53 protein-coding genes and 1 pseudogene (1 of these 54 running past the window's edge) are annotated in these 57,671 nt (G+C 37.4%); 21 read left to right on the top strand and 33 right to left on the bottom strand.

What is annotated here, in order from left to right; genetic code table 11:
- Window positions 1-210 precede the first annotated feature (210 nt).
- From ACIFUW_RS06780 to ACIFUW_RS06800, 5 genes are all read left to right on the top strand, one after another.
- Entirely contained in the window at window positions 211-1,242 is a 1,032-nt protein-coding gene (locus ACIFUW_RS06780; protein WP_002286066.1) for a tyrosine-type recombinase/integrase, read from the top strand.
- Window positions 1,243-1,350: 108 nt separating this feature from the next.
- Complete coding sequence (locus tag ACIFUW_RS06785) at window positions 1,351-2,883, top strand: AMP-binding protein (RefSeq protein ID WP_002286067.1); 1,533 nt, start codon at window positions 1,351-1,353, stop codon at window positions 2,881-2,883.
- A gap of 138 nt (window positions 2,884-3,021) precedes the next feature.
- Window positions 3,022-3,834, top strand: a complete 813-nt coding sequence (locus ACIFUW_RS06790) for a hydroxymethylpyrimidine/phosphomethylpyrimidine kinase (RefSeq protein WP_002286068.1) — start codon at window positions 3,022-3,024, stop codon at window positions 3,832-3,834.
- Entirely contained in the window at window positions 3,824-4,309 is a 486-nt protein-coding gene (locus ACIFUW_RS06795; protein ID WP_002286069.1) for an ECF transporter S component, read from the top strand. Before ACIFUW_RS06790 ends, ACIFUW_RS06795 begins: the two co-directional genes overlap by 11 nt.
- A gap of 22 nt (window positions 4,310-4,331) precedes the next feature.
- The gene (locus ACIFUW_RS06800; protein ID WP_002286070.1) at window positions 4,332-4,877 is read left to right on the top strand and encodes a TIGR01440 family protein; all 546 of its coding nucleotides are present in this window, start codon (window positions 4,332-4,334) and stop codon (window positions 4,875-4,877) included.
- A gap of 72 nt (window positions 4,878-4,949) precedes the next feature.
- Here the strand turns inward: ACIFUW_RS06800 and ACIFUW_RS06805 are convergent, their stop codons facing one another.
- From ACIFUW_RS06805 to ACIFUW_RS06815, 3 genes are all read right to left on the bottom strand, one after another.
- Entirely contained in the window at window positions 4,950-6,593 is a 1,644-nt protein-coding gene (locus ACIFUW_RS06805; protein WP_002303818.1) for a glycoside hydrolase family 13 protein, read from the bottom strand.
- Between the two features lie 128 nt (window positions 6,594-6,721).
- Window positions 6,722-8,950 carry an AAA family ATPase gene (locus ACIFUW_RS06810; protein ID WP_002296712.1) on the bottom strand — a complete coding sequence of 743 codons (2,229 nt, stop codon included), beginning with the start codon at window positions 8,948-8,950 and terminating at the stop codon, window positions 6,722-6,724.
- Window positions 8,951-8,982: 32 nt separating this feature from the next.
- Window positions 8,983-9,462: a DUF6530 family protein gene (locus ACIFUW_RS06815; protein ID WP_002296714.1), complete on the bottom strand. Its 480-nt coding sequence runs from the start codon at window positions 9,460-9,462 to the stop codon at window positions 8,983-8,985.
- 327 nt (window positions 9,463-9,789) lie between these two features.
- Here ACIFUW_RS06815 and ACIFUW_RS06820 point away from each other — a divergent pair, with 327 nt between their 5' ends.
- Window positions 9,790-11,085, top strand: coding sequence for an ISL3 family transposase (locus tag ACIFUW_RS06820; protein WP_002296623.1), 1,296 nt, complete (start codon window positions 9,790-9,792; stop codon window positions 11,083-11,085).
- A gap of 118 nt (window positions 11,086-11,203) precedes the next feature.
- Here the strand turns inward: ACIFUW_RS06820 and ACIFUW_RS06825 are convergent, their stop codons facing one another.
- The 10 genes from ACIFUW_RS06825 to ACIFUW_RS06870 form a co-directional block, all read right to left on the bottom strand.
- Entirely contained in the window at window positions 11,204-12,052 is an 849-nt protein-coding gene (locus tag ACIFUW_RS06825; RefSeq protein ID WP_002286075.1) for a DegV family protein, read from the bottom strand.
- 156 nt (window positions 12,053-12,208) lie between these two features.
- Complete coding sequence (locus ACIFUW_RS06830; protein WP_002286080.1) at window positions 12,209-13,819, bottom strand: polysaccharide biosynthesis protein; 1,611 nt, start codon at window positions 13,817-13,819, stop codon at window positions 12,209-12,211.
- 243 nt (window positions 13,820-14,062) lie between these two features.
- Window positions 14,063-14,380 carry an AzlD domain-containing protein gene (locus tag ACIFUW_RS06835; RefSeq protein WP_002295896.1) on the bottom strand — a complete coding sequence of 106 codons (318 nt, stop codon included), beginning with the start codon at window positions 14,378-14,380 and terminating at the stop codon, window positions 14,063-14,065.
- Complete coding sequence (locus ACIFUW_RS06840; protein WP_130033250.1) at window positions 14,373-15,152, bottom strand: AzlC family ABC transporter permease; 780 nt, start codon at window positions 15,150-15,152, stop codon at window positions 14,373-14,375. Before ACIFUW_RS06840 ends, ACIFUW_RS06835 begins: the two co-directional genes overlap by 8 nt.
- A gap of 132 nt (window positions 15,153-15,284) precedes the next feature.
- Window positions 15,285-16,220 carry a cation diffusion facilitator family transporter gene (locus ACIFUW_RS06845; RefSeq protein WP_002295900.1) on the bottom strand — a complete coding sequence of 312 codons (936 nt, stop codon included), beginning with the start codon at window positions 16,218-16,220 and terminating at the stop codon, window positions 15,285-15,287.
- A 75-nt stretch (window positions 16,221-16,295) separates the two neighbouring features.
- Window positions 16,296-16,688, bottom strand: a complete 393-nt coding sequence (locus tag ACIFUW_RS06850) for a DUF4430 domain-containing protein (protein ID WP_002295902.1) — start codon at window positions 16,686-16,688, stop codon at window positions 16,296-16,298.
- Window positions 16,669-17,187, bottom strand: coding sequence for a membrane protein (locus ACIFUW_RS06855; protein ID WP_002295904.1), 519 nt, complete (start codon window positions 17,185-17,187; stop codon window positions 16,669-16,671). The genes ACIFUW_RS06850 and ACIFUW_RS06855 overlap by 20 nt, the downstream gene beginning before the upstream one ends.
- A 147-nt stretch (window positions 17,188-17,334) precedes the next feature.
- On the bottom strand, window positions 17,335-18,408 hold the full coding sequence (locus ACIFUW_RS06860; RefSeq protein WP_002295905.1) for a hypothetical protein: 1,074 nt from the start codon (window positions 18,406-18,408) through the stop codon (window positions 17,335-17,337).
- Window positions 18,401-19,318: a coiled-coil domain-containing protein gene (locus tag ACIFUW_RS06865; RefSeq protein ID WP_002295906.1), complete on the bottom strand. Its 918-nt coding sequence runs from the start codon at window positions 19,316-19,318 to the stop codon at window positions 18,401-18,403. Before ACIFUW_RS06865 ends, ACIFUW_RS06860 begins: the two co-directional genes overlap by 8 nt.
- A gap of 202 nt (window positions 19,319-19,520) precedes the next feature.
- A complete protein-coding gene (locus ACIFUW_RS06870; protein WP_002295907.1) occupies window positions 19,521-19,712 on the bottom strand; it encodes a hypothetical protein in 192 nt (63 codons plus the stop codon).
- A gap of 158 nt (window positions 19,713-19,870) precedes the next feature.
- Between ACIFUW_RS06870 and ACIFUW_RS06875 the strand changes: the two genes are divergently transcribed.
- From ACIFUW_RS06875 to ACIFUW_RS06885, 3 genes are all read left to right on the top strand, one after another.
- Window positions 19,871-21,379 carry a DUF1846 domain-containing protein gene (locus tag ACIFUW_RS06875; protein ID WP_002295908.1) on the top strand — a complete coding sequence of 503 codons (1,509 nt, stop codon included), beginning with the start codon at window positions 19,871-19,873 and terminating at the stop codon, window positions 21,377-21,379.
- A 235-nt stretch (window positions 21,380-21,614) separates the two neighbouring features.
- A complete protein-coding gene (locus tag ACIFUW_RS06880) occupies window positions 21,615-22,796 on the top strand; it encodes a NupC/NupG family nucleoside CNT transporter (protein ID WP_002295909.1) in 1,182 nt (393 codons plus the stop codon).
- An 88-nt stretch (window positions 22,797-22,884) separates the two neighbouring features.
- Window positions 22,885-23,433, top strand: a complete 549-nt coding sequence (locus ACIFUW_RS06885) for a guanylate kinase (RefSeq protein WP_002295911.1) — start codon at window positions 22,885-22,887, stop codon at window positions 23,431-23,433.
- A 255-nt stretch (window positions 23,434-23,688) separates the two neighbouring features.
- Here the strand turns inward: ACIFUW_RS06885 and ACIFUW_RS06890 are convergent, their stop codons facing one another.
- The 14 genes from ACIFUW_RS06890 to ACIFUW_RS06955 form a co-directional block, all read right to left on the bottom strand.
- Complete coding sequence (locus ACIFUW_RS06890) at window positions 23,689-24,201, bottom strand: GNAT family N-acetyltransferase (RefSeq protein ID WP_002295912.1); 513 nt, start codon at window positions 24,199-24,201, stop codon at window positions 23,689-23,691.
- A gap of 43 nt (window positions 24,202-24,244) precedes the next feature.
- Window positions 24,245-25,201 carry a sce7725 family protein gene (locus tag ACIFUW_RS06895; protein ID WP_002295913.1) on the bottom strand — a complete coding sequence of 319 codons (957 nt, stop codon included), beginning with the start codon at window positions 25,199-25,201 and terminating at the stop codon, window positions 24,245-24,247.
- Between the two features lie 5 nt (window positions 25,202-25,206).
- On the bottom strand, window positions 25,207-25,896 hold the full coding sequence (locus ACIFUW_RS06900; protein ID WP_002303824.1) for a hypothetical protein: 690 nt from the start codon (window positions 25,894-25,896) through the stop codon (window positions 25,207-25,209).
- Window positions 25,897-26,021: 125 nt separating this feature from the next.
- Window positions 26,022-26,681 carry an amino acid ABC transporter permease gene (locus tag ACIFUW_RS06905; protein WP_002321153.1) on the bottom strand — a complete coding sequence of 220 codons (660 nt, stop codon included), beginning with the start codon at window positions 26,679-26,681 and terminating at the stop codon, window positions 26,022-26,024.
- Complete coding sequence (locus ACIFUW_RS06910; protein ID WP_002295916.1) at window positions 26,681-27,517, bottom strand: transporter substrate-binding domain-containing protein; 837 nt, start codon at window positions 27,515-27,517, stop codon at window positions 26,681-26,683. Before ACIFUW_RS06910 ends, ACIFUW_RS06905 begins: the two co-directional genes overlap by 1 nt.
- Before the next feature lie 20 nt (window positions 27,518-27,537).
- Window positions 27,538-28,989, bottom strand: a complete 1,452-nt coding sequence (locus ACIFUW_RS06915) for an amidase (RefSeq protein WP_169040301.1) — start codon at window positions 28,987-28,989, stop codon at window positions 27,538-27,540.
- Between the two features lie 134 nt (window positions 28,990-29,123).
- Window positions 29,124-30,068: a dihydroorotate oxidase gene (locus ACIFUW_RS06920; protein WP_002295918.1), complete on the bottom strand. Its 945-nt coding sequence runs from the start codon at window positions 30,066-30,068 to the stop codon at window positions 29,124-29,126.
- 83 nt (window positions 30,069-30,151) lie between these two features.
- Complete coding sequence (locus ACIFUW_RS06925) at window positions 30,152-30,799, bottom strand: PepSY domain-containing protein (RefSeq protein ID WP_002295919.1); 648 nt, start codon at window positions 30,797-30,799, stop codon at window positions 30,152-30,154.
- 229 nt (window positions 30,800-31,028) lie between these two features.
- Window positions 31,029-32,195 carry an SAM-dependent methyltransferase gene (locus tag ACIFUW_RS06930; protein ID WP_002295921.1) on the bottom strand — a complete coding sequence of 389 codons (1,167 nt, stop codon included), beginning with the start codon at window positions 32,193-32,195 and terminating at the stop codon, window positions 31,029-31,031.
- 150 nt (window positions 32,196-32,345) lie between these two features.
- Window positions 32,346-33,161 carry a maltodextrose utilization protein MalA gene (locus ACIFUW_RS06935; protein ID WP_002295923.1) on the bottom strand — a complete coding sequence of 272 codons (816 nt, stop codon included), beginning with the start codon at window positions 33,159-33,161 and terminating at the stop codon, window positions 32,346-32,348.
- A 12-nt stretch (window positions 33,162-33,173) separates the two neighbouring features.
- Window positions 33,174-34,025 (bottom strand): sugar ABC transporter permease, encoded by an 852-nt coding sequence (locus ACIFUW_RS06940; protein ID WP_002288156.1) that lies wholly within the window; start codon window positions 34,023-34,025, stop codon window positions 33,174-33,176.
- Between the two features lie 2 nt (window positions 34,026-34,027).
- Window positions 34,028-35,329 (bottom strand): carbohydrate ABC transporter permease, encoded by a 1,302-nt coding sequence (locus tag ACIFUW_RS06945; protein WP_002288157.1) that lies wholly within the window; start codon window positions 35,327-35,329, stop codon window positions 34,028-34,030.
- A 146-nt stretch (window positions 35,330-35,475) separates the two neighbouring features.
- Window positions 35,476-36,735, bottom strand: coding sequence for an extracellular solute-binding protein (locus ACIFUW_RS06950; protein ID WP_002288159.1), 1,260 nt, complete (start codon window positions 36,733-36,735; stop codon window positions 35,476-35,478).
- A gap of 101 nt (window positions 36,736-36,836) precedes the next feature.
- A complete protein-coding gene (locus ACIFUW_RS06955; RefSeq protein WP_002288160.1) occupies window positions 36,837-38,603 on the bottom strand; it encodes a glycoside hydrolase family 13 protein in 1,767 nt (588 codons plus the stop codon).
- Between the two features lie 388 nt (window positions 38,604-38,991).
- On the opposite strand from ACIFUW_RS06955, the gene ACIFUW_RS06960 reads away from it, so the two are divergent.
- From ACIFUW_RS06960 to ACIFUW_RS06970, 3 genes are all read left to right on the top strand, one after another.
- Window positions 38,992-39,840, top strand: a complete 849-nt coding sequence (locus ACIFUW_RS06960; RefSeq protein WP_002296272.1) for a YitT family protein — start codon at window positions 38,992-38,994, stop codon at window positions 39,838-39,840.
- A 99-nt stretch (window positions 39,841-39,939) separates the two neighbouring features.
- Window positions 39,940-40,374 carry a VOC family protein gene (locus ACIFUW_RS06965; RefSeq protein ID WP_169040300.1) on the top strand — a complete coding sequence of 145 codons (435 nt, stop codon included), beginning with the start codon at window positions 39,940-39,942 and terminating at the stop codon, window positions 40,372-40,374.
- A gap of 180 nt (window positions 40,375-40,554) precedes the next feature.
- A complete protein-coding gene (locus ACIFUW_RS06970) occupies window positions 40,555-40,965 on the top strand; it encodes an organic hydroperoxide resistance protein (protein WP_002288163.1) in 411 nt (136 codons plus the stop codon).
- 107 nt (window positions 40,966-41,072) lie between these two features.
- On the opposite strand, the gene ACIFUW_RS06975 is transcribed toward ACIFUW_RS06970, so the two are convergent.
- The gene (locus tag ACIFUW_RS06975; RefSeq protein ID WP_010726792.1) at window positions 41,073-41,981 is read right to left on the bottom strand and encodes an IS982-like element ISEfm1 family transposase; all 909 of its coding nucleotides are present in this window, start codon (window positions 41,979-41,981) and stop codon (window positions 41,073-41,075) included.
- Window positions 41,982-42,129: 148 nt separating this feature from the next.
- Here ACIFUW_RS06975 and ACIFUW_RS06980 point away from each other — a divergent pair, with 148 nt between their 5' ends.
- Window positions 42,130-42,510 carry a MarR family winged helix-turn-helix transcriptional regulator gene (locus ACIFUW_RS06980; RefSeq protein ID WP_182482941.1) on the top strand — a complete coding sequence of 127 codons (381 nt, stop codon included), beginning with the start codon at window positions 42,130-42,132 and terminating at the stop codon, window positions 42,508-42,510.
- Between the two features lie 108 nt (window positions 42,511-42,618).
- Window positions 42,619-43,698 carry an AI-2E family transporter gene (locus tag ACIFUW_RS06985; protein ID WP_002288167.1) on the top strand — a complete coding sequence of 360 codons (1,080 nt, stop codon included), beginning with the start codon at window positions 42,619-42,621 and terminating at the stop codon, window positions 43,696-43,698.
- Between the two features lie 125 nt (window positions 43,699-43,823).
- Here the strand turns inward: ACIFUW_RS06985 and ACIFUW_RS06990 are convergent, their stop codons facing one another.
- Complete coding sequence (locus ACIFUW_RS06990) at window positions 43,824-45,113, bottom strand: LPXTG cell wall anchor domain-containing protein (RefSeq protein WP_002303828.1); 1,290 nt, start codon at window positions 45,111-45,113, stop codon at window positions 43,824-43,826.
- Between the two features lie 147 nt (window positions 45,114-45,260).
- On the opposite strand from ACIFUW_RS06990, the gene ACIFUW_RS06995 reads away from it, so the two are divergent.
- The gene (locus ACIFUW_RS06995) at window positions 45,261-46,814 is read left to right on the top strand and encodes a helix-turn-helix domain-containing protein (protein ID WP_002288171.1); all 1,554 of its coding nucleotides are present in this window, start codon (window positions 45,261-45,263) and stop codon (window positions 46,812-46,814) included.
- 107 nt (window positions 46,815-46,921) lie between these two features.
- Here the strand turns inward: ACIFUW_RS06995 and uxuA are convergent, their stop codons facing one another.
- Together uxuA and ACIFUW_RS07005 are read right to left on the bottom strand one after the other, a co-directional pair.
- A complete protein-coding gene (gene uxuA / locus ACIFUW_RS07000; protein WP_002296275.1) occupies window positions 46,922-48,004 on the bottom strand; it encodes a mannonate dehydratase in 1,083 nt (360 codons plus the stop codon).
- On the bottom strand, window positions 47,995-49,641 hold the full coding sequence (locus tag ACIFUW_RS07005; protein WP_002288175.1) for a mannitol dehydrogenase family protein: 1,647 nt from the start codon (window positions 49,639-49,641) through the stop codon (window positions 47,995-47,997). Before ACIFUW_RS07005 ends, uxuA begins: the two co-directional genes overlap by 10 nt.
- Window positions 49,642-49,824: 183 nt before the next feature.
- Between ACIFUW_RS07005 and ACIFUW_RS07010 the strand changes: the two genes are divergently transcribed.
- From ACIFUW_RS07010 to ACIFUW_RS07035, 6 genes are all read left to right on the top strand, one after another.
- The gene (locus ACIFUW_RS07010; protein WP_002288176.1) at window positions 49,825-50,487 is read left to right on the top strand and encodes a GntR family transcriptional regulator; all 663 of its coding nucleotides are present in this window, start codon (window positions 49,825-49,827) and stop codon (window positions 50,485-50,487) included.
- A 143-nt stretch (window positions 50,488-50,630) separates the two neighbouring features.
- Window positions 50,631-51,194, top strand: a complete 564-nt coding sequence (gene ahpC / locus ACIFUW_RS07015) for an alkyl hydroperoxide reductase subunit C (protein WP_002288178.1) — start codon at window positions 50,631-50,633, stop codon at window positions 51,192-51,194.
- A 9-nt stretch (window positions 51,195-51,203) separates the two neighbouring features.
- Complete coding sequence (ahpF, locus tag ACIFUW_RS07020) at window positions 51,204-52,733, top strand: alkyl hydroperoxide reductase subunit F (protein WP_002288179.1); 1,530 nt, start codon at window positions 51,204-51,206, stop codon at window positions 52,731-52,733.
- Window positions 52,734-52,889: 156 nt separating this feature from the next.
- Window positions 52,890-53,240, top strand: coding sequence for a DUF2200 domain-containing protein (locus tag ACIFUW_RS07025; protein WP_002288180.1), 351 nt, complete (start codon window positions 52,890-52,892; stop codon window positions 53,238-53,240).
- A gap of 98 nt (window positions 53,241-53,338) precedes the next feature.
- Entirely contained in the window at window positions 53,339-53,869 is a 531-nt protein-coding gene (locus tag ACIFUW_RS07030; protein WP_002288181.1) for an HdeD family acid-resistance protein, read from the top strand.
- A 153-nt stretch (window positions 53,870-54,022) separates the two neighbouring features.
- The gene (locus ACIFUW_RS07035) at window positions 54,023-55,174 is read left to right on the top strand and encodes a cation:proton antiporter (protein ID WP_002295931.1); all 1,152 of its coding nucleotides are present in this window, start codon (window positions 54,023-54,025) and stop codon (window positions 55,172-55,174) included.
- 108 nt (window positions 55,175-55,282) lie between these two features.
- Here the strand turns inward: ACIFUW_RS07035 and pbp4 are convergent, their stop codons facing one another.
- Together pbp4 and ACIFUW_RS07045 are read right to left on the bottom strand one after the other, a co-directional pair.
- Window positions 55,283-57,322 carry a penicillin-binding protein PBP4(5) gene (gene pbp4, locus ACIFUW_RS07040; protein ID WP_169032480.1) on the bottom strand — a complete coding sequence of 680 codons (2,040 nt, stop codon included), beginning with the start codon at window positions 57,320-57,322 and terminating at the stop codon, window positions 55,283-55,285.
- 66 nt (window positions 57,323-57,388) lie between these two features.
- A pseudogene (locus ACIFUW_RS07045) lies at window positions 57,389-57,671 on the bottom strand (LCP family protein) (its annotated part continues 266 nt past the right edge of the window); the annotation flags it as partial.

Below are 57,671 nucleotides of genomic sequence, written 5' to 3' on the forward strand. Positions count from 1 at the left end.
AACCACATAGCTAAAAAGAGGATAAATCAATTAAAAGATCAAAAGAATGACTGCACTAATAAAATAACTAAAAATGTATCTTCTTACTTCATATCTTTTAGCTAGTACTTAGTTAAAAATTTGCTTCCTAAGATCAAGACAAACTGTCTATCTTCATTTGATGAAATGCGGTAAAATATAGAAAATGAACACTATTGGAGGGAATTTGTAATGGACAGCAAAACTAGAAAACAACTGCAAGAAAAGTTAAAGCAACGTACACACTTGCTCCCTTCCGTCTTTCAACAGTTTTTAGAAGAAAATCGTTCTTCCCTTTCATTAGGCAGTCGCTATGAATACGCAAAAGATTTTCATCTGTTTACTGATTATTTGAGAAAAGTATTTTCTGAAGAAGTGGATGATCAGCTGATTATCCATTTAGAAAAACAAGATTATCAGAATTTCTTAGCTAAAATCTATCGACATACTCGTTCGTTCCAAACTACAGCGAACCAAGAAACGGAGCAATTGTTTGAAAATAGCTATTACGGGATTTCAAGGAAGCAATATTCATTAAATCATTTTTTACGATTTTTGTATCAAAAAGGACTGATTGAAGAAGAGATTTCTCTTTTGGGTACAAGTTTACCGGAAACAACCAAAGCAGCTCCGCGATATATCGATGCAGAACTTTTCAAAGATTTTGAGCATTTGTTTATCCCGATTGAAGGCTTTCAAACAAGCAGAGAAGCTAGCTTTGAAGAAAAGAATAGACCGAGGAACCTTGCAATTACTGCCATTCTTCTGTATTGCGGATTAAAGATCCATGAAGTAGTAGAACTTAAACGTAAAGATGTATCTTTGACCAAGCAGATTCTTAATCTGAATAGAAAAGAAAACAGACTGAATAAAGTACCAATACCAAAAGAAGCGATGCCATTTCTGGAGAACTATTTTAAGTTAACAGCACAAAATACGGACGAAAATTCTTTTGTTTTTCGTTCCTCACATGATCAGCAAATTTCTCCTCGGACTATTCGCCAAATTTTGAGCAAAATTACAGTATATAAAAACGTATCGCCAGAACTATGCAGAAAAACATATCGTTATTATGCAGAACTATATTTAGATGATGCTGACGCGGTAAATTATTTATGTGGTAATCGATACCTCTCATCCCATTCTTTTCAAGATATCTGGGAAAAGATGGTTGATTTTTCTTATCACGAATTAGCGGCATTCGTTCGGGTTTCTTCCATATAAAACAAATGTATGATCTTTTTTTCACAATAAACTATGTTATTATATAAAGGATTATGTTACGATTATCTTGAATTTGTATATTACTTAACAAAAGATAATGGAGTGTGAATGATGGAGACCATAACGTATTCCCCTTTGAACTTATTTACGAATTTTCAAGAAGCTGCAGCTAACTTTTCCGAGACCCCGATTATCTTTGATGAGCCACTTTCAGCTTTCCCAGAATTAGGACTTGAAACAACTTACAAAAAATGCTGCGAAAGTGTGTTGAAACGGGCTTATCAATTGGCTCATCTTGGAGTGAAATCCGGAGACAAAGTTATTATTTATAAGAGTTCCGCTTTTGACACATACCTTCTAGCTGTTTCTGTGTCTTACCTTGGTGCAGTGCCTGTCATGACTTCTTATCATCTACCAACAACAACAATGGAAGTATTTATCGATCGTTTAGAAGACCCTTTCATTTTATTTGATGATGAGACAAAAAAGCGAGTGAGAGAAATTTCAAATGGAACAAAATCAAAACAGATTCCTATTCTTTATTTAATGGAACAACCTGCTTTGTCTGTTTCTCAATCATTTTTAGACAAAAATGAAATTTCTTATATGACCCATACTTCTGGTACAACTGGTATCCCTAAACTTATTTGTCATTCTGCTCATTCTATGGGATGGCGGACGAAATGGCAAAAAACAGTTTTCACAAAAATTTCGGAAAAGAAATTAATCGCTTTTCACATCTCTCCAGTGCATTCCAGATTCAATATTGGTATCTCTTCTTTGATGTCCATGGGATTTCCTATGATGCCTTTAGCAAACGCACAAAGTTCAAAAGTTGTTCATATGTTGGAAGCTCACCGGCCAATTGCACTAGAGACCCATCCGAATAACTTTGTTCAGTGGCGTTTTACTGCTAAGGAGCATCCAGAAGCTTTTTCGGGTATCCGATACTATCACTCCACTTTTGATGCTATAAACAACCAGACAATGAAGACATTTTTGCGAACGTCGATGGCACAGGATGCGGTATTTCTTCAAGTATATGGCCAAAGTGAATGCGGACCAATGATTCTTAAGGCTCATACACTAGAGAGTTTGAAAACAAGTGATGCAAGAGATATGGGCGTTGGACTGGAAGACATGACAAGCGCTCGGATTACAGATTCAGTTGGGAATGTCCTACCTGAAAACACAGATGGTCATATACAATTACTGTCTAAAGGACGGGCTTTGACTTATTACAAGGAAGATGCACGGTTCCAGGAAAATGTTTATGGCGATTGGTGGGATAGCGGAGATTACGGTTTTATGGATAAGCATGGCCACCTATTTTTGAAAGATCGGCAAGTGGATTTGATCGAAACGATCAATAGTACATTAGCTATTGAAGACTTTTTATTAGATTCGTTAGATTTTTTGGCAGAAGTAGTGATTGTAAGGGATAAAAATCATTCTCCACAACCGATTATTGCTTTAGCTCCTGATAAAGAAATGGATTGGAATCGATGGTGGGAGCAAGTCCATGAACTTCCTCGCTTGAACGTCCCTATCATCCGTGATTTTGATGCAATCCCGCGAACAGCTACAATGAAAGTGCAACGGCTTCAAATCGAGAAAGAATTAAAATCACAAAAGTCCTAACTATTTAAGGAAAGAAAGATCCATTTTGGTCTTTCTTTTCTTTTTGTTTTTTTAAATTGGATGAGATAAAAATATGCCAATTGGCTGTTTTTCTTTTTTGAAAATTTCGTTATACTCTTATTCATGGAGGAAAATGTTATGAAAAGAATCTTGACAATTGGCGGTTCTGATCCATTTGCTGGTGGAGGAATCCAAACAGATTTAAAAACTTTTGAGAATTTTGGTCTATTCGGACTAAGCGCCTTGACTTCTATAGGGGCACTAGATATTAATGAGCGATTTATGCTGGAATCTATATCTTTGGAATTGCTTAAACGACAGTTAGTTTCGATTGATAAAATGACTTCATTAGATGGTATCAAAATTGGGTTATTGAATTCAAGTGAAGCAATCATGGTTGTTCGAGACTTCATAAAAACAAAACAAAATATCCCAATCATTTTAGACCCTGTTTTGGCATTCAAAGAAACTGAAGCTGTGATCAATCAATTGTATATTTCGCAGCTCATCGAAGAACTTTTTCCACTTGTTACGATGATTACGCCTAATTTGGCAGAAGCTGCTTTACTTTCTGGTCAAGCTCTTCCCTCTTCGTTAACAGAAATGATCCATCTCGCTAAAGAACTCACTGCTTCAGGAACAAAAAACATTGTGATCAAAGGCGGCACAAGGATGGCTGGAGATGAAGCTGTGGATCTTCTCTATTCAATTGATCATTATGAGGTATTTTCTCATAAAAAAATCGACACTACAACAGTAAACGGGGCCGGTTGTGCCTTTTCTTCTGCAATAACAGCGAATCTTGTGTTAGGGGCAGATTTTACCAAAGCAGTAGCAGAAAGTAAAAAATTTGTTGCCCATTGTATTTCTAATGGCGTGCTGATGAACGATCATACCGGAAGTGTCTGGTCTGGCGGTATTCAAAAAGGAGGAATGAGAAATGAAAACTAAGCAATTAACGATCTATGCTATGCTGATTGCGTTGACAGTTGCCCTTTCATTAACAATTTTGATCCCTGTACCGGCTACGAATGGATTTGTGACATTATGCGAGGCCGGGATCTATACCGCTGCTTTTCTTTATGGTCCAACGGGTGGATTAGTTGTTGGTGCTTCCAGTGGTCTATTGATCGATTTGATTTCAGGATATCCGCAGTGGGCAGTTTTTTCATTAGTGATCCACGGGTTACAAGGATATGTTGCTGGTTCTTTCAGCAAATCTTCTACTCGTATGTGGGGATTAGGGCTTTTATTAGGAAGCTTAGTTATGATCATCGGCTATGGTATCGCCGGTTGGATTTTATATGATTGGCCGGCTGGAGTGGCTTCTATACCAGGAAACATCTTCCAAAATCTGATTGGAATGGGACTTGCCTTTCCTATAACTGCAAGTCTTCAACGTATTCAAGCACGGAAGCAATATTAATTGAAAAAGAAGGTTTTAGAAAATGAAGTTGTCAGAAAAAGAATTAAAAGACCAATTGACTGAAATAGTTAATGACATATTGGCTGAGGCACACTTGAAAAAAGGTGATCTTTTTGTTTTAGGATGCAGCACAAGCGAAGTCGTTGGAGGACATATTGGAAAAAATTCCAGTGCGGAAGTTGGTCAATGGATCATCCGTACGTTAAAAGAGTTGTTGGATCCTAAAGAAATTGCGCTAGCTGTCCAAGGTTGTGAACATTTGAACCGAGCATTAGTAGTAGAACGAACAGTGGCAGAAGCAAAAAATTTCGAAATTGTCTCTGTTGTTCCTGCACTACATGCTGGAGGTGCTTGTTCTGTTGCTGCTTTTGACCAGTTCAATGATCCTGTCGAAGTGGAACACGTAGTTGGACAAGCCGGTATCGATATCGGTGACACATCAATCGGTATGCATATCAAGCATGTCCAAGTACCTGTCAGACCTCGTTTGAAAACCCTTGGACAAGCTCACGTGACAGCCCTTCGCTCTCGTCCTAAATATATCGGTGGTCCTAGAGCGAATTATTGAAATGAGTAATTGACAGAGCAATCTGAAAAACTTCCTCGCAAAGTCCAACTAATGAACTTTAACGAGGAAGTTTTACTTGTTTGTTTTATATAACCGAGCTTCATAAGGTGCTAGTATGCCTTTAGCTTCAAATTCTCCGCTAGAGGAATTTGACAAGAGTAATGTCCAGGACTGATCTGCTTCTTTTGGAAGTTCATAGTCAGCAAGTGATTCTGTTAAGTTTACCATAATAAGATATTGTTCATCTTCTAAATATCTTTCATAGACATAAAGTTGTGGATGTTCATGAAGATATTCTTTATAAGAACCGTATATCAGACCTTTATTGGTTTGTCTAATGCGGATCATGTTCTTATAGAATTGCAGGACCGACTCTGGTTCATATTCTTGTTGTTCTACATTGATCGTTTTGGTATTTGGATTAGTGATCAGCCAAGGTTCATGTGTAGAAAAACCAGCATATTGTTCCGAAGTCCATTGCATGGGTGTCCTGCTGTTGTCTCTCGTTGTTTCACGAATGATATCCAATGCTTCTTCTCTTGTCTTACCTTCCGCAAGCAGCCTTTTATAAAGTCTTTTCGAATCTACTGCATCAACTTGATCGATCGATTCAAAGGGCATATTCGTCATTCCGATTTCCTGTCCTTGATAAATAAATGGCGTACCTTGCAAAAAGAAATACATCATAGCGATTGCTTTTGCAGACATAGCCCAAAAATCGGGACGAGTATCTCCAAACACTGAAACGGCACGAGGAACATCATGGTTTTCCATATATAAAGCGTTCCATCCGATACCATCCAATGAAGTTTGCCAAGCGCTTAATGCATGTTTCAATTTAAGGACATCTAATTGCCCTTCTTTTTCTTGCTGCCAGATATGGATATGATCAAATTCGAATATCATATCGAAATAACCGTCTTTCCCTACCCATTGTGGTCCTTCTTCTGCAGTGACACCACTTGCTTCTCCGACAGTCATGATATCGTACTCTTCAAAAACATGTTTCAAATCGGTCAAATGTTCTTCGATTCCTGAGACATTTTGAAAGGGTGAGAAAGGGTTCTCTGTGGCTTTTACTGAATATTCATCTTTTTTTACATGAGAAATCGCATCTAAACGAAATCCATCTATCCCTTTATCCAACCACCATCGGATCATATTGAATAGTTCTTCTTTCAATTTCTCGCTTTCCCAATTTAAGTCTGGTTGTTCTTTTGCAAAAACATGCAGATAATACTGTCCAGTTTCATGAGAATACTCCCAAGCAGAACCGCCGAAAATCGATGTCCAATTATTCGGTTCTTTGCCATCTACCCCGTCGACCCAAATGTAATAATCGCGATACGGGCTTTCTTTAGATTTTTTCGATTCTTCAAACCATTGATGCTGATCCGAACTATGGTTGATGACAAGATCCATAATCACTTTGATCCCTAATTCATGTGCTTCTTTTAGCAATAAATCAAAATCTTCCATCGTTCCGAATCTCTCTTCTATATCTTGATAGTCACTTACGTCATAACCATTATCGACAAATGGAGATTGATAGATCGGATTGATCCAGATAAAGCCGATACCAAGATCTTTCAAATAATTAAGTTTTTCACGGATCCCATTGATGTCTCCTTGACCATCGCCATTGCTATCTTTGAAACTAGCAGGATAGATTTGATAGCCTACTGCTTCTTTCCACCATTTTTGTTCTTGTATCATATCGTTTCACTCCTTTAACGGTCCCTCTTGATTATAACCGATTCTATTTTAGAAGTATCCTTGTTACCGGTAACTAGAAACGAAAAGCTCAACGAATCTGCTAAGTGCGTTCGTTGAGCTTTATTTTATCATAGATAGCGGGCAATCAGTTGAATCATTTGCTTGGGAAATTCATTCAAGTCAGTAATATCTACAAAACGACTTTCACCGTAGATCGACTTGATTTCTTCTTTGTCTTGGCCAATAGCTGCGGAGACAAATAGGATTCCTTGACGTTCATATTCTTTCAAAACAGACTGGATATCTTCTTTTGCTTTTTTGCCTGTATAATCCGGCAACGCTTTTGGCTGACCGTCACTAATATTAAGCAACAGTTTGGTTGTTGCGGATTGTCTGTTTAATTTTTCTGCTGCTAAACGAAGTGCAGCACCATCACGATTGTTTTGCCTTGGTTTCATAGTGACTAATTTTTCATTTAACCATTGAAATCCGTCTTCAAATTCTTTATAAGAAAACAAAGAAGTCTTTTCTCTTGACGAACGGTCTGCTGTATCTCCGTAAATCAACAATGGGATATCGACTTTCTTAGAAAATTCGGCAATGGCAATCGCTGCTTTTTTTGCCGCTTCGATCCGATCATCCCGTATCATTGACCCAGATTCATCGATCCGTACAGCTACCGCTAAAGAAGGTTGCTCATGTGGCGGGTTCTTTTTGTCAAAATTTCTCAAATCACCATATGCTACTTTGCTTGCATTGAACCGCTGACCTTCGTATTTTCCTTTTTGGTACGTCTCTGTTTGTTCATTATCCAGTAACTCTAAAATTTGCCGGCTAAGTGATTCTACTATTGGCATTACTTGCATGTGTAGCTCACGTGCTTCCGGCGTTTTTCCTTGGAAAGCTGGTCGGTGAACGATGAGACCTTCTTTTTCATGAATCGTTTCCTTCATGATTTGTCGCGCTTCTTTATTCAGTTGCTTCTTGATTTCCTTATCATGTGCTTCCATGTCAGAAGCAGACATTTCTTGAGAATCATCTCCTGTTTGTTGTTCTTTTTGATTTTTTCCTTCGATATCGCTACTGCGTTCTTTTTGCATTTGAGGAGGAATCTCGTTTTTTTCTATTGTTTCTTCTTGTTTCTCTTCTCCCTCATTTGGTTCTTCAGCAGACAACGATTTCTTTTCATCTAAGCGCAGAATTTCTTCAGCATTTTCAGTGATGTTTCGTTCATTTGCTTCTTCGGCGCTAATGGTTCTTTCTTTTGTATGCTCAGATTGAGGATGACCCCATTTTTCTTTTCTCAATATGTCCTGAAGTTCCAGTAGCAATCCACTGTCAGACAAAGCTTGTTCAAGAATTGCCAATTCATCTGAATCAGTGGATAATTTATACAAAACTTTTGGATAAATCGACTGGAGTAAATCTTGTCCTTGCTTATAGGTATTTGCCCAATAAAAATAAGAACGCATTCCTGCTACACCTTTGATGGCGTTAGCTTTTGCAGTTTCATCCAACAAACGGATAATCTCTGCCATCTTTAAGAGAAGTTCTTGTTTTTGGATCATAGTTTTCGCCATCGCACGTTCTGCCATGACTTCTAAGGCAGGAAGATCCATTTTTTCCGCATGTTGCATCCGATCTCTTAAAGATTCATTTAATGGGCGATTTCCTTGGTAATTTCGATTTGTAGTGATCACAATGACGCAATCTGGATGGCGACGAATGATTCCTGTCGGTAAATTCAACATCCCATTTGGTTCGAGCGCTGAGTTAAGTGCCACAAGAACAGAGGCATCTCGGATGACAGTCGGCTCTTGAATCTCTAATAAATAGCCTTTTTCAATCGCTCGAACGATTTCAGAAGGGTAATAGCTGTAATGGATTGCATCTGGATAATCAGCTTCGATCCTTTGAACTAGCTCTGCTAATTTTTCTTTAGCAGAAAAAGGATCAATGCCGTAATGGTTCTGGATCAGTGTCAGTACAGCTTCAAGTGTATCTGTTTGGTAAATAGCTTCTAGTAATTCTTGGTCTTGTTCCTTATTAGAATCTACTACAGGTAATAAGGCTCCGAAAACATCTGATTTGTCCATATCTGCAAAACAGGTCACTTTTGTATAGGGAAGTTGCAGATCAGCAGATAGTGCTTTGGCTAATTGTGTCTTCCCCGACCCGGCATCTCCTTCCAAAAGTACGTTACTGATTTTCATTTCAGGATCTTGCCAATTCCCTTTGATTTCGGAGGCGATCCGCCATTCTTCTGCACTTGTCCGATGGCTTTTCGGTTTCTTCCAGATCATTTGCTTTTCTAGCCGTGAAAAGGTTCGGTTTTCTGTTAGTGAGAAATTCTCCATGCTTCTCTTCCCCTTTTGATCATCTCTGTCTATTAATATCCTAGCTCATCTAAAAGACGTTTTAAAATACGGAATCGTTCCCCAATCAGTTCTCCGTCTTTTTGTAGTGTATCGTAATACAAAATGATGTCTTCATCGATCTTTGGATTTTTGGTATCTACTTCTACCGTCATTCGGTTCCCTTGTAATCCAATGATGTCTACGACTGGATTTTCTGGATCATAAAATTTTTCATAACGATAAGCATCTTGGAAGTATAAACTTCCTTGCGCAGCTAAGATCGCTAAATCTAAAATACGTGTGATTGGTAATTCTTCCGACTGTCGTGACCATTTTTCTCCAGTATGTCGCCATACCTTGCCTGAGATATCGACTTTTCCACGATCATTCCACTGAGCAAGGCCCAGTGAAAGCCCTTTTGCATCCATATTTAATGCATTTCTTCCATCAACTTTATCATAGTCTTCTACAACGATTACTGGTTTATGTTTTAAATTTGTTGGTATTTCCATTATTTTAACTCCTCATCCTTTTATTTTTAGTAAATAAGTAAATTAGTAGTTTACTCATTTACTAAACTATATGCGACATTATAGAGGATTGAAGTGAGGATTGCAAAGAAAAAGAGCTTCATTGATAGAAATAAAAACACCATCTCGTTCTTTTACACGCTCATTAGTAACATGTAGAAAGTCCAAGATGATGTTGGAATATTTTGGCTCTATACTTTTTGATGTTGGTGAACTTCACCAACATCTTTTTTGTATAAAAAAATATAGAAAAGACACCCTGAAATCCTTTAGAATTAATTTGGCTACCAATTCATAGGAGGATTCAAGATGTCTCATACTCAGCTTATCAAAGATACCCTAAATATTCTAGACCTAAATATCTATTTCGAGGAAAATTGTTTAACTAAAGAAAAATACAAAGGGCAAATTTGCTTGATTTACAAAGGAACTCTTCTGTACAAGCCAGAAGAGTGTTCCCATTGTCTTTGTGTCGTCCCCTCTAGGATCATTCGTTGGGGGACGACAACCGTTCGGTTGTTACTGAATGATGTGTCTGAGTATCGCACTTATCTGGAGCTGAAGAAACAACGATTTAAATGTAAGTCTTGCCAAAGAACATTCGTAGCGGATACCTCTGTTGCTGAAAAACACTGTTTCATTAGTCAAAAAGTTCGTTGGTCTGTCATTGCTCGCTTAAAAGAGAATACTTCCATGACGGAAATCGCTCGTCAGAAAAATATTTCCACTTCTTCGGTCTATCGTGTCATGAAGCGATTCTACCGCCCATTGAATCCTTTCAAACAGACTTTGCCAAAGGTCTTATGCTTTGATGAATTCAAATCGGTTCGAAGTGTTGCCAGTGCAATGAGTTTTATCATGATGGACGGACAAAGCCATGCATTATTGGATATTGTCGAAAATCGACGCTTGCCTTATTTAGAACGCTATTTTTCTCGGTTTTCATTAGCGACTCGTGAAGCCGTTCAATTGATTGTTATTGATATGTATGCGCCTTATGTTTCGTTGGTGAAAAAGCTTTTCCCGAATGCTCAGTTGATCATCGATCGTTTCCACATCGTCCAACATATTGGCAGAACTTTCTTGAATCATCGAGTGAAAGAAACCACGGTACGACTTAAAGGAAATTCCCACTCTCAACGAGGGTTAGGGAAAAAATTGAAGCGCTATTGGAAACTCCTACAAAAAGAAGAAGCAAAGTTAAACTATGAAAAACGGGTTTGGCGTGCCAGTTTTAAAGATTATTTGACTGAAAGTGAGATTGCCGATCGACTGTTAGCTGCTTGTCCCAACTTACGCCAAGGCTATCAGTTATACCAAGACATTCTTTATGCGGTAAAGAAAAGAGATCAGTCACTATTTGAGGATTGTTTAACTAGAGACATTAGCGGTCTGCCAGAAACCTATACAACCACTTTACGAACGTTTAAAAAGTTTCTGCCACAGATCCAAAATGCGCTTCACTACAGCTATTCAAACGGACCATTGGAATGCTTAAACAACCACATCAAAGTATTAAAACGCAATGCGTACGGCTTTCGCAACTTTTACAATTTCAAACTACGAATTATGATTCGTCATGGCAAAACATTTTTAACCAAATAAACAGAACAGAAAGAGGTTTTCTTCTTTCTGTTCTGTCCAAATTATTCTAAGATTTCTCTTTACCAACATCATTTGACAAAGAGCCAATATTTTTGGTATGTTTTTTGAATAAAAGGAATTATTGCGCTGAAATGGCAATGCCGATGGCTTTTTCACCTAAATGTGTACCAATGACTGGTCCGAAATGACCAATTTCGATTTCTGCATTTGGATATTTTTTCTGCAATTTCTCTTTCTCCGCAATCGCTACTTCTAAATTATTTGCATGTATCACGTAAAGTTTGACTGGCGGTTGTATTTCGTTATTTCTTCTACCAATAATTTCTTCAGCTCGAGCAAATGCTTTTTTACTTGAACGGATTTTTTCGAATAAAACAATTTTCCCTTCAGAAAATGTCAGGATCGGTTTGATTTTTAATAAGCTGCCAATCAGCGCTGCACCATTTGTCAAACGTCCTCCTCGTACTAAATTGTTCAAATCATCTACAATCAGATAAGCATAGGTATTATCTCGGATTCGATCGATATGTGCAAGTATTTCATCAAGGGACTGACCTTCATCATTTAAGTCTAAGGCAGCTTCTACCATGTGTCCCATCGGCATACTAGTGATCTTAGAGTCATAAGGAATGACCGTTACTCCGCTGATGTCATCTTTCATCGCAAATAATGTGTTGACAAAGCCAGAAATCCCTGAAGAAAGATGGATACTTAAAATCGTGTCATACCCTTTCTCTTTCAATTCCTCATATAAACCCAAAACTTCCCCTACGACAGGTTGTGAAGTAGTAGGAAAATCTTTACTGTTTTTTAAAAGTCCATAATATTCATCCGCTTCGATATCGATTCCTTCGTTATAAATTTTCCCATCCATAATCAAAGGGATTGGAATAACGAATAAGTCGGGATGGTTCTTGATACGTTCCGGCAGATATGCCGAACTATCTGTAACTACTGCAAGTTTCATGTGTTTAATTTCCTCGTTTCAAAGAATTTTTCCAGACCTTATAACTATATCATAAGTAAGATTAGATATGAAACTAAAATTGGAAAATAGAAAAACGACAAGCGTAATCATACGAGTTGCCGTTTTTCAAGTGACAGCAAAAAACGATTAGTTAACCTATTCTTTGCTTCTGCTATGATGTTTAACATTTTTCAACATTCGAAACCCATTTTTTCCGAATTGAGAAAATAAAAATACTAAGCCGCCAATACTTCCTACAGCCACACAATAAATCATTGCATAGCTTTTTGATTCCATTGACAATCGCTGATTCAGCAAAAAGAAAACGGCAAAACATACTGCAAGCATAATCAGGGTGGAGCGGAAAGTTTTTAAGAAAAAATTGCTGATCTTTGCTAAAGGTGCTATTCGGTATTCTTTGCACATAAAGTGATAGCCGCGAACAAAGACAATACCGAATGCTAAGCCATTTGATAAGCTCATCCCGTATCCGCCAACTAATCCTAATCCGATTACTTGGAAGATGACTTTCAGGATAATTGCTTCTACAGTTAATCGGATCGCAAAACGATGGTGATTCAAAGATTGAAGCATCGTAGATAGGATCGTGAATAAAGAGAAAAACAAAGAAGCTAGCAAAGCCATTTGGAAATATCCGACACTTTCAGGATCATAGCCAAAAAACAATGTGTATAGTGGTCCAGCTAATAAAGACATTCCAGTCAATGAAGGAAGAAGAATCAATAACGCAATCGAAAAACTATCTCCTACTGTTTTTTCGATTTGTATCCGATCTTTTTTCTTCATCGTGCTTAATATTGGCAAGCTGCTTATAGCTACTGTTCCTACCATGGAGATCAGGATCAATGTCAATTTATTTGGATTGACAGAAGCACGGCTGAATAAGAATTCCAGTTGCTGATCTGCGATCTCTGGACGGAAAAAGTGAAGCAGTGGTTTCATCGTTACTTGGTCGATCATTTGAACGATAGTAATGACTGAGCCGACAAAAATAAACGGTAGTGTTTCCCGAATGATAGAGACAGAGGCAGATCGGTTTTCTCTTTCGAAATAACGGCTGGAAATCAAAAAATCTTTAAGTTCGAAGAAGTCTTTTCTGCGTCCGACGATATACATATGGATAATCGCAGCTAACCCACCGAAGAAAGAAGCGACTGTACTGATCAATACAGCTTCTAATATGGTTCCGTCAGTCAATACGCGCAAGTAATAAGTACCAGCCAAGATAACGATCACTCGCACAGCCTGTTCGATAATCAAAGAAGTTCCATAAGGCCGCAGATCATTTTTTCCTTGGAAATATCCTCTCATTGCACTAAGAATTGGGATAGCAATCAAAGATGGGCATAAACTTCTGATAGCTAGTATCCCATTATTAACGTTAGCAATCGGACTGATTCCGGCTAGTAAAGGAGCAAATAAATACATCAGTGCAGCAGAGGCGATACCGATGACAAACATGATATTGATCGTACTTCTAAAAATCAGCCGACAAGCAGCGTTATCTCCTTCTTTTGTGGCTACAGCTACTTTTTTTGCAATCGCATTTGGAAATCCGACTGTACCAAGCATCAGGAACAATCCATAAGGAAGATAGCCAACATTATACAATGTCGTAGCAAGCATACCATCTTGATTGTTCCCCATCATACTTAGCCAGGGAATCAAATAGACTACCCCTAAAACTTTACATAGAAGATTAGCAAAGGTTAGCCAAAATGTTCCTTGCATCAATTTTTTATTCATTTAAATTCCCTCAACTATTCTTTCATAAAATAAACATCTTCCCTATTATAGCAAAAAATCATAGAAGGACAAATCCCTCTCTAATTCCTAAAATAAAAAAGAGCTTGCATCATAAGCCAACACTAATCTTTTTTATCCCTACGAATAAACTTGCATCCAGAATTGACTGTTGCAAATGCAGTTCGGATAGATCAGTTTGAACAACTTATGTCGCAATCTCTGTTTTTAATAAAATAAAACAGTTTAAAGCATAGACAGCAAAAAGACAGACGCAAGTCCTGTCAAAACTGACAACGCCATCGAACGTGTTTTGTAAGCCACGCCTGCTACTAGAATCATTGCAGCTATTTTGATATTCCAAGCAATATCCAGATGTTCATGAGTAATGAAAACATCTTTAAAAGCTAACGCCGCAAATAATGCCACCGGTACATATTTCATCCAGTCACTGAACCAGGATGGCACTTTTCGATGAGTAAAATAAAGCATCGGGAACAAGCGCGGGATATATGCCACGATGAACAGACAAGCAACTAAAAGTAGCAAATATAGTTTAGTCATGGTGATTGGCCTCCTGTTCCGGGAAGTTGAAGAGCGGCTCATTGACATCTTTACCGCGGTCTCTTAGTTTCTTAGCTTTTTCTTTTTTGAATGCCTTCTCCAGCATAAATCCGGCAAATGAAGCAATGACTGTTGCTGCAATCAATCCGAAAGTATTTTGGAAAAATACCATGAATACGACCCCTAATACGCCTGAGAATAAACCTGTAAAGATCAGTAGTGCGCTTTTCATCTGCATGATAAACATGAAAATGAACATGGCCGTCAAAGCAAAATGGACAAGGTCAGCATCTACTCGAATCACCGAGCCGAAAAAATTACCGATCATATTGCTACCGGCCCATGCAGTCATTGAGAACCAATTGACATATAAAGCCTTTCTTTTATTCCAGGAAGGGTCAGTTGAAAACTTTAAGTAGTTCACCGCATAGTTTTCATCATTCAGTGATTGAGAAAAGACAGCCAAAAACGTCCGCTTTTCTTTTTTCATAAAACCGGCAAGACTTGCTCCTAATAATGTATAGCGTAATTCTAAAAAGAAAACCATCAATAATGTCGTTGCAAATGATGCTTGCGTCGTAAGCATAGATGCAACTAAAAACTGCGCGCCACCGGAAAAGACCAGAATCGATAACAGTCCTGATAAGAGAGGATCAAATCCAACTTTTTGCAACAATACTCCGCAAGCTAATCCTACTGGTATATAGCTTATACAAAGTGGCATCACTGCATGCAAAGCTTGAAGCCATGGCGCACTTTTCTTTTTGTTCATTAAAATATCTCCTTTAATTACAACAAATAAACAGCGGACTCATTGTAACATAAATTCGCTAAATTGTAGCCGTTTTATTTAAAAACAAGATTATATTTTTCTCATTTTTGCTTCAATTCATGAATAAACGTTTTATTTACGAGAATAATTTGGGTCATATTTATCTGTTTCAATGTATATATACATCTTCTTGTCAGGAAGAGACTGACGCATATTTTTTTCAATATCATTGATGACCGAGTAAGCTTCATTCTCTTTGTTACCAACGATATCTGCTTTTGCTGCAACTAAAATCTCCGTTGGACTTAAATGAACTGTTTTTATATCGATCAGCCGACTGATCTCAGGACGTTCAAAAGCTAACTTGATTTTTGATAAATCGCTTGCTGTCACGCTTTCACCGATGATCAGACTATAAAATTCTTTTGCTAGGAAAATGGCGGCTCCCATCAGCAAGAAACCGATCAGCAATCCGCTGATCGCATCAAATGCAGCAATCCCGGTTGCATAAGTCAATATTGTTCCTGCTAAAGCCAAGACCAAACCGATTACAGCACACAAGTCTTCCGTAAAAATAATCAGTATTTCACTGTGTCGACTTTCGCGCAAAAAGCGCATCGTGGAAAGTTTTTCAGTATTCAATTCTTTGATTTCTTTCATTGCCACGCGTAACGAACTTCCTTCGATTACCAAACCAAATAACAGTATTGCTATAACAATGATCGGATTACCCACTTCATGGGATGGATGCGTCAACTTTTCAAAAGCTTCCATCACCCCAAGTGCCCCACCGCCGAAGAAAAGCATCATTGCGACGATTGTACTGAAAAAGTATTTTGCTCGTCCTTCACCAAATTGATGCAACTCGCTCTGTCCTTTATTGGCTTGTTTATCACCGAATAACAGCAAAATCTGATTGCTGCAATCAACGATACTGTGGATGCTTTCGTTTAGCATGGCGGCACTGCCACTGATTGCATAGCCGACAAATTTGCTGATAGCAACTAGAATATTAGCCCCTAGAGCAGCAATTACGGAAAACATTCCGCTTTTTTTAAAATTTTCCATGTTATTTTCCTTCTTTCATCAACTGAACTCACTGAATTATGGCAATATTCGCCCTTTAACAGTTTTTTATGAAACTTATAGTTTAGACAAATTGAAAATGACCGATTGTCCATCATTCAATTTGATCTCTTTGGCACCAGTAGTAGCACTTTTCCCGTCCACAGTAAACATCCAATAGAGTTGATTTTTCTCATCCTGTGAGTGCCCTTCAAGCGAAGTGATGAAGCCGTTATCTTCTTTGACTTCAAAATTTCGTTTCAAAATACTCAGTAAATCATCGCCTTTTTTGAAGACCACTTCTTTTTCCGAAAAGTTTTGACCATTTTCTTGTAACGTGATTGTTGCTTTTTGCGATGTTTTTACTTCCTCCTTTTGGTTGGAAGCCGATTGTGTATAGGTTGTACTGCAACTTGTCAAAATGAGTATACTGACACTCATTGCAAGCAAACTATAAATTATTTTTTTCATTTTTTCCTCCTGAATGATTGTAAAAACGTTTGACGACTGGCAGAAAAACAAGAAAGAACACAACATTGCCTATACTGTGCATCAAATCAAACGACACCCCTTGAAGGTAATAGATCCAAGGTTGAGGCAAACGATATAACAGCGTATCAAAAACGGTCATACCTATTCCGTAAACCATGCCCGCCAGAAAAAAACAGACTCCCTTTAACCATAGATTCCTTTGCACTGTTTTTCTCAAGCAGACGATTGAAAACAAACTCAGAACAACAGTATAGCTGATCCATTGGCCGATGACCCATGGTCCAACACCAAAATAAAAACTGCTGATCGCAATAGAAAGACTCATGACAATTAACGCATCTTTTAAGCTTAAGTAAAGTACTATAAATAAAAAAATAGCAGTCATTGGCTGGAAATTCGGAATAAATTGAAAAGCGATCCTACCTGCTACACAAGCAGCAGACAATAAGCTAAGCTGTGCTATTTTATTTGTGGACATTCCTAATGAAATCCCTCCTTCATCAGCAAGTTATTCACGTCCATTTAGTACATACAGAAAAGACTTGTGACAATTATTCTGGATAACTGCCGCAAGTCCTTTGGAACAGAATTATCTGAATGACATCTGGTAATCCAACTTATCCAATCAGGACTTTCTCACCATTAATGGGACCAAGAATTCGTAATTGATAAAGAAATCAATGACAGATCGTGGGTAGTCTCCAGATGAGATCGACAAGACTGTTTGATCTTTTTCGTTTGTTGTTATCGTTAAAGACTGTCCTTTATCTAATCGTACTTGATAAGTAGTTTCGTTGATCTTTTCCATATCGTAGGATGGATTTTTCATTGCCACGATAAAAATATCATCCAATACTTCATTCGTCAATTCAAATTCGCTCTGAAGATTCAAACGAAGTGGCTTCGTATTGTCTAGTAATGTCTGATTAACGGTAAAACCAAGTGTTCTTGCATGGGCTAATAATTGATTCAATTTGTGATTGAATATCGTGATCTGCCCTGCAGAGAATACTCGATCCACTGACCAGTGTCGGATCAAAGAAAGCACCCGGTCATCTTGGACATTGATTTCCATTGTCTCTGGTGATACGTTTAGGAGACTCATCGATTCCACTTGGTATCGTTGATCGATGGTCGGTAATACAAAGGAAAAGACTAATTCGTTTTGTCCATTCAACGTATAATTGATCGAAAAATGTCTTGTTTTCCATGTGTCATAAGCTGAATTTGACCGTTCCAGACCAATATCATTCAACGGTTTCAGTAATTCATACGTGAAGTATTCGATCAGGCTTGTCTTTCCGATCGTGGAGATTGGTTCTTCATTCAATATAAAACGATCATATGATTCTAATAATTGTGGAAAATCTGATTCGATCAAATCTTTTCTCATACGTAAATCCGCTAATTCTGCTTCCGCTGTTTCAATCAAACTGACGATATCTTGATGATCTTGCTCTTTTCCTTCTAAATACCCGGGATTTTCAGTTATTTCGTAAGCATGGGTGTTTTCTGCAGTATTCGTATTCGTCGGAGTTACTTTTTCTTTTTCATGTATTTTTGTTTCCTCTAGCATAGGGATTTCTTCTGTGTCATCCAGAGGATTACTTGTTTGTTCTTCCAATGAAGTGTTCGTTTCTTCATGATCTTCTGTTTGTTCTTCATTTTTTGTCCATTCTGCTTCATCGTGTTCATTCATACTCGGAACCTCCTTCATTAGATTGATTATTAGGATTCTCATTGCCAAGATAATTCATCAAGAATTCATGGATTGCTTGACCGAATCCCTCTTTGCTACCGAAATAGCGTCTGATTTGCCTTTGTTCTTTTTCTACGATGGCTGCACGAAGCTGGTCTGCTCTTGCTTCTTGCTTCAATGCTTCTTTTTGCTGCTGGATTGTTTCAGGCGTCTCAATATAAGGAAGCCAGCCTAATTTTTCATTAGATAGTACTTGCTTCTTCTTCTCTAATTCTTGAATTTCTTCCTCGATTTTTTTACGATTCAAGAATCCTTTATTGTCGTTCAAATCAGTCATTTGTCGATTGATTTCTTTTATTTGTTCATCTAAACGTTCAATTTCTGTCTGAGCAGTGATCACCTTTGCGTCTAGCTCATTGATTTTTTTGTCATAGTCCGTTGACTCCGGTTGGGAATATTTCTCCCACTCTTCATCGATCTTAGGCAAAACAAAAATTTCTGGCAGACTTGCATCAATACCGACCGTGGGCCGATCATGGTAATAAGTGCCGATTTTGTAATAGCTCATCGTTGGCGAGATGTTTTCTACTTGTTCCATAAAAGGAAATTCCTGTAAAAAACGATCATGGATCTTACGCATCAGCAATTGATCGATCTCGTGATTTTCATTTGAGCTTCTTTTTAATTCTTCATTCAATCGGCCATTGTATAAACGGTAGATCTCAGGGATATCTTCTTCGCGGACAGCTTTTTCAAAAGCCTGTAAGTCTTCTAATAATTGGGAAAGATTCATGCTTGCTTTTTCTTTGATATCGTAAAAAGAAGACGATTCTTGTCCTGTATCCTGATCCGCGTTCGTCTCCTCTAGTTCGTCTGGCTCATAATTTGCATTTGTATCTGGCTCTTTCATACTACTTGCCTCCTCTTACTCATCTGTTTTTCACTTATTAATACTTCAATAGTACCATTTTCTGTAAAAAATTGTTATAAAAAAGAGCGGGCAATGCTCCATAAAACAGGCTGCACCAAAATTTGGTACAGCCTTTTTTTCGATCAACTAGTCTTTCCATCTGATAGGACAGAATCGAATCCGATGACCTTTATCTTATTTTTTATTTACTAGGCAGATCTCTTGTTGTGAAATGAATGCGCTGATGCTCATCACGAGTTAGCTGCGTTTCTTCGTTTAGATAAGTAAACGTCAATTGTTCCAATTCGGGATCTTCAAGCATTCTTTCATAACCGGTAAAAATCGAACGGATATAGTGTTTATATGCGTTTTTCTTTTTCTGTCTTTTTTTCATGTAGCACCTTCCTTATCAAAAACTATCATACCAATGAATAACTATCTAGACAAGTTGGTTTAAACCATTTTCTTTGTTTTTTTGAGGAATTTCGCTCTTCCAGTTGACGAATCCTCAAAAAAATGAAAAAATGCTTTAGTACTTAAGGAGGGAACCTAGTGAAAAAAATTGGTTTTGATTCAGAAAAATATATTGAAGAGCAGTCAGCGTATATTTTGGAACGAGTGAACCACTATGACAAATTATATTTAGAATTTGGTGGGAAGTTAGTTGACGACAAGCATGCGAAACGTGTACTTCCAGGATTTGAAGAAGATGCGAAAATCAAATTGCTGCAAAAATTGAAAGATCAAGCTGAAATACTGATTTGCGTCTATGCTGGAGATATTGAACGTAATAAGATCCGTGGTGATTATGGGATTACTTATGATATGGATATCTTGCGGTTAATCGATGAATTACGTGGTTATGGCTTATTAATCAACAGTGTCGTTATCACTCGCTATAGTGGACAGCCTGCCACGAAAGTCTTTATCAATAAACTAGAAAGACGAAACATCAAGGTCTATAAACACTCAGAAATCGAAGACTATCCAGTCAACGTAGAAAAAATCGTCTCAGAAGATGGTTTTGGAAAAAATGAGTATATTGAAACAACTAAACCAATCGTTGTAGTGACAGCTCCTGGCCCAGGAAGTGGAAAGCTCGCTACTTGCTTGAACCAACTGTATCATGAAAGCCAAAAAGGACATGCAGCTGGTTACTCCAAGTTCGAAACTTTCCCAGTATGGAATGTTCCGTTGAAACATCCGCTGAACATTGCTTATGAAGCAGCCACAGTCGATCTAAAAGATGTCAATATGATCGATTCCTTCCACTTTGATGCCTACAATAAAGTAGCTGTGAACTATAATCGGGATGTTGAGACATTTCCTGTAATCAAACGTATTATTGAAAAAATTACTGGTAAAGAATCTGTTTATCAATCTCCTACTGACATGGGTGTGAATCGTGTAGGATTTGGGATCGTGGATGATACCGTTGTCCAAGAAGCCTCTAAACAAGAAATCATCCGTCGTTATTTCCAAACAGAATGCGACTTCAAAAAAGGATTGATCGACGAAGAAGCAGTTAATCGAATCAAACTGATTATGGAAGAAGTCGGTTTACGTCCTGAAGACCGAAACGTGGTAGTCCCTGCCCATGACTATGCAGATAAGATTCAAGCGCAAAGTCCTACAAAAGATCCTTCTGCTGTGATTGCAATCGAATTACCAGATGAAGTCATCATTACCGGGCGTACAAGTTCATTGATGGATGCGTCAGCGGCAGTTATCTTAAATGCAGTAAAACATTTAGCCCATATCGCAGATGACATTCCTTTATTGTCACCATTAGTTCTTGAAACAATACAAGGATTGAAATCAAAGACACTTCATTCCTCTTTGGATGCACTAAGCATCAATGAAGTCTTGATCGCTTTATCAATCAGTGCAGTAACGAATCCAATCGCTCAAGTTGCTTATGATAAACTAGCTGAACTTGAGGGAGCACAAGCCCACTCTACTGTGATGGTCAATAAAAATGATGAACAAACATTGAAAAAACTAGGAATCGATATTACCTGCGCACCTGTCTACCCTTCCGAAAATCTATATTACCAATAGAAAAAGTTTACTTATAAATGTTGAAAACGAAACTATTAGCTTAATCGATAGTTTCGTTTTTTTATAGACTTTACTAAGACGTTACACTTTTTAAACCTTTTATTTTGTTCGCTTTATTTTCTAATGGAAAATGAATGCGTTTCACTCTAAAAAAGTAATGAAAATTTCACTAAAGATTAGTATTTTATTTGCAAAACAGGTAAAATAAAACGGAATTTGGAATAGGAGTGATTATTTGAGTTATTTATTAGGTATTATTGGTTTATTTGTCACATTAGGGCTTGCTTTTTTGATCAGCAGTAACAAAAAAGCAATCAAATTGAAACCACTAATTGTGATGTTCGTTTTACAGCTTGTTCTTGGTTTCGTATTATTACGTACAACTTTTGGTACAGCGGTTGTTTCTGTATTGGCAAAAATGTTTGATCATCTTCTTGCTTTTGCTGGGCAAGGTGTTGACTTTGTTTTTGCCGGTGTAGCAAATAAAGGAAGTGCACCTTTCTTTCTTTCCGTATTGATGCCAATTGTATTTATTTCTGCTATTATCGGTATTCTACGCTATATCAAGATTCTTCCATTATTTATGAAAGCTGTTGGTCTAGGATTAAGTAAAATCAACGGGATGGGCAAATTGGAATCTTATAATGGAGTAGCTTCTGCTATTTTAGGACAATCGGAAGTTTTTATTTCCATAAAAAAGGAATTACCCTTCCTATCTGAGAAACGTTTGTTCACCATGAGTGTATCGGCTATGTCTACAGTTTCTATGTCGATCGTCGGATCTTATATGGCACTGATCGATTCTAAATATGTGATCACTGCCCTTGTTTTGAACTTATTTGGCGGTTATATTCTGGCTTCAATTGTAAATCCCTATGTATTAGAAGAAAAAGAAGATGAGCTGATCATTGAAGAAAACAAAGAACAGACATTTTTCCAAATGTTGGGAGAATACATTCTTGATGGTTTCCATGTGGCGATCACGGTTGCTGCTATGCTTATCGGTTTTGTTGCTTTGATTGCCATGATCAATGCTATCTTCCACGGGATATTCGGCATCACTTTCCAAGAGATCCTAGGTTACATCTTTGCCCCTCTTGCCTTCATCAGCGGAATCCCATGGAAAGAAGCAGTGGATGCCGGTAGTATCATGGCGACTAAACTGGTTACAAATGAATTTGTTGCTATGACAGAATTAGCAAATGGTAATTTCCATTTTACTGAGCGTACAACAGCAATTATATCTGTCTTCCTCGTTTCATTTGCCAACTTCTCTTCTATCGGGATCATTTCTGGTGCGATGAAGGGATTAAATGAAGAAAAAGGAAATCTTGTCGCAAAACACGGATTGAAAATTTTGCTAACAGCGACTTTAGTCAGCTTTTTAAGTGCTATTGTGACTGGCTTGCTGGTATAAAATACAAAAAAGCAAAGTTACTTTTAAAAGCTTTGGAAATATTTTCCAAAGCTTTTTCACTTGTTCAATCATCAAAGGAGAAATGACAATGAATTATTGCTATGTATTTATCGGTCCTTCTGGTTCTGGAAAAACTTCACTCGCAGAAGCTATTTTTCAGCCGGAACAAAAGATCATTACTTACACGAATCGATCACCAAGACCTGGGGAAAAAGATCAAGAGGATTATTATTTTGTTTCTGACAATACATTCAATCAGATGATCAAGGGAAATGAGTTTGCAGAGTGGGACCAATATGCTCAACATAAATATGGTTCCAGTAAAGCAGAAATTAAAAAGAAACTGACAGTAGGAAATTGTTACGCCGTTTTGACAGCAAATGGTTTTTGGCATTTATATGAGTATTTCGGGACGGTAGTCCGTCCTATCTTTATTACGATCTCTAAAGAAACATTGCAATCGCGCCTGAAAAAACGTGGAGATTCATCTGAACAGATTTCAGCCAGACTGGCGGTTTATGTAGAAGATTTAGCACAGTTGAAACGTTTGAAAGCTATCCCCTCACTTTTAGTCGTGTCAAACGATGGAGCGTTCCAAGAAGCTGCAGATAAAATAAAAAAAGGATTATTGATATAAATGTATCGAATAATACTCGTAGGATAAGCCGAGAGATCGTGACAAAAGCTATGTCACGACCTCTCGATGAAGGGAGTTTCAGAAAGCAGCTATTTCGTAAAATACGCTAAAATTCCACAAAAATTTGAGAAGCATTTTCGGAAATTCTTTCTTGTTTTTTGAAGCTGGCCACTTCTGTTACAACCTCTTGGCTATCATATGATTGTTTTTTTCAGTAGTGTTAATGTCTTTATCTTTGCTCAGATGATTTTATAGTCAATTGATGATTATTTGATATGCTTTTCTTTCGCCGTGTTCAAAAGGAAATTCAATCATCCCTTGATAAGTGAATCCAGCAGAATAGATGGTCTTTTCCATCGGTTCATTAGCTGGATAAGTATCGATACGGATATCTTGGATATTTTTGCTGGCTGCAATCGTCAACAAATGTTCTAAGAACGGTTTTGCTAGTTTTTTTCCTCGAGTACTTTCTGCTAAAGCGACACGATGAATCGATAAATAAGGACCAGTTGATTCTTTCCAACTACCATCTATTTTTGTGTAAACGGGATCCACGCCTGAGACTAATGCAGCTGTTCCAGCAATTTGATCTTCCACTATTAATACATAGCTTTCTTTTCTTTCAATATCGTTCAAAATCGTTTCTTTTGTTGGTTTCTGCCCGTTTTGCCATTGAGGAGAGCCTTGCGAAGCAATGAAATCCGCTGCGGCATTAATGATTTCTACCACTTCTTCTACTTCTTCTTTCCTTGTTTGCCGAATATACATCCAGTTTCCTCTTTTCTATTCCTTTTTCATTTACATTATCTAATCATTGGATCACTTCATATAGTTCCTGAACTTTTGAATAATATTTAAGCCAATCTTTTGGATGATCTAGCAGGTGACTAATAAGTTCCAAATGATGCATAAGTGACCACTTTTTCAACACTCCCAGTCCAGGGAATTTTTGTTGCTGGTAAAGAGCCAATAATTCAATCATTCCTGAAGTAATCAAGAGTTGATGATGGTGACGCATGATCCATTTTTTCATTTTATCTCCTGCTTCAAGAAACTTCAATGCTTGGTCTTTAGCAGAGTCGTTACTGTCAGAGACAAAATGTTTCACGCGTATATTGCCGTAAGCATCAATATACGTTAGATGGATAGCAAGCGCTCGGCTAGGGAACCCTTTATCGAAATAACGGCTACCTTCGATCGTGAAATCAGAAAATCCAATATATCCGTCTGCGTGGAAAAAAAGATAGTCATCACTAAAAAAGTCATCTGTTTTATCTGCATAACTTTCAACATGCTTTCTCGTTTGAAAAGAGTCACGGATCACAATTTTGTTTTCGGGCAGCCAGATGCGAAAGCGACTAGTATCTGGTATCAAAAATTTCGAATCAACTCCTGCCAACTGTTTCCACACCTCTGTATCTTTTGGGTAGTGCTGTCCATCGAAAACAAGAAACGCTGGAGGTGAATCCAGTACTTCACTGAGATTTTCTGGCGTTAAGATCTGTGCAGGGACGACAGAGCTATTTTCTTTGACTGTCCAACTGTGCACATGCTGATCGAATAATTTGAATTGTCCTACTTGGGGATTTTGGATCACAGCGATTGGATGGTGCTTTTTTTGAAATAATTCGATCACATTTTTAAGCGTAGCGGAATCACGTACTGGTTCGATCACTGGTTGGATTTTATTGGAGAGCAATCCTCGCGACAGTGCTTCTTTTAATGCTAATAGGTCAAATTGTTTTCCTCTTAAATAAGGATAGTACATATTTTTCACTCCAATGGCTCTGTAGGCAACCGACGGATCTGCTGTTGTTGCCTCAAATATTCATAATCATGCTGAAGCGCGATAACTTCTTCTTGCAACTCATTGATTGCCTGACTAGCTATTTCCTCTAAAAACCGTTCATAATATCGTTCGTTAGAAAATGGATCTTGATTTTCTGAACGTCTTTTCAATTCTTTGTACAATTGATCTTTTGGAAAATATTTTACGCCTCGCTCCATTTGCTTTGCTTTTCTTACTTCCCTGAATAAAGAAGCCATGAAGCGGTTTGTCAAAGCTTCTTCCGGTACAGCAAGCTCTTTCTTTGCTGCTTTTTTCGCAATCAGAAATGTACCAGAGGCAGGCATCTCCTCTTCAACCGTGTACGGACGATACACTAAAACACCTATTCCTGTAGGGATTTCAGTTTTTACTTCTTCATATAGTTTACTTGGTAAAACAAAATAATTATAATGTCCAACAAATGACAGTTTGGCTGTAGAGCGAAAATCTGCTTTTGTCACTTTCAGCTCATAGCATCGCCATTCTCGGCTTCCATCAAATTTTGTCAAGCAGCTAAGCGTATCTACAATTCCTTGGTCATCAGGCATCGTGACTTCTTCTACAACCAAGCCGCCTTGCTCGATGCAATATTGGTATAACGAGGATTCTATTTCGATGGTTAGCGGGGTCTTCATGTTTTCTACCTCCGAACATATTTTCGATTTACATTTTACATGAAATGGTTTTAAAATACTAGGCAGAATATACAAGAAACAAAAAATAGAAATGGTGCCAGCCACGCTAGCACCATTTCTATTTTTCAGATTGACTGATGGATAGAACGTTTTTCTAAATACTGTTGCACTTTTTCGATCCCGATACAAATGACCCAATAAATCAGTGCAACTAAAATATAGAGAGAAAAATAATCGAATGTCCGACCGCCTATGATCTTTGCTTTTTGAAATATTTCTGGCACTGTGATTGTTGCTGCTAACGAAGTACCTTTCACTAGATCCATAGCTACGTTACTGAGTGCCGGTACTGAGATTCGAAAAGCTTGCGGCAAAACGATATATTTCAATACCCCAAAGAAAGAAAAACCAGAAGCTAAACCAGCGTCCCACTGACCTGAAGAAACGCCTGCTAGTGATCCTCGATAGATTTCACCAATAAATGCACTGCTGGTAATCGTAAAGCAGATGACTGAAGCCGTTAAGGCACTTAATTGATAAGGTAACCCGAAATATAACAGAAACAGCAGGACTAGTGCGGGAATGCCTCTAAAGAACGATAAATAAAAACGAATAAATACATTCAGAGGCAGCCAATCCAAAAGACCTAAAACTGTCAAAAGCAACCCTACCAAATTTCCTAAAAGAAACGACACGAAGCCAATCCCTAATGTGTATACCAAGCCTTGCAGTACGAAAGGAAGTGAAGTCCACATGAGGGAAAAATCAATTAGAGGAAAGTACATCACTCACTCACCGACTCAGCCATCGTTTCTTTCGGTTTGACTGAAACATCAGTTTGAAAATATTTTTCAGATATTTTCTTTGTCGTCCCATCTTCTTTCATCTCTTTTAATACGCCATCGATTTTCTTTTTCAGAGCATCATTTCCTTCTTTCAATAAAAAACCACTTTCGTTTTCATTGAAATAAACGTTCTCCAGTATTTTTACAGGGATATCTGGTAAAGCAGATACGGCCATTTTCTGCAGATAATAATCATTTAGAATAACATCTGTTCGACCATTTGCTACATCGCTTAAATACTGATCATTCGTGGCATTGTCATATGTGACTAATTTAGCTCCGTGTTTTTCCGCTAAACGCATATAGCTAGTATTGGGTTCGCCAGCTGCTTTTTTCCCTTTAAGATCTTCAAGTGAGTGGATTCCTGAATCATCTTTTTTTCGTACGATCATACTGTCAAATGAATATTTGAAAGTCTCTGAAAGGGAGAATTTTTTTTCTCTTTCTTTTGTGATACCAAAATCGTTCGCAGCAAAATCTGATTCTCTTTTTGAAACAGAAGTGATTTGTCCATCCACGTTGTATTCTTTAAAGGAGATTTTGACATTTAACCGTTTAGCCACCTCTTTTGCCAAATCTACATCATAACCAACTAATTCATTTTGATCATTATAATAAGATGCGGGAAACAGTGTGCCAGAAGTCGCTACTACTAATTCTTTCTTTTTTTCTACATTACTCCAGCTGTTATCTTCCTGATTAGCGGCAGCTGTACCGCAAGCGCTTAAAATAAAAAAGGCACTAGTTATTAGAGCAAACAATCTTTTTTTCTTCATTCTTCTTCTCCTTGTTTCTGCTATTTCCATGGATTTGGTAAATGGAACTGATGATTTGCTTCAAATAGATAGCCGATTTGAAATAGCAAATCTTCTCTTCCTCTGGCAGCCATAAATTGGATTCCTAGAGGCATGTTTTCTTTTGTCAAATGAGTAGGCAAGCTGATTGCTGGTTGTCCAGTCAGATTAGCCAACTGTGTATAAGGTGTGATCTTCAAGCTCTCCTCAAACATGGAAGAAACAACGTCTAAACCTTCTACTTCAGAACAATCACTGATGTGTTCCATCTGTGCTCTTATCGCATCACTTTGCAAATCTTCGCTGATTTTAGGGGCGGTAAATGCAGTCGTTGGTGAAAGGAATAGATCGTATTCTTGATGTAGGTTTTCCATGACAATTGCTGCTTCATCCCATACATGCAGAGAATCGATGTAAGTAGCGGCAGAGAGCTTCTGACCATATTGGAACAAAGTCCAAGAAATGGGTTCAAGTTCTTCTTTTCTGACAGCTCGCTGGATGCCTGTTTCAATCGAGCGGATCATTGCTGCTGTTTCTGCGCCATTCATCTGATAATAAGACCTGATCAGTTTACGACCATCTAGTGGGTAAGGAATCTCTGTCAAATCATGCCCTTCTTTTCCAAGGAAATCTACAGCTTTTTTTACAGCAAGTACTGCCTCTTCACTAATCTGTGAGTGGATCGGTGAATCAACACAAAAAGCTATCTTCAACCGTTTTTTTCTTGGATGTGTTTGCCACTCAACTGGCGATACTTGATATGGCGCACCGGAATGGATACTTCTCATCCCATAAAATAAAGCCTCCGTGTCTCTCATAGAAACTGTCAAGCCGAAATCAATAGCAGCTCCTTGCCATCCTCTCCAAGCATATGGACCAACTGGCATCGTCCCTCGCGAAGGTTTCAGCCCAATCAATCCGCAAAACGAAGCGGGTATTCTAATAGAACCACCGCCATCACTAGCACCAGCTAAAGGAACGATTCCTGATGAAACTGCAGCAGCAGCTCCTCCACTTGATCCGCCCGGTGTACATTCAAGGTTCCAAGGGTTTCTTGCTGGGCCATAGATGACTGGGTCTGTAATATTTTTGAAACCAAACTCTGGCGCATTGGTTTGTCCAAAAGGAACTAGACCTATCGCTTCTGCTTGCCGCACATAATTAGATGTATGAGAAGCTCGGTGTGTTTCAAATAAACGAGATCCTGAAGTAGCTAGCCATCCCTTTTTTTCTTGACCGAGCATTTTTAAAGGAAATGGGATACCAGCCAATGGCCCTTTTTCTGACTGGGGAATCAATAGCTCGTGGGAATTACTCTCGAATGGTTCAAGCGCGACAAACGCATTCAATTCATGATTTTGCTTCTTTATTTTTTTCTGTATATCCGTAACTAGTTCTTGAAAACTAAATTCTTTTTCTTTAAGCTCTTTTGCTAATTCTGTTGCATCATTCATATTATCCTCCTTTTTGCCTCTGTTATTTTCCCACAAGTTCGTCTAACATACAATGAGTACGCTTGCACAGGAATGAACAGACGAGTGTTTTTTATAAAAAAAGACGAAGATCAATCATGACCTTCGTCTCTTTGCTATGAAATGGTGCGTAATTTGCCTTTAAATTCGTCAATTGACGTATATCCTTTTTCTGACATAATCTGCGTTAATTCTTTTATGATTCTAGAAAAAATTTCCGGCCCTTCTTTATGAAGCTCTGTACCAATCTGTAACATGCTTGCGCCACATAGCAGATGTTCAAATGCATCTTGTCCTGTCCGAATCCCACCTGTACCAATGATTTGGATTTCTGGTTTCAAACGTGTATAAAAAGCGCGAACATTCGCCAAAGCAGTCGGCTTGATATACTCTCCGCCAATGCCGCCGAACCCTTCTTTTGGTTTGATGACTACTGCTTCTTGTTCTGTATCGATATACAAACCATTGCCCACACTGTTGATAGCATTGACATAGGTCAATGGAAACTGATTCAAGATATCAGCCATCTGATCAAAATGAGCAAAATCAAAATAAGGAGGCAATTTGATTCCTAGCGGCTTAGAAAAGATGCTGAATACTTCTTTCAGTGTTTCATAAGTGGCCTCAAAATCGTAAGCTAGTTGTGGTTTTCCAGGCACATTGGGACAAGATAAATTTAATTCAGTGATCCCATTAAACCCACTTTTTTCTATTTTCTCAAGCATTTCCAAGTTTTCCTGGACACTCATCCCGGCAATGGAAAAAAATAACGGTTGATTTTGGTTTTCCTGCACTTTTTCATACGCAAGAGCATACTCTAGATAATAAGAAAAACCTAAGTTTGGAAGTCCCATAGAATTGATACTCCCTAAAGGAACATCAAAATAGCGTGGTTCGGGATTTCCTTTTCGTTCATTGATCGTACAGCTCTTAGTGATAAATGCTCCTGCTTCTGAATGAGCCAGTTCATCTAATTCCTGGGTAGTCATGCAGTGGACACCAGATGCATTCATCAAAGGATTGGCAAAGATATGATTGGCAAAGGTCGTTTCTAAACTCAAGTAAATCGCTCCTTCAAACAAGTTATTTTGTCTAGTGTATCATGACTAAAAGAAAAATCAACTCTTGTTTTCCGAAGAAATTCTTAATCATCTTGTTCAGTTGACAGTACTTCGCCTGTTTGGCTATTGATCTTGACTGATGTACTTTGATTGCCGTCTTTTACTTTGACTTCCCAATAAGTAGTACCTAAATCTTTATCCAAATCCCAATCTGTTGCCGTACCGCTTCCTACTTTGTCGACGGCGATTTTTGCTGCTTCCTCAATCGTGATCAATTTATCAACATCCAGACCATCTTCTTTTTTCTTTTGACCATTTTGTTCATCTCGATCTAGAGTTTCTGGATTCTCTGTCTCCATTTTTTCATTTTGAGCATCAATTCTTGCTTCGTATTCTTTTTGATCATCGACACCTTCTATCTTGTAGAAGTAAGATCCCCAATCACTATCTAATTCCAAACTAGTAATTGCAGTATCTGGGTATTTATCTTGGAACAATTCGATCGCACGAGCTGCAGACACTTTGATATCTGACTGAGTACTTGCTTCACTAGAACTTTTTGTCTGGCTAGACGAAGATGTGCTTGCTTTTGTTGAGGAGTCCGATACCTGTGAAGAGCGCTGTTCGCTACTGGAAGACGTATTCCCAGATGTGCCTTGATTGGTATTTGATTGACAAGCAGCTAAAAACAAAGCTGCAAATAAACTAGTATAAATAACAGTTTTTTTCATTGATTCGATCCCCTTTGTTATAAAATAGTATTCTATTACAAGTATAACGAAGAAAAAATTTTCTGTCATGTTTAAAAATTAAAGAACCAAACTTTTATTATGAAAATATAAAGAAAAAGAAACTAAGCTTTAGAGACAATCCTAGAAGTTAGACAAAAAAGTTCACTTCTGGAGCATCATAAAACTTAGCTTCTTTTTAAATAGTCTTTAAACAGTACTTTTGCCTCAATTATGCACGATGCATTGGGATGTCATTGTTTCCAGGTTGAACAAGCAAATATTGAATCACATCGATATTACTTGATTCAAATGAAGCTGCACAAGCTTGTAAATATAGATCCCACATTCGATAGAAGGAATCACCCATTTCTTTCGTGACTTGATCTTGGACTTGATGAAAATTCTTTGTCCAATGTTCTAATGTCAATTGGTAGTCACGACGTAAGCTTTCCAAATCAATCAGTTGCAAATCGTTTTTTGTAATATTATCAACTAATTCAGTAACACCAGGGACATAACCGCCAGGGAAAATATATTTATTGATCCAAGCATTTGTCGCACCGCCTTGTTGTCGGCTGATTCCATGGATCAAAGCTGTTCCTTTTGGTTTCAATAAATCTTTTACCACTTTGAAATAACCTTCAAGATTTTCAGAACCTACATGTTCGAACATACCTACACTTGTGATATGATCAAACGTTTCGCCTTTTAGTTCGCGGTAATCCATTAATAATACACGGCATTTATCTTCTAAATGTTCTTCTTTTATTCTTTTGGTAATCAAATCGTATTGTTCTTCACTTAGTGTGATCCCAGTTGCCTTGACATTATACTCTTTGGTAGCAGTGAACATCAATGTTCCCCAGCCACAACCGATATCAAGCAACGTTTCGCCTTCTTTGATAAAGAGTTTGTCTAAGATATGATGGACTTTATTGATTTGTGCTTGTTCCAACGTATCTTCAGGTGTATTGAAATAAGCACAAGAATAAGTCAAAGTTGGATCTAGCCAAAGTTTATAAAAGTCGTTACCTAAGTCATAATGCGCATGGATATCTTCTTTGTTTTTTTGTTTCGTATGTTTTTCTTTCTTTGGCAGCCATTTTAGATAATCTTTTCCTCGTAAAAAGCTGTTTGCTTGCTGATAAGCATCGTTGATCAATGCTTGGATACTTCCCTCGATCTCGATTCGATGATCCATATAGGCTTCTCCTAGTGCCAAAGAAGCGTTACTTGTAATCTCTTTCATTGGGATTTCTTCATGGATATTGATTTTGATTTGGGGAGGAGTGTCCGTATCTCCGTATTGTTTCGTTGTACCGTCCCAATAATTTACTTCGACAGGGAGCGAGAAAGAACGTGAAAATAATTGATTGTATAAAGTTTTCTCTAACATGATTTTCCTCCTTAAAAAAACTACCCTATTACGTTAATACTAAAAAAGAAAAGAATCAACTAAGAAGTTTAATTTTTTCAGAAATTTTTCAAAAACTACTTTATTTTTCATTTTTTTCACATTCATTGTCGCATAAATCGCTTAAACTTGTCATTCGACACGCTTATCTTTGAATCTTGTTTTGACAAAAACCCATAAAAGCAGCAAGACAGTTATCGTTGTTTGGACACTTAGCATCAAGATAAAGTCAAAGTGGATAAACCCTACAACTGCTGCTGCCATGGAACCTATTCCCATAACATTCAGCATCAAATTTGCACTCTCTTTGAATGTATGAATGGATGAAAGTTGGCTTTTTCTTGTCATCCACAAGAAAAAGGAAGCCCCGAATAAAATGAGACTCGTCATGACAAATAGGACAAGACCAAGACTTAAACTATAAGATAAAATGATTGTTGGACGATTACTGGCATAAAATTCTCTTTCTAAAAATCGTTGGAAATCTTCGGGCGTACGTACAGAATCTGGTTGGAAAGATGGGCTATAATTCATCGTATAGCGGCGTATACCAGATTTATCCTTTTGTTGGATCACCCATTGTTCCTTCTCAAAATCAATAAAAGTTCCATGATCGGATTGTTGTTTCTCAGATAAAGACACACCTACCAAAATTTCAGGGGTCACAGCTATCGTTTGTTGCGATGCTTGTAACCCAGTTTCAGATAATTCAAGTTCAGAAAATTTTTGGGTTCCTTGTTCATCGATCAGCGAATGAACGGATAGAAATTGTTCTAATGGAATCGCTTGGATCTGATTGGCATAAAAAAGAGTCACAGGCATGACCATCAAGGAAACTAAAAATACAAATATCAAGAAAAATTTAGGCCATGATAATAGTTTGCGTCCCGCAAACACTTGAGTTGGCGTACGTAATGCGGAAAAATAGTTTAACGGAAATGTTTGCATGATACTCTGCTCCTATCCTTTTGTTCCGCCAGATGTCAGGCCGGTAACAAAGTTCTTTTGTAAAAAGAAGAATAATAGACAAATCGGTAGTGCAATCAAAATTGCCCCAGCAGCAAAAAGAGAGACTCTTTGGTTTGTCACATCAGAAATAAATGTTTGTAAGCCGACAGCAACAGTCTGATTTTCAGGTGTTCGAAGCAGGAACTTAGCTAACATGAAATCCCCAAAAGGTCCCATAAAAGCCCATAATGCTTGAACGGCGAGCATCGGTTTGACAAGCGGTAATACAATCTGGAAAAAAATCCTGAAATGCCCTGCCCCATCAAGTTTAGCAGATTCATCTAAATCTATTGGTACAGTGTCAAAGTATCCTTTCATCAGCCAAGTATTCATTGGAATTCCACCGCCTATATAGATCATTGTCAAGAACCAGTACTTATCGAGCGCTTCTAATAAGAAAGCCATGACATAAAAGGCAGTCAATGCTGCCATAGTCGGTACCATCTGAATCACTAAAAAGAACATCAAACTTGATTTGCGGCCGATAAAACGATAGCGACTATAAGTATAGCCCGCCAAAGTTACTACAGTCACTTGTACGATCATTGTTAGGACAGAAATGATCAATGTATTTTTATACCAAGTCCCGTAAAGTGTTTCACTGAATAGCCGAGTAAAGTTTCCTAAAGTCCAGTCACTTGAAAGATCTAAACTAAAAGCTGCAATATTTCCTGACTTGAAGGCAGTACTTGCTGTGATCAAAAGCGGATAGATGATAATGACTGACAGTATTAAAAGAAAAAAGTAAGTAAAAAAGTGAGAAAGTCGTTTTTGGAATCGAGCACTCGAATGAAATTTTTTCATTGTTAATCCCCCATATTGAACGCATTTGTCTTTTTAAATACCAGCAATGACACACAGATAACGATGACGGAGATAATCAACGTGATTGCTGAAGCCATAGAATACTGCGGAGAAGTTCCAGTCGTAAGTTTATAGATCCAGGAAATAAGAATATCAGTAGAACCAGCTCCTCCGCCTACGCTTCCGGGACCACCATTGTTAAACAGATAGATCATGGAGAAATTATTGAAATTCCCCGTATACTGTGTAATAAATGTTGGCGCTGCCACTAGGAAGACAGCAGGAAGCGTGATGTTTGAAAAGCGCTGCCATGCATTTGCTCCGTCGATTTTTGCTGCTTCATATAAGTCTTCTGAAATCGATTGTAAGATTCCTGTAACCATCACATAGATATAGGGAAATCCTAACCAGCCCTGCACTAAGATAATTGCTACTTTCGTCCAGTTCGGGTCCGTTTTCCAAGAGATTGCACTGATATCTACAAAAGGAAGCTGGTTTATGAAAGGAATCACTTGAGTATTGATGGCACCTACGCTATCGTTGAATATATTCGAAAAACTCATGATAGTAATAAAAGCTGGGACCGCCCATGGTAATAAGAAAATGATACCGAAAATACGTTTGAATTTAATAAATTTCTGGTGAGCAACAACCGCTGTGAGAATACCAAGGGTGATTTGCAAAGTTGTTGCACATAAAGTCCAAATCACGGTCCACGAAAAGACTGCAAAAAAAGTATTACGATATGAGCTTAAAAAGAAGATACTAAAAAAGTTTTTAGCCCCTACCCAATCAATTAAACTGGCTGGTGGAATATGATTGAAGTCATAATTAGTAAATGCAGTGAACAATGTAACTAGGACTGGGAAAATGATCGTAAAAATCATGAGAAGATAAGCGGGAAGTGTCAATAGATAAGGAAAACCTTCATCACCTATATTATGTATGACTTCCTTCATCGTCCGATTGATTTTTTTGCCCTCTTGACGCATCTTCGCTACTCGATAAGCGTCTAAAAGATTCAAACCGTAAAAAATCAAGAAAATGATTGTAATGATGAATTGCAAAGTGCCTTCAATCAAAATAAATAATGAATGATCTTCCATTGGTATACTTCCCAAAGTAACCAATCCTACCAATGCATGAAATCCGCCCAGAAGCATCTGACCAATGAATAGGACGAATATGGCGAAAAAAACGATACCTTTAAAAGCTTGGCCATTTACAAACTGCCCCATCCCTGGAATAAGTGAACAAAGCGTGATTTTTTTTTCGTTGATATTGCTTGTTTTATCTTGCTGCATCTGAATGCCCCCTCTAAACTTGCTAAACCGCAAACTGCTTTTAAGATAATGGCAACAAGAGCAAGATAATTTTCCATCTCGCTCTTGCCACTTTTATCTGAAGCACCTGTTCCATTTTTTATAAAAATGGACGGTTATCATTTTAATCAGTATTTTTGTTCTATGGCTTCACTGATTGTTTTTACTGCTTCATCTGCGGATTCTTTTGGTGTTTTTGAACCTGATGCTGCATCGAACATCAAGTTTTCTGCACCTGTCCAAACTTCGCCCATTTCTGGGATGTTTGGCATCGCTTGAGCTGTTTCATATTGTTCAATCACAGCTGTTGTTAATTCATCGTTTTTAGCCTTTGCTGTTTCCCTAGCTTGTTGGTTTGCAGGGATTTCATTTACCATTTCAAAGAATTTTTCTTGATTTTCCTGATTCGTTACATAATCAAGCCATTTTTGAGAGAGGTCTTTGTTTTTAGCATAATTGCTGACTACCCATCCTTTTCCTCCGCCAAACGGTTGATAAGGCTGTCCATTATTTAGAGTAGGAATTTTGGCTACACCATAATTGATATTGTTTTCTTTGTATGTTTGCGCTTGCCATGGACCGTCAATGATTGCTGCAGTTTTATTGGACATGAATTGCTGGCTGGCGAAGTCTCCTGCACTTTTTATGTCTTGCATTCCCTTTGGCCAAACATTTTTGAACCAATCTGTTGCATAAGAGATTCCTTCTACAGCACCTGCATTATTCAAACCGATATCTGAAGGATTTGTGCCATCATCACCAAATACATAGCCACCGTAACCTGCAATTAAACCATAGGAATAATAAAAGTCAGTCCATTTAGCTAAAAATCCTGTATTTTTTCCTGCTTCTGACTCAAAAGCAAAACGACTGTCTTTGGATAGATTCTCCAAATCTTTAAACGTTGATGGTGCTGTATCGACTAAATCTTTGTTATAGTACAAAACAAGGGTCTCGATTACTGCAGGTTCTCCGTAGATTTTTCCATCATAAGTCACTTGGGCTTTGTCTGTTTCATCGTAAGCTGCTTCATTTCCCAGTTTTACTTCCGCCAGATGTCCTTGCTGTCCTAACGCACCGATCCGGTCATATGCTGCCATCATAACGTCAGGTCCCTTTCCAGCAGGCCCATCTAACGCTAATGATTCCAACTGATCGAACATGTCCTTTTCTACTAGCTTGATTTTCACATCGTTTTCTTTTTCGAAAGTGTTTTTTATTTCGTTTATATAATCTTTATATCCAGAATCAACGGAAACTGTTAACGTTTTTCCTTCATCGGCTTCCCCTTCTGCTGAAGAGTTACCATTGCCACAAGCCGCTAATCCGCCTAAGATTCCTAAAGAGATTAACCCTAAACCCAACTGTTTCACACTTCTTTTTTTCATCTTCATTTCCTCCTGTGTATTCAACGTGCTGTTACACCCTTATTATAATGGGCACAAATCTTCATTTGCAAACGCTTTCTTGTTGTTACCGGTAACAGTTTTCAACACATGATCAAAAATCCGTATTGTCGTATCTCTGCTTTCCCGTCTTCTAACAACTGACAATTTTGACTAAGAATCACCTCATTTTCCTGTTCTACTACCCAAGGTTCTTTTGACTGATTAAAGTAAACATAGATGATCTGTCCCTCTAGTTCCCGTGTGAAATAGAGCTTATCTTCACGATCATATACTATTAGCCACTGAGTAGAACCTTCAGAAATAATCTTAGACAACTGTTTCCTTAGAGAAACAAGTTCTTTTATAAAACCGAATAGCTCTAGATCTTGTTCCTCCTTCTCCCATATCATACATTTGCGGCAATCCGGGTCATCTTCACCAGTCATCCCTATTTCTGTCCCGTAATAGATACAAGGAGACCCTTTTTGAAGAAACATAAAGGCCATCACAGACTTCATCAATTCTTTGTTACCTTGGCAAAGGGTCAAGATCCTGGCAGTATCATGAGAATCTAATAAGTTGAATGTTCCTTCGTTCACCTGATCTCTGTAAAGCATTTGCTGATGATTCATTCCACTGACCATTTGTGAAGCTGTGATTTTCTTTTTTGCAAAATAATCTTTAATCGAATCTGTGAATGCATAATTCATCACTGCATGGAATTCATCCCCTTGCAGCCAAGCTTGAGAGGAATGCCAAATCTCTCCAAGGATATAGATGTCTGGTTTGATTTCTGTAACTGCTTCTCTGAATTTTTTCCAAAAATGATGATCGACTTCATTAGCAACATCAAGACGCCATCCATCAATATCGAATTCTTTTATCCAATAAGTTGCGATATCCAGCAAATATTTTTGCACTTCTGGATTTGCTGTATTTAGTTTCGGCATGAATGGAGTAAAAGCAAAAGTATCATATGGGATATTTTCAGCAGTTTCTGGTAAGTCAGTCATCTGATAAGAATCTACTGGGAAAAAACGGATGTGGAACCAGTCTTTATAGATCGATTTTTCTCCGTTTTTGAGAACGTCTTGCCACTGTGGTGAATGGACACCCATATGATTGAATACAGCATCGAACATGATACGTATCCCTCTTTTATGTGCTTCATCAATCAAGTTTTTTAAAAGTTTTTTATCGCCAAAAGCGGGATCCACCTCATAATAATCAATCGTATCGTATTTATGATTGGATGTGGCTTTAAATATGGGACAAAAATAGATGCCATTGACGCCAAGGTCCGTCAAGTAATCCAAATGATCCCTCACACCTTGCAAATCTCCCCCGAAGAAGTCTTCTCGGTCTGGATCTTTACTTCCCCAAGGTAAAGTGTGTTCGGGGTCATTTGCTTTGTCCCCGTTTGCAAATCTTTCGGGAAAAATTTGATACCATACTGTTTCTTTTACCCATTCTGGAATAGTGAATCGATCGATTTGATGAAAATAAGGTATTCGAAAATAAAAATTTGGTTCAGTAATCACATTTTCTCGATAAGGAAAAATTCCTTGATCACCGTAAAAACAGTCCGTGTTATCTTCCCCAACAACATGGAACGCATACTGTAAGCGCCTTGTTTCGCTCGTCACTTCAATTTCCCAATAATCATGAACATTGGTACTTAGACATTTTTTCATTGGTCGTTGTTTTTGATACCATTTTTCAGTTGTTATGGTATATGGATCTCCACAAAGCACATATACTTTTTTGATATCATTTTTCCTAGTACGAAGCCGAATACGAAATCTTGTATTCGTATATAGAAATGCATATTCACTTTCCGGTCGATGATAAATTGCAGCTGTATCCATTGATTTCCTCCTTGTGTTTTAATATGACGTCATCACTATAAGTGATAGAGAAACAAAAGACAACGCTTTCAAAAATGTTATCGGTAACAGTTTTTTGATACCGAATTTTTATTTTTTAAACTTGCCAAATAGATAGACTTAAAACTTTTAAAAGTTTTAATCTACTTCCTGTACTATTTAGTGTCCTGAATTTATCTTAAGCGATCAATTTCTCCAATTTTCTAAAGTAAAAGTTTTTTAACAGTTTTTAACGTAGAAGTATATTCTAGAAGAATGAAACATAATAATTTAGACTAGCCTAATTTTTTTATTAATTAAAGTTAACTTAAGGTGAAAAGTAAGTTATAATAAGATAAGAGTATTATTAATGAATTAAGGAAGTGGATAAATGAAAGAAACGAGACAATTTATATGGACATACATTAAGATTATTTTTGCCCTCTTCATATTAGGAGTCGCTATCAATATGTTTTTAGGGCCTCATCATATTGCTGCTGGAGGTGTCAGCGGTCTAGGAATATTACTGGAAGCTGTTTTAGGATTTGACCGAGCTATAGTTATTTTAGTGTTGAATATCGTTATGTTGGTACTAGCTCTTCTATTTTTAGGTAAAAAACCCTTTTTTAAAGTACTTTTCGGAAGCTTGTTTTTTCCTTTAATCATTGCAATAGTTCCAGAAACAATGATTACTTCAGATCGGTTGTTGTCTGTCATTTTTGGAAGTGCGATTTTTGCTTTAGGAGTTGCGATTTTATATAAAAACAACTCTTCTAGCGGCGGTACGACGATCCCTCCCCTCATTTTTAAAAAATATTTCCACTTGAATACTTCGATTGGCTTATTTTTTACAGACGCATTCGTTGTTTCTCTTAATCTGTTTGTTTTTGGAATAGAAGAGTTTCTTTATGCTATTTTATCTATTGCAATCACTTCAATTGTCATGACTTATATCGAAACAGGTATCAATCGAAAGAAATCTGTTATGGTCATGAGTGAACATTATTTGGAAGACATCCGCCTTCGCTTAAGTGCTGAGATTGGACGTGGCCTTACCCTGCTAGAGGCAAAAGGCGGGTATAATCGAAAGTCAAAAGAGGTTTTATTGATCGTTGTGACTGATCATGAATTTTCCCGAATGAAACCATTGATAGAAGAAATCGATCCAAGTGCCTTTGTCATTGTCAGCAGCGTAGCAGAAGTAATGGGACGCGGATTTACTTATCATCCAATCGAATGAGTTGGTAAGTAAATCCGCTATTTTTTTGAATGCGTTTTCTTTAACTGGTATAATAAAAGAATCTAGTAACTGTTCGACTGAAAAGGAGAGGAGATCTTTATGCATAAAGGAACGGAAATAGATTTTGTATTAAATGATAGTTTGAAAGCACTAGAACTGTATCAAACAATCTTTGATGAAATACAACTGATTGAGGCAACAGATTACCCTAGAGGCAATAATGAAGTCATTTTTACCTTGTATGGCACGAGATTCCATATGCTGGATGAAAACACGTCTCTTGGTTTGACTGCTCCTACTGCTGAACATCCAAATACGATCTGGTTCAATATCATCGTCTCTGATATCGAGGACACAGATAATAAAGCATTACGAAATGGCTGTGTAGAGATTCAAGAAATGACAGAAATGATGGACTTTGGTGTGACTAACTCAATGTTCAGAGATCCTTTTGGTTATTTATGGATGCTTCATCAGGTCCATCGTGAAGTAAGTTTTGAAGAAAGAAAACAACTTTTTGAGAAATATATGTAATGTTTATGATGAGATTAGTTTTTGTCTCTGATATTTTTTTGTATATGTTTGCTATTCGAGAAAGCGCGTCTGTTTCATGTGCTTTCTCTTATTTATCTTATGCCAATCCATTTCTTTGCTTTCCACAATTATATTGTGTAAAATTCAATTGTATAAAATATAATTAAAGGTGGTAATTTTATGAAAAAAATGTATTCTACGAAAATGATCAACACAGGCGGACGCTCTGGAGAAGTTCATAATCCCGATCGTACATTCGAATTGAATATTGCAGCTCCTGGTAAACGCGTCGAAAATGCAACCAACCCTGAACAATTGTTTGCAGCTGGTTTCAGTGCATGTTTTAACAGTGCATTAGAATTGATCAAACAGCAAAAAAATATCTCTGGGGCTTCTACTGTCAGTGCACAAGTTTCCCTTTATTCAGAAAGTGAAACGAGCTTTGTCTTAGGTGTAGAGATTGAAGGATCTATCGAAGGTCTTTCTCTGGAAGAAACGCAAGAATTATTAGAGGCAGCGCATAAAGTGTGTCCGTATTCAAAAGCTACAGCTGGAAATATAGAAGTTACTCTGAAAGCAGTTAGTGAATAGACTTTTTTGTGTAAATCCGCTATGATACACTATAGTAAAACAGCGGAGGTGGAAAAATGGAAGATCTATATTTAGTTAATCAAGTATACCCGTGGTGCTAGTTAATTTTAATATCCTAAAGAATATCTCAAAGTTCCTTCAAAACGTCGTTGTGCTCGACTTAATAGAACACTGTAAGCCAGTAATATGCTTTCAAATCTACTCTCTAGCCCTTTAACAGAACGTGAGTTGAAATTTTGACAACCTAATTTTTCTAAGGAAGAAAAAACAGTCTCAACTGTTTTTCTTTGTTTTCCAAGTAAGCTGTGGTCTAGTTTTTCTGATTTATCCATGTTTTTACGTGGCGGAACGGATATAGTAATGCCCTTAAGGGCAAGCTTTTCATGGATTTTATGGCTAATATATCCTTTGTCCCCTAGGATATTGGGAAGATTCGCTTCTTCCGATAAAGTCTCTAACACTTTCACGTCATGGACACCTGGATTCGTGATTGAGTAAGTAACCGGAAAGCCAGTCTTAGTAACGATCATATGAATTTTAAGACCATAAAAATAAGATTTTTTTGTTGAGTTATAGCCAACTTTGGCTATTTGATTCAATAGTTTTGCTTGTCTATTTCTAACTGGTTTACATAATGGACTAGGAAAACTATCTATAATTCCGACTAGTTCACCTTTGGTGAGCTTCTTGATAAAAAAGTATCGAATAATCTTGATAGTGTAAGCTAAGTTTGAACTTAAGCGAGTGAATCGACTCCTACTAGGAAAGTCACCATTAGGAAATAAGACGGAACAAACCGCTCTATACGTGGCTCTTTGGCTAGTATAGCCATTAATTATGCCCCATATAACACAAGCAATAATCACTGTATCGCGTTGCTTCAGTTGATCAGTATTTCTTCGATTTTTAATCTTATCTGGTACACAATTGTGGTATATGTTAGAAACAGTTCTCATAATTTCCTTGAATGTTATAAAAGTATCTGTATAATGTTCAGTATATTTTGATGAACGCATATGTAGTCCTCATTTCTTGGGAGTTTTGAGACTACTATATGCGTTTTTTTGTTGATTTACCAACATGTTTAGACATTTTCCTCTAGGAAAAAATTAACTAGCACCACGGGTTCAAGTATGTTTTCCTTTATATGCCGCCTCTAAGGAAATCATTAGACACTACACTTCCCTCCTCAAGCCGCTGAATCTTACCTATACCCAGTATCTTGTGATGTTAGTTTTATGGGAAAAGAAAAAGACTTCAGTGAAAGAGCTAGGAAATGATTTGTGTCTGGATTCTGGTACGCTGACTCCCTTACTAAAAAAGTTAGCAGAAAAAAATTATATTAATCGTCAGCGTGAAACGGGTGATGAAAGAATCGTAAATGTTACGCTGACTCCTCAAGGTGCTGCGTTGCAAAAACAAGCAGAAGGTATTCCACAAAAGATCAAGTCTTATCTTCCACTTGAACAGGAAGAATTGGATACACTGCAACATCTGACCCGAAAAATGCTAGATAATTTTCATCAAGACCAGAAAAAGGGCTGAAACTGCTAGATGAACGATTTTATGAGGAAAACCAACTCATAAGATAACGTCATTTAGCGGTTTTTCTTTTTGCTCTTTCTCTTTCTTATTTTCATATTCCATCATATAATGAATAACGTGTTTATTTTTTGTTATTTGGAGGTTGTCGATTTGACCGTTTATCAGCGTTTTTTGGCGAATGAAAAAATACGCCGTCTCACTGTTTTATTATTTGTCGTTTTTGTTCTTTTCTTAGTTAGAAGTATGATTACAACCATTTTGCTCACATTTATCTTTACTTATTTGATGATTCATCTTGTTCAAATCATTCAGCGATTTGTCCGAATCCCTACAGGTGTTTTAGCTATCATGATTTATACACTGATCGTTTACCTTATCTATCTGGCATTCACAAAGTATATCCCGATGCTTATTCATCAAACATTTGATATGATCCAGTCCGTTATTGATTTTTACGAGCATCAGCCAAAAGATGCAGATCCTGTTTTACAATATATCCATACTTATATTGAGCGAAACGATTTTTTTGAACAGCTTCAAAATGGCGCTTCGATTGCGCTTGGCTATTTACAGGATATAGGAAAAATGGCAGTGGCGTTTGCTATGTCATTCATCTTAAGTTTCTTTTTTATGATTGAAAAGAAAAAAACAATTGTATTCTCAAGATTGTTTTTAAAAAGTGAATTTTCTTGGTTCTTTCAAGATATTTACTATTTTGCCGATAAGTTTGTCAATACATTTGGTTTGGTATTAGAAGCTCAATTTGTTATCGCTCTTTTAAACACGTTGCTCACTACAATCGCCTTGGCTGTATTTGGCTTTCATCAGCTGCTGAGTTTAGCGATCATGATTTTCATTTTAAGTCTGATCCCAGTAGCAGGTGTTATCATTTCTTGTATTCCTCTATCTTTCATAGCTTATTCCCAAGGAGGCATCCGAGATGTTGTTTATATCCTGATTACGATTTTGATTGTCCATCTAATTGAGTCTTATGTGCTGAATCCGAAGTTGATGTCCAGCAAAACAGAACTGCCGATTTTTTATACATTTGTGGTCTTACTTGTTAGCGAACGGTTCTTTGGCGTTTGGGGCTTGATTGTCGGCATTCCGATCTTTACCTTCTTTTTAGATGTATTGAAAGTGAAAAAGATCCCGAACCATCTTCCAAAAGAAACAGATATCCCTTAAAATAAATATGAAGAAAGATAAAGTATGAACGACCCCAAATATCAGATTTCAATCTGGTATTTTGGGGTCGTTTTCTGGATATTTCTTTTTATTTGAAAAATGCGTTCACAGACATTATTCAAATGTTAGAGAGATCTGTTTTGTTTAAATCTTTTTGCAGAAAGCATTGTTGCTATACTTAATAGAATGATTCCGCTCCACAGTATAACTTTGTTTTGTGACTCTCCGGATTTTGGTAGCTGTTTATTTTTCGTTTCAGGACTAGCAAAGGTTGTATCCTTGCTACTTTTTAAGGTTTCAGCTGATTGGGCGCTATCAAATATTCGTGATTTTTTATTCAGCTGCTCTTCATTTATTTTTAGAATTGCTAGATTTGATTTTTTACTCTCTTTTTTTCCATCCTCTTGAATTGTTTTTTTGTTTATTTTTTCTGGTATTCCTTGGTCTCTTGCGTCCGTATCTGGTTCTGGAGTCACATCTGGTTTTTCTTCTGGATCTACCTCTAGTTTTTCTGGATTTTCAGTTTCATTATCTGTGTCTGGATTTGTTTCCGGTACTGTTTGGTTTCCAGAATCCGTATCTGGTTCTGGAGTTACATCTGGTTTTTCTTCTGGGGCTACCTCTGGTTTTTCTGGATTTTCAGTTTCATTATCTGTGTCTGGATTTGTTTCCGGTACTGTTTGGTTTCCAGAATCCGTATCTGGTTCTGGAGTCACATCCGGTTTTTCTTCTGGGTCTACATCTGGTTTTTCTCCAGGGGTTATTTCAGGTTTTGATTCATTGTCTGGCTCTGGTTGAGTTTCTGTATCGGGTTCTTCTCCAGGTTCTATTTCCGGTTTCTGTTCTCCGTCTGGATTTTCTGTAGGCGGTACTTCTGGCTTATTTTCATTTTCTGGTTTATCTGTTGGTTCTTCAACAAGATCTCCTCCTGAGTCGATAGCTGAATCTTGCTCAATTGTCTGCCGCTGACTATACGGCGTTAAATGATGATGATCGTTCGGTAGTCCATCTGATACCTTGACAGTAAAAAGCGCTGGTTTTAACAAGTCCTGATTTAATGTAACGGTGAAGGTAAATATCGCTTGCTTGTGTTGGATAGTCAAAGTGTTCTCGTCATAGCCAATCGACAAAGCGGGATCAACATTCTCAAATGTAACAGCTGATTGTAGTATAGGTGCTAAGTCTCCTGAATAGTCAATTTTTGCTTTGATGGTCGCTGTTTGTCCTTTTCTTAATTTTGCGACTCCTGAATTGAAGGATGAAAATTCATCCTGAAAGGTAATTCGATTGACGTTGGCCCACTTGGTTTCTGTCCATTTGGCTGTTTCTATCTCCTCTGTGTGGACTGTCTGATTTATAGTAAGCGATAAGCTTAAGGCTGCAAATGTTGATATTAAGATGGTTGAATATCTCATAACTCTCTCACTCCTTGATTTTTTTGTATGCAAGAAATAAGATAGTAGAGATTCTACCTATATGTTTACTGTTTTTTTGTCTAAATTTATGAAAAAAACAGTAATATTTTCAAGTTTTAACAATTTAAGTAAAAAGGAGCCTCTTTCATGCAAACTCAAGAAGCGATTAAAACGTTTCTCTTGAAGAAAAAAAGCAATACAAAATTAGATATTTTTCTTTTCCTATCTGAACATCGTTTCTTTATTACTACACAATATTTAGCAGATCATTTCCATATGTCTGAATCAAATTTTTTACTATACATCAAAGAATTAGAACAAGACTTTGAGCGTCTCAATCTAACAGAACTGCATATTGATAAGCAAAAACCTTTTTTAAAGTTGAATTTTGAAGGAATTGATCCGGCTTACTGCTATTATCGTCTATTTGGAAGATACTGCAACGAATCAGTCAGTTATCAGATCTTGACTTCTTTGTTCAGCTGTCAGACAAATTCGATTATCAGTTTAAGTCAGCAAACAAACTATAGTGCCTCTTATTTGTATACGAAAATGAAAAAGATTAATGCATTTTTAGCATTGTACGGTTTGTCTATCTCCTTTTCTAATAATGGCAGAAAGTCTTTTTCTGGAAAAGAGGTACAAATTCAATATGCAGCATTAGATATTTATTGGAACATCTTTTCAAGTACTGCTACAGAATTTTATGATGAAGATCCGCAAGTAGTGGCTTTTATGATGAATACTTTTTTTAAAAAAGAAGTACTTGACCGACTAAATAGCGGTATGATAGATAAATTATATTTTCTATTAAAAATATGTAAAGAGAATTTTCCTGCAACTTCTGTGAAAGACGTACAAAAAGAATTCACAGAGTATGAATATATTGACTTTTTTATTGATCCCTCTGTAGATATTTTGCGACCTAATCTGCCAATTTGTCGCGAACAACGCATCTTAGTGAATATTTTAGCTCGACTTTCTATCACGAAAATCGAATCGGAAGAAACAAGCTTGGAGCAATACAAACTTTTAAAAAAAGCAAACGTTCCTCATGTTCTTTATTCAAGAGAAATGGTGGAGTCCTTTTGTACTGTATTTGATTTGTTTATACCTGAAAAAGAAAAGATTCTTTACTCATTGGCATTCGCACGAAATAAACTTTATAATGGATTTCTTAACTTCAATCAACCAAATACGCCCCTTCCTACTTTCATGCTTTATCAAGAACATAGCGTGTTGAAAGAAGTCCAAACCGCCATTGAACAATTTTATATGGATTTCAGAGAACAAAATCAACACTTGTTACCAGTTATTTTAGAAAAGGAAAATGTGCAATGGATGGTTGAAGACCTAGTACATTTGTATGATCGCTACAAAAAACAGCCGCGAATTGTGATTGGTGTGAACTATACGCGTGATTTTTATATCAGTAAAGATCTGATCGTTAAGATAGAACAAATTTTTTCAAATGAATCGATCAAAATACAAAATGATTTTATGGAGAACTGCAACATCGTTATCAGCGACTGCCCTTTGAAACAATTGCCTTCTCATATCAAAAAAATCTATATTTTAAAAGGAATCATCACACCAGAAGACTGGAAAAAAGTGATTATGAGGATCTCAGAATATATCTTTGAATTAAAAGAAGAAGCACTCATGGATCAATCGAAAAAAGAAAATCAAGTTACTTCCTAGACCAAATAAGATACATAAATCCGAATGCTTATTAACAACCTCCGGATTTATGTATCAAGAATTTGAACATCCTTCTTATTTACATAATAAAATTACAGTTTTTTTCACTAATTATCTTTACTTTTGTTTCCTTTTTCGATTGCTTCCCATAATCCATTTAGATAAACAGCACCTAATGCTCGATCATATAAGCCGTATCCTGGTCTTCCTGTCTCATTCCAGATCATTCTTCCATGATCAGGACGGATGTATCCGTTAAATCCGTTGTCATACATTGTTTTTAGTATGCGGTACATGTCTAATGAACCGTATTCGGATTTATGCGGTGCCTCATAGAAATCTCGATTAGCTAAAAATTTAATATTTCGAACATGTGCAAATGGGATTCGATCTCTTTGACAAAATTCTGCTAAAATCCCATATACATCATTTTCTGGATCTTCTGCAATACTCCCTGTACAAAGAGTGATTCCGTTATAAGGGCTGTCTACTATGCGGCACAACCAATCTAAATCTTCTCGATTCTTTACGATTCGAGGTAATCCAAAAATCGAGTATGGCGGATCATCTGGATGTACAGCCATTTTGACCCCTACCTCTTCACATGTTGGGATGATTGATTGGAGAAAATAGGCAAAATTTTCTCGAAGTTTTTCTTCGTCTACTGATGCATAGGCTTCAAGCAAGGATTTGATATGAGCTAAGCGCTCAGGTTCCCATCCCGGCAATTCAAATTCATTGCTGGAATGTTCGATGCGCGCGACGATTTCTCTTGGATCATCTGGAATATCATCAGATATAAAAGCTAACGTGGATGAGCCGTCTTCTAAGCGGTAGTCAAGGTCAGATTTCACCCAGTCAAATACAGGCATAAAATTATAGCAGATGACTTCTATTCCATATTCTGCCAAGTTTCGGATTGTCTGCTTATAGTTTTCGATATACTGCTCACGGGAAGGTAATCCAATTTTAATGGCATCATGCACATTGACGCTTTCAATTACTTTTAGTGTTAACCCACGAGACTCAATTTCTTCTTTTAGTTCTTTGATCCTCTCCCTAGGCCATACCTCTCCTACTGGTATATCCATCAATGTGCCTACAATCCCTTTGACCGCAGGAATCTGTCTGATTTCATCTAAGGTAATCTTTTCTTCCTGTGATCCGTACCATCTAAAAGTCATTTCCATGATAAATTTCCTCCATGTTCTTGTAAGTAATCCTGTAATGTTTTTCGTACGGCATTCGGTCCTGCTACCATCTTGATGAACATTTCTTCTATTTTTCTGCCAAGCTCTGCTTGGTAAAGATCTACACCAAAAATTTCTTTATTTGACAAAATAGGAGCCATTTTCTCATGAATATGTGATGTATCTTGCGTACCCAGTTGAATATCGGAAAGCTTATGCTGAAAGTCTGTCAATAGTGGGTCTGGACTCGGGATGAATGGTTTTCCTTGATCATCAATGCCAATAAGGTATCGAAGCCAAGCAGCGAGAGTCAATGGTATGAATACAAGTGTCTGCGGGTCTTTAACTTCTATTTCCATATATTTTTTAATCGTCTCACCATAACGAATCGCCACCTTTTGAGAGGTATCCGTGGCGATTCGCTGAGGCATATCAGGAATATTTGGATTAGAAAAGCGCACAGTAATTACTTCTTCCAGAAAGATCTTTGGATCAATGATACCTGGAGACTCCACAACTGGGAGGCCTTCATTGTACCCGATTTCAGAAACTAGCAGCGATAAATCTGGATCTTTCATCTCCTCAGCTATGCTCCTATACCCCAGTAAACAACCCATAATAGCTAAAGACGTATGCAAAGGATTAAGGCAAGTCGTCACCTTCATCGTATCTGCTTTATCTACCGTTGCACGATCAGTCAAGAATACCCCAGCTTTTTCGAATTTCGGACGTCCATTGGGAAAATGATCTTCCATGATTAAATAATGGATGTCCTCTGTATTGACAAATGGAGCAATATTATTTCCTTTTGCGGTTTGGAAAATCGACATATTTGAAAAGCCCTCTTTTGCCAACATTTTGCTAACTGACAAGGAAGGATTCGGGGTGATACGATCAATCATCGTCCATGGAAACGCAACAATTTCTTCATTCGATAAGTATTGGATAAATGTATTTTGTACATAACCTTCCTTTTGCCATTCTTTTGCGATCGTTAGCAAAGAAGTACGTAATTGACTACCGTTTTGTGAAAAATTATCTGTAGAGACAAGTGCAATCGGCCAAGCTCCAGATAAAAAACGTTTATAAAGTAGCGCAGCAAGAATACTCATTGTATGTGATGGCTTCTTTGGACCATTTTTTATATCGACTGCAATCGGTCCTATATATTTATTATTTGTATCTTTCAATCGATAACCTTTTTCAGTAATAGCAAAAGTAACTAATTGTAAACTAGGATTTTCAAAGTGTCGAATCATCTTATCAAAGTGTTCAGAACAATCTGGATGACAATACAGACTGTCAGCTGTCGCAGCTAATATACGTTTGACGAACTCTCCACTGCTTGGCATGACCACTTCAAGAATCAAATCATCAAAATCTTGGTAAGCCCTTTCAATTATTTCTTCATCGAATGTTTCACAAACAATGACACCAGTGGACAATTCGCCTAGATCCGCTAAACGTTGAGCGATTTCTGCATGAAATCCTCGATAAAGATTTCCGCCACCGAAATGGATCCAGACAGGATTTTTTTGTCCATTTTCTCTTAATGATGCACGGTCAAAATGAGGTATTTCTACTTCTTTTTGAGATAATTCAGGGATAAAGTTCCTCCAGTTGTTTAAATCAATCATTTTTCCCCTCCTAAACTAACATATTAGTTTTTGTATTCAAGTGAATTTTATACAATAAAAATCGCTATGTCAACCAAAATTTTACTATTTATACAAATTTACTAGTTAATGTGACATACCAGATTGTTTTTCAGACCTCTTCTGTTATACTACGTTCATAGAAATGATTTTGGAGGAATAAAGATGAAAAGCAGCTTGCAATCACAAGCTTATCAAGCGATTCGTAAACAAATTATCTATGCTGACTTAGAACCTGGAAGGAAAATATCTGAAAAGGCACTGGAGGAACATCTTGCTATCGGCCGGACTCCCATTCGCGAAGCATTGATTCAACTACGTCAGCAAGAACTCGTGTATACGATACCTCAAAGTGGTACGTATGTTTCCAAAATTAATCTTGTTTCTGCAGAAAATGCTCGCTTTGTCCGAGAACAGTTGGAAGAGCAAATCATGATTGAATGTTGTTCCAAATTGGACACACAAACACGAATAGTGCTAGAAACGATTTTAGAAGAACAAGAAAAAGCAGTCAAAATAAATGACGAACGCGCTTTTTTCCGTGCAGATAATTTATTTCATGAAGCTTGTTTCGAAATTGCAGGAAGAAAAGAAGTTTGGAACTGGTTAGATGACCATAATACCCATTTAGAACGTTTCCGCTGGTTACGAGTGACCATTCAGGGGCTTCCATGGGAAACGATCATGGAACAACATTATGATTTACTCAAGGCTTTAGTTGATAAAAAACCAGAAGAAGCTCGATTTCAAACGGGATTGCACTTACACATGATGCTGAAAGAACAGGAAACTGTTACTCAACGTTATCCCGAGTATTTCCAGCAGTAGCATTTTCTTGCGACCTCTTCTATTTTTATAATTAACCTTCGTTTTTGAGTAATCTTTATTAAATAACAAAATATCCATTGACTTTGCAACTCCAACTAAATTACAATAATTATAAATAAATAATTATTATTGGAGGTTTTACTATGTCATTGATTGGGAAAAAAATCGAAGAATTTAATGCACATGCTTATCATCAAGGAGAATTTTTAGAAGTCAGTGAAAAAGATCTTATGGGGAACTGGAGTATTCTTTGCTTCTATCCAGCTGATTTTACTTTTGTTTGTCCTACTGAATTAGAAGACTTACAAGAACAATACAGTACATTGAAATCTTTAGGTGTTGAAGTCTTTTCTTGCTCTACCGATACCCACTTTACTCACAAAGCATGGCATGATACATCAGATGCTATCGGTAAAATCGAATACGTGATGATCGGTGATCCGTCTCATCAGATTTCTCGTATTTTTGATGTTTTGGATGAAGAGCAAGGATTAGCTCAGCGAGGAACATTTATTATTGATCCAGACGGAATCGTTCAAGCTATGGAAATCAATGCAGATGGAATCGGTCGTGACGCTAGTGCACTGATTGATAAGATTCGCGCTGCTCAATATGTACGTACCCACCCAGGTGAAGTTTGTCCGGCAAAATGGAAAGAAAGTGGCGAAACATTGAAACCAAGTTTTGATCTTGTTGGAAAGATTTAGGTGGTGGATATGTTAGACAAAGAAACTAAACAAAATCTCGAACAATATTTAGCACTGATTGAATCTCCTATTGTTTTTTCTGTTAGTTTGGATAATAGTGAAAATAGTCAAAAACTAGCTGAATTTACGAAGGAAATAGCAGAAATGTCTCCTAAAATCTCTTGGGAAAAAAGAGATTCGATGCGCACACCTAGTTTTTCTATCAATCCAGTTGGCAAAGAAAGTGGAATCGTTTTTGCTGGTATCCCCCTCGGTCATGAATTTTCCTCTTTTTTACTGGCTATGTTACAAATTAGTGGACGGGCACCGAAAATCAGTGAATCTTTGAGTCTTAAAATCAAAAAAATAACACAAACATTGCATTTTGACAGTTATGTTAGCTTGACTTGTCATAATTGCCCCGACGTTGTACAGGCATTGAATATATTAGCTGTATTAAATCCAAATATTACTCATACGATGATTGAAGGTGGGATGTTCCAAAAAGAAATCGATGATAAAAAAATCATGGCAGTGCCAACTGTGTTTTTAAATGGAGAAGAATTTAGTAGCGGACGCATGACGATCGAACAAATTGTTGAAAAAATCACTGGCCCTTTGATTGAAGAAGAGTTGTTTGAAAAAGAACCTTATGATGTATTAGTAATTGGCGGTGGACCAGCAGCTAGTAGTGCAGCTATCTATGCAGCACGTAAAGGAATCCGTACAGGACTTGTCGCTGATTCTTTCGGCGGACAAGTCGTTGAAACACTAGGGATTGAAAATATGATTGGTACCTCTTACACAGAAGGTCCAAAATTGATGCAGCAAGTAGAAAGTCATGTGCGTAGTTACCCTATCGACATTATGATGAATCAACAGGCCGTTTCCTTAAATAAAGAGCAACATTTTATTAATATTGGCTTAGCTAACGGTATATCACTTAAAGCAAAAACCGCCATCATCGCGACAGGTGCGCACTGGCGTTCTATCAATGTACCAGGCGAAAAAGAGTTTAAAAATAAAGGAATTGCTTATTGCCCACACTGTGACGGCCCTTTATTTAAAGGAAAAGAGATTGCTGTTATCGGTGGTGGTAATTCTGGTGTTGAAGCAGCAATCGATTTGGCTGGGTTAGCAAAACATGTATATGTTCTAGAATTCTTACCAGAATTAAAAGCAGATCAAATCTTACAGGATAAACTAGTCTCTCTTGCGAATGTCACTGTTATCAAACATGCAGCGACGAAAGAAATCAGCGGTACGAATCAGGTAGAATCTCTCTCCTATATCGATCGCCGTACGATGGAGATGCATACACTAGCTGTTTCAGGAGTATTCATTCTAGTCGGCTTACTCCCTAATACGGATTGGCTAGATGGAACGATCGAAATGAATCCAAGAAATGAAATAGTGACCGAGAAAAATGGCGCAACGAATATCCCCGGCGTTTTCGCAGCTGGTGATTGTACAGATAGTCCATACAAACAAATCATTGTTTCAATGGGTTCAGGAGCTACTGCAGCTTTAGGAGCATTCGATTATCTGATGCGCACTTGAGCTATGAAGATTGTAAAAAGTCAGAGAGCGGAAAAAAGGATGGTGACAAGAATTTTGTCACAATCCTTTTTGTTTTTTTGAATAATCGCTTTTTCTTCTCTTTTTCTTATATACTATAAGTAGTAAATAATTTGAAAAAAAGAAAGGTGACTGATTATGGCGCAAAATCGTATTTTTACGACAAGTTTTGCAAGCGTTTATCCTATGTATGTAGCAAAAGCGGAGAGAAAAGATCGTATAAAAGAGGAAGTAGATGAAATCATTTGTTGGCTGACGGGTTATTCCCAAACAGAACTAGAATATCAACTACAAAAACAAGTGACTTTCGAACAATTTTTTGCGGAAGCCCCTGTCCCCAATCCTTCACGTTCCTTGATTACAGGTGTTGTTTGTGGTGTACGAGTAGAAGACATCGAGGATAACTTGATGAAAGAAATTCGTTATTTAGATAAAATGATCGATGAGCTAGCAAAAGGCAAAAAAATGGAAAAGATCCTCAGAAGTTGATTTTTCCAGAGATATTCTTCTCCTTCGCTCATTTTGTAACATTTAATTTGGTAAAATGACTAGTTCACGTTAAAATAAGTCAAAGGAGGTTTTCTTATATGTTTGAGACGATTAAACAAAATATTCAAAAATACGCCTTATTAAGAGCTGCTGTTTATATTATTTCTGGGATTGCGATTGTGCTAAACCCTTCTGCTGTTTTTCATTTTATCGGTTATCTGATCACCGCCTATCTTGTTTTGCTTGGGTTGTTGAATCTTTTTGAGGCTTACCGTTTTAAAAGGAAAACAGGTTCTTGGAGTATCGGTCTGTTCAGTGGTCTTTTTTTCCTGATCTTAGCTCTGATCGTCTATGCTTTTGCACCTGCAATCGTTTCTATCCTGCCGATTCTTCTTGGATTAGCTGTTATCATCAACAGCTTGTTCCAGTTGTTCTTCAGCATGAATACAAAAGCTAAAAGTTGGAGTGTTTATAGTAGTATTCTGTTGTTGATTGGCGGATTCGTCTTATTGTTCAATCCATTCAAAAGTTTGATGCTTCTATTCCAAATATTCGGCTTTATTTTGATTTTCATGGGCATCCAGGAGATTATCAATTTCATCAGAATAAGAAAAATGACTATACGTTAATCATTTTTAGTTATTAAAATAGACCGTATAAAAACCAACAATCCAAAAAAATCTTTTGGATTGTTGGTTTTTTTGTGAGTATATTTTCCTATTTTTTCAATAATGTATGTTATGCTAAGTTCGGGCTATATTTTATACAAAGGAATGATGAGAATGGAATTTATTGGTATTTTATGCCTGATATTGATTTCAACAACGATTGGCTCACATATCTCGCGGAGATTAGGTATCCCAGCAGTGATTGGACAATTACTTGTTGGTGTTTTGCTAGGCCAAGCTGGATTGAATTGGGTCAAACCTGATATTCTAGTCCATGACTTTTCGGAGATTGGTGTGATCTTATTAATGTTTTTAGCTGGTCTGGAAAGTGATTTATCTCTTTTGAAAAAATATTTCCGACCTGGTATGTTCGTTGCTTTGCTTGGGATCATCTTCCCGGTTGTTTTTGGCTGGTTGACAGGCAAAGCATTCCAAGTTTCGGGAAATGAAGCGATTTTCTTTGGGATTATTCTTGCGGCAACTTCTGTCAGTATTTCAGTAGAAGTATTAAAAGAACTAAACGTAGTGAATACAAAAGAAGGATCAACAATTTTGGGTGCTTCTGTGGTAGATGACATTTTAGTCGTTTTAGTTCTAAGTTTCAGCCTATCTTTTCTAACGGGGGAAGCTTCTAGCAATGCTTCTTTACCGCTTGTTTTGATTGAACAGCTAATTTATTTTGTTTTTATTTTCTTATTAGTCAAATGGATTGCGCCTTTCCTACTTTCATTTGCAGAAAAAGTGTACGCAAATTCTTCTATTATCATCGTATCGCTAGTTATTTGTTTAGGAATGTCTTACGTAGCGGATCTTGTTGGGCTTAGCTCTGTCATTGGTGCTTTTTTTGCTGGGATAGCTGTCAGTCAGACAAAGGTTAAAGAAGAAGTATACCACAATGTAGAGGCTTTAGGATATGCAGTATTTATACCAGTATTTTTTGTCAGTGTAGGATTAGAAGTTGATTTTTCTGACTTTAGTGAACAACTACTCTTTATTTCTATATTGACGCTTGTAGCGATTTTGACCAAATTGCTTGGAGGTTATTTTGGTGCTCAGATTGCCGGTTTTTCTCAACATAGTTCATTGATGGTCGGTGCTGGTATGATTTCGCGTGGAGAAATGGCTTTGATCATTTTACAAATTGGACAGCAAAGTCAATTGATCGAACCACAGTACTATTCACCTTTAGTTATCGTGATTTTATTAAGTACACTTATTTCTCCACTTGTTCTCAAATATTTTACAAAAAAAGTTTATGAAGTGTGAGTAAATCAAAAAGAAGTTGTGAAAGAGACATCGTGAAAACCGTTTATTTGAAAAAAGGACTGTGACGATAACGCCACAGTCCTTTTACTGTACTTAAAAAGCAATTTTTTATTGATAATTTTGGTTGAGGTATTGCAATAGTTCCGATGCTCGTTTGGTTGCTGAATCATCATCTTCTTTATTTTCCAACATGCTGACCATCATATAACCTTGGTTATCAAGATTGAAAGCAAACAAGAAACTGTTCTCTTGCCCCTTTACATCCTGTTTTTCTTTGATTTCCGCTGTACCAGTTTTCGCTGCCAACGGAATCCCTAAAGCAGAAAGAGAATGTGCTGTACCATTTACATCTTGCACAACTTCTCTCAGATCTGGCACGATCGTTTGTACTGCTGTTTCGCTGATGACATTCTTCTTATCTTTTGTCTCTTTATCTGGAATCAATTTAGGATAGACAAGTGTGCCATTGTTGGTAAAAACAGAATACATTGCTGCTTGCTGGATAGGAGTAATTAGAAGTTCGCCCTGTCCATATCCAGTATCAGCTAGCAAGATATCTGAGTTAAAGCTATCTTCATTAGAAATTTGTGCTGGATTCATACTAATTGGCAAATCAAGGTCTTCACCAAAAATGAATTTATCTAAGCCTGTACGAAATTTTTTCTCACCCATTTTCAACGTTTCTTGTGCCGCATATATATTATCGGAATAGATCAAAGCAGTTTTTAAGTCTACTTGTGATACATCACTACTGACACGCGTTGTTTTAAAAGATCCCCAAGAACTGTCTTTTTGCCATTTAAGCCCGTTGATCGTCAACACTTCATTTGGATCGATAGTGCCGTTGTCGAGACCGATTGCTGCTGTAATCATTTTAAACGTAGATCCAGGAGCATAACCTGTCGCAAATCGGCTGATGAATGGATGTTCAGGATTTTCTTCATAAGCTTTGTAATCTTCTTGTGAGATCCCGTTTGTCATTTTGTTTGGATCATAGCTTGGAGAGCTAGCAAGCGCAAGAAGATCACCGGTTTTTGGCGTTGTCGCAACAGTTGATGCAGCTTTTCCTCCTAGACTGTCAAAAGCTATTTTTTGTGCCTTCGCATCGATTGTCAATTTGATATCTTTGCCATTTTGAACTTCATGTTCGATCAGAACTTTTTTCTCTACACCGTCTGCATCTGTAATGCTTAATTTCCCACCTGTTGTCCCACGAAGATCCTTATCAAAAGCCATCTCCAAACCTGAGCGACCGATTTTTCCATTACTGCTTAATTCTGGATTCTTATCAATATCTTCTGCTGTGATATCTCCCACGTAACCAATCAGCTGAGCAGCTGCTTCACCCAAAGGATAATATCTGCCGTCTACTTCTTGAATGGTAGCTCCAGCTGGAAGTTCTGGCGTTGCTCCATCAATGATTTTCAATGGGACAAAGTAATCGGGTTGTACCCAGCTTTGTGAAATCGCCTGATTGATAGCATCTTCTGTTAAGTCGAAGGAGGAAGCAATCGCTTTGATATTGGCTGTTTTTTCGCCTCCATCTCCAAGTTTACTTGGAACGACTCCTAATTGTTTTAGTTTGCCTGTTGTTGCTAATGGTTCACCATTTCGATCTATAATATTCCCTCTTGCTGCTTCTTGTGTGGTCAGGCTTACTTTGTCATTTCCTTCCATTTCTGGAAAAACCAAGTTGGGTTGCCAGTTGATCGTGGTTTGACCATCATTTCTGTCTAATGTTCCTTTATAAGAAAGATCTTTCAATTCACCTAATGAGGTATTCATCTTTGCTTTATATGAAAAACTGTAAGTAGAATCGTCTTTTTTATCTACTTTTAGATTCGATATCTGAAGTCCTTTGACATCAGCAGCACCGTATATATTCTGGTATTTATCTAAGATCTCTTTTTCAGATAATGCACTTTTATTTGCCGCCTTTTTTGATGTCATTTCTGCAGCTTTGTTATAATCTCCCTTGTTCAAAGCTTGGACAAATTGCTCAACTGTCTTTTCTCCAGCTTCTACTGCTTGGGTTTCTTGATAGTGCTGGTAGTAAAAATAACCGCCACCCGCAGCTGCTATTAAGATCACTGCGCCGGCAATATAAGCGCCTGTTCGATTTTTGCCGTGCTTGTCACTTCTTTTCATTTTTTCCTCCTTCTCTTGCTTGTCATTCCTTTATTTCACTATTTATACCTGTTTATTCTAACATATGTCTTTGAGGAAATCCATACCACAATCCAGAAGCACACTTTCTGGAAGGTTCGTTTGGATACTACCAAGTAATTTCCCAACCGCTTTGGGTAGCTTGAATATTGAAGTTACGTCTTTCAGCTGCTGAGAGATAGCTTTGATCACTTGCTGCTGCCTTCTGATCCTCCCGAAGTCTCCTTCTTTGTCTTCCCGAAATCGAGCATACTGGAGTAAAGTATTACCATCCATCACTTGCTCTCCTTTGTTTATATATACGCCATCTAAATCTAGAGATTTTTCTGCA

Source organism: Enterococcus sp. PLH-Efm8, assembly GCF_053011625.1.

Coding starts and splice junctions, on each gene's coding strand:
- ACIFUW_RS06930 (WP_002295921.1), bottom strand. CDS start 32,195: ATGTTAGAGAAAACTTTATACAATCAATTATTTTCACGTTCTTTCTCG.
- ACIFUW_RS07005 (WP_002288175.1), bottom strand. CDS start 49,641: ATGATTGATTTAAACAACTGGAGGAACTTTATCCCTGAATTATCTCAA.
- pbp4 (WP_169032480.1), bottom strand. CDS start 57,322: ATGAAAAGAAGTGACAAGCACGGCAAAAATCGAACAGGCGCTTATATT.
- ACIFUW_RS06985 (WP_002288167.1), top strand. CDS start 42,619: ATGAATAACGTGTTTATTTTTTGTTATTTGGAGGTTGTCGATTTGACC.
- ACIFUW_RS06905 (WP_002321153.1), bottom strand. CDS start 26,681: ATGTACTTTCCTCTAATTGATTTTTCCCTCATGTGGACTTCACTTCCT.
- ACIFUW_RS06935 (WP_002295923.1), bottom strand. CDS start 33,161: ATGCAAACATTTCCGTTAAACTATTTTTCCGCATTACGTACGCCAACT.
- ACIFUW_RS07030 (WP_002288181.1), top strand. CDS start 53,339: ATGTTTGAGACGATTAAACAAAATATTCAAAAATACGCCTTATTAAGA.
- ACIFUW_RS06860 (WP_002295905.1), bottom strand. CDS start 18,408: ATGAATGAACACGATGAAGCAGAATGGACAAAAAATGAAGAACAAACA.
- uxuA (WP_002296275.1), bottom strand. CDS start 48,004: ATGGAAATGACTTTTAGATGGTACGGATCACAGGAAGAAAAGATTACC.
- ACIFUW_RS06895 (WP_002295913.1), bottom strand. CDS start 25,201: ATGTACTATCCTTATTTAAGAGGAAAACAATTTGACCTATTAGCATTA.
- ACIFUW_RS06995 (WP_002288171.1), top strand. CDS start 45,261: ATGCAAACTCAAGAAGCGATTAAAACGTTTCTCTTGAAGAAAAAAAGC.
- ACIFUW_RS06840 (WP_130033250.1), bottom strand. CDS start 15,152: ATGAACAAAAAGAAAAGTGCGCCATGGCTTCAAGCTTTGCATGCAGTG.
- ACIFUW_RS06940 (WP_002288156.1), bottom strand. CDS start 34,025: ATGAAAAAATTTCATTCGAGTGCTCGATTCCAAAAACGACTTTCTCAC.
- ACIFUW_RS06950 (WP_002288159.1), bottom strand. CDS start 36,735: ATGAAAAAAAGAAGTGTGAAACAGTTGGGTTTAGGGTTAATCTCTTTA.
- ACIFUW_RS06975 (WP_010726792.1), bottom strand. CDS start 41,981: ATGCGTTCATCAAAATATACTGAACATTATACAGATACTTTTATAACA.
- ACIFUW_RS06925 (WP_002295919.1), bottom strand. CDS start 30,799: ATGAAAAAAACTGTTATTTATACTAGTTTATTTGCAGCTTTGTTTTTA.
- ACIFUW_RS06805 (WP_002303818.1), bottom strand. CDS start 6,593: ATGATACAAGAACAAAAATGGTGGAAAGAAGCAGTAGGCTATCAAATC.
- ACIFUW_RS06825 (WP_002286075.1), bottom strand. CDS start 12,052: ATGAAACTTGCAGTAGTTACAGATAGTTCGGCATATCTGCCGGAACGT.
- ACIFUW_RS06970 (WP_002288163.1), top strand. CDS start 40,555: ATGAAAAAAATGTATTCTACGAAAATGATCAACACAGGCGGACGCTCT.
- ACIFUW_RS06900 (WP_002303824.1), bottom strand. CDS start 25,896: ATGAAGACCCCGCTAACCATCGAAATAGAATCCTCGTTATACCAATAT.
- ACIFUW_RS06785 (WP_002286067.1), top strand. CDS start 1,351: ATGATGGAGACCATAACGTATTCCCCTTTGAACTTATTTACGAATTTT.
- ACIFUW_RS06945 (WP_002288157.1), bottom strand. CDS start 35,329: ATGCAGCAAGATAAAACAAGCAATATCAACGAAAAAAAAATCACGCTT.
- ACIFUW_RS06850 (WP_002295902.1), bottom strand. CDS start 16,688: ATGAAAAAAATAATTTATAGTTTGCTTGCAATGAGTGTCAGTATACTC.
- ahpC (WP_002288178.1), top strand. CDS start 50,631: ATGTCATTGATTGGGAAAAAAATCGAAGAATTTAATGCACATGCTTAT.
- ACIFUW_RS06855 (WP_002295904.1), bottom strand. CDS start 17,187: ATGTCCACAAATAAAATAGCACAGCTTAGCTTATTGTCTGCTGCTTGT.
- ACIFUW_RS06990 (WP_002303828.1), bottom strand. CDS start 45,113: ATGAGATATTCAACCATCTTAATATCAACATTTGCAGCCTTAAGCTTA.
- ACIFUW_RS06815 (WP_002296714.1), bottom strand. CDS start 9,462: ATGGAAATACCAACAAATTTAAAACATAAACCAGTAATCGTTGTAGAA.
- ACIFUW_RS06790 (WP_002286068.1), top strand. CDS start 3,022: ATGAAAAGAATCTTGACAATTGGCGGTTCTGATCCATTTGCTGGTGGA.
- ACIFUW_RS07025 (WP_002288180.1), top strand. CDS start 52,890: ATGGCGCAAAATCGTATTTTTACGACAAGTTTTGCAAGCGTTTATCCT.
- ACIFUW_RS06795 (WP_002286069.1), top strand. CDS start 3,824: ATGAAAACTAAGCAATTAACGATCTATGCTATGCTGATTGCGTTGACA.
- ACIFUW_RS06885 (WP_002295911.1), top strand. CDS start 22,885: ATGAATTATTGCTATGTATTTATCGGTCCTTCTGGTTCTGGAAAAACT.
- ACIFUW_RS06910 (WP_002295916.1), bottom strand. CDS start 27,517: ATGAAGAAAAAAAGATTGTTTGCTCTAATAACTAGTGCCTTTTTTATT.
- ACIFUW_RS06780 (WP_002286066.1), top strand. CDS start 211: ATGGACAGCAAAACTAGAAAACAACTGCAAGAAAAGTTAAAGCAACGT.
- ahpF (WP_002288179.1), top strand. CDS start 51,204: ATGTTAGACAAAGAAACTAAACAAAATCTCGAACAATATTTAGCACTG.
- ACIFUW_RS06810 (WP_002296712.1), bottom strand. CDS start 8,950: ATGGAGAATTTCTCACTAACAGAAAACCGAACCTTTTCACGGCTAGAA.
- ACIFUW_RS07010 (WP_002288176.1), top strand. CDS start 49,825: ATGAAAAGCAGCTTGCAATCACAAGCTTATCAAGCGATTCGTAAACAA.
- ACIFUW_RS06955 (WP_002288160.1), bottom strand. CDS start 38,603: ATGGATACAGCTGCAATTTATCATCGACCGGAAAGTGAATATGCATTT.
- ACIFUW_RS06845 (WP_002295900.1), bottom strand. CDS start 16,220: ATGGAAAATTTTAAAAAAAGCGGAATGTTTTCCGTAATTGCTGCTCTA.
- ACIFUW_RS06835 (WP_002295896.1), bottom strand. CDS start 14,380: ATGACTAAACTATATTTGCTACTTTTAGTTGCTTGTCTGTTCATCGTG.
- ACIFUW_RS06820 (WP_002296623.1), top strand. CDS start 9,790: ATGTCTCATACTCAGCTTATCAAAGATACCCTAAATATTCTAGACCTA.
- ACIFUW_RS06890 (WP_002295912.1), bottom strand. CDS start 24,201: ATGTATATTCGGCAAACAAGGAAAGAAGAAGTAGAAGAAGTGGTAGAA.
- ACIFUW_RS06870 (WP_002295907.1), bottom strand. CDS start 19,712: ATGAAAAAAAGACAGAAAAAGAAAAACGCATATAAACACTATATCCGT.
- ACIFUW_RS06965 (WP_169040300.1), top strand. CDS start 39,940: ATGCATAAAGGAACGGAAATAGATTTTGTATTAAATGATAGTTTGAAA.
- ACIFUW_RS06830 (WP_002286080.1), bottom strand. CDS start 13,819: ATGAATAAAAAATTGATGCAAGGAACATTTTGGCTAACCTTTGCTAAT.
- ACIFUW_RS06960 (WP_002296272.1), top strand. CDS start 38,992: ATGAAAGAAACGAGACAATTTATATGGACATACATTAAGATTATTTTT.
- ACIFUW_RS06865 (WP_002295906.1), bottom strand. CDS start 19,318: ATGAAAGAGCCAGATACAAATGCAAATTATGAGCCAGACGAACTAGAG.
- ACIFUW_RS07035 (WP_002295931.1), top strand. CDS start 54,023: ATGGAATTTATTGGTATTTTATGCCTGATATTGATTTCAACAACGATT.
- ACIFUW_RS06800 (WP_002286070.1), top strand. CDS start 4,332: ATGAAGTTGTCAGAAAAAGAATTAAAAGACCAATTGACTGAAATAGTT.
- ACIFUW_RS06915 (WP_169040301.1), bottom strand. CDS start 28,989: ATGAATGATGCAACAGAATTAGCAAAAGAGCTTAAAGAAAAAGAATTT.